45 protein-coding genes and 1 pseudogene (1 of these 46 running past the window's edge) are annotated in these 49,741 nt (G+C 39.3%); 18 read left to right on the plus strand and 28 right to left on the minus strand.

The annotated features are described in order from the left end of the window. The 5 genes from DET49_RS11790 to DET49_RS11810 form a co-directional block, all read right to left on the minus strand. A protein-coding gene (locus DET49_RS11790; protein WP_133548305.1) for a glycosyltransferase family 4 protein crosses the window boundary here: on the minus strand, window positions 1-184 show its 5' portion. It extends 839 nt beyond the left edge of the window; only the first 184 of its 1,023 coding nucleotides appear in the window; the start codon lies at window positions 182-184; the stop codon falls past the left edge of the window. Beyond that, a complete protein-coding gene (locus tag DET49_RS11795; RefSeq protein ID WP_133548306.1) occupies window positions 181-2,463 on the minus strand; it encodes a glycosyltransferase family 4 protein in 2,283 nt (760 codons plus the stop codon). Before DET49_RS11795 ends, DET49_RS11790 begins: the two co-directional genes overlap by 4 nt. Before the next feature lie 274 nt (window positions 2,464-2,737). Next, window positions 2,738-3,928 (minus strand): glycoside hydrolase 100 family protein, encoded by a 1,191-nt coding sequence (locus DET49_RS11800; protein ID WP_133548307.1) that lies wholly within the window; start codon window positions 3,926-3,928, stop codon window positions 2,738-2,740. A gap of 9 nt (window positions 3,929-3,937) precedes the next feature. After that, complete coding sequence (locus DET49_RS11805) at window positions 3,938-5,080, minus strand: glycosyltransferase family 4 protein (protein ID WP_133548308.1); 1,143 nt, start codon at window positions 5,078-5,080, stop codon at window positions 3,938-3,940. 11 nt (window positions 5,081-5,091) lie between these two features. Then, on the minus strand, window positions 5,092-5,748 hold the full coding sequence (locus DET49_RS11810; RefSeq protein WP_243729631.1) for a PIG-L deacetylase family protein: 657 nt from the start codon (window positions 5,746-5,748) through the stop codon (window positions 5,092-5,094). Between the two features lie 241 nt (window positions 5,749-5,989). Between DET49_RS11810 and katG the strand changes: the two genes are divergently transcribed. Further along, window positions 5,990-8,248: a catalase/peroxidase HPI gene (gene katG, locus DET49_RS11815; protein WP_133548309.1), complete on the plus strand. Its 2,259-nt coding sequence runs from the start codon at window positions 5,990-5,992 to the stop codon at window positions 8,246-8,248. Between the two features lie 92 nt (window positions 8,249-8,340). Here katG and DET49_RS11820 read toward each other — a convergent pair whose 3' ends face one another. From DET49_RS11820 to DET49_RS11830, 3 genes are all read right to left on the minus strand, one after another. Then, the gene (locus DET49_RS11820) at window positions 8,341-9,027 is read right to left on the minus strand and encodes an MCP four helix bundle domain-containing protein (RefSeq protein ID WP_133548310.1); all 687 of its coding nucleotides are present in this window, start codon (window positions 9,025-9,027) and stop codon (window positions 8,341-8,343) included. 136 nt (window positions 9,028-9,163) lie between these two features. Then, complete coding sequence (locus DET49_RS11825; RefSeq protein WP_133548311.1) at window positions 9,164-9,850, minus strand: outer membrane beta-barrel protein; 687 nt, start codon at window positions 9,848-9,850, stop codon at window positions 9,164-9,166. 192 nt (window positions 9,851-10,042) lie between these two features. Further along, window positions 10,043-10,486 carry an Hsp20/alpha crystallin family protein gene (locus DET49_RS11830; protein WP_133548312.1) on the minus strand — a complete coding sequence of 148 codons (444 nt, stop codon included), beginning with the start codon at window positions 10,484-10,486 and terminating at the stop codon, window positions 10,043-10,045. A gap of 176 nt (window positions 10,487-10,662) precedes the next feature. On the opposite strand from DET49_RS11830, the gene DET49_RS11835 reads away from it, so the two are divergent. After that, entirely contained in the window at window positions 10,663-11,952 is a 1,290-nt protein-coding gene (locus DET49_RS11835; protein WP_133548313.1) for a DUF2254 domain-containing protein, read from the plus strand. A 33-nt stretch (window positions 11,953-11,985) separates the two neighbouring features. Then, a complete protein-coding gene (locus DET49_RS11840) occupies window positions 11,986-12,246 on the plus strand; it encodes a DUF1456 family protein (protein WP_133548314.1) in 261 nt (86 codons plus the stop codon). Between the two features lie 360 nt (window positions 12,247-12,606). On the opposite strand, the gene ettA is transcribed toward DET49_RS11840, so the two are convergent. From ettA to DET49_RS11855, 3 genes are all read right to left on the minus strand, one after another. Next, window positions 12,607-14,298, minus strand: coding sequence for an energy-dependent translational throttle protein EttA (gene ettA / locus DET49_RS11845; RefSeq protein WP_133548315.1), 1,692 nt, complete (start codon window positions 14,296-14,298; stop codon window positions 12,607-12,609). A gap of 66 nt (window positions 14,299-14,364) precedes the next feature. After that, entirely contained in the window at window positions 14,365-14,838 is a 474-nt protein-coding gene (locus DET49_RS11850) for a DinB family protein (RefSeq protein ID WP_133548316.1), read from the minus strand. A gap of 11 nt (window positions 14,839-14,849) precedes the next feature. After that, window positions 14,850-15,029 (minus strand): CAL67264 family membrane protein, encoded by a 180-nt coding sequence (locus tag DET49_RS11855; RefSeq protein WP_133548317.1) that lies wholly within the window; start codon window positions 15,027-15,029, stop codon window positions 14,850-14,852. A gap of 177 nt (window positions 15,030-15,206) precedes the next feature. Between DET49_RS11855 and DET49_RS11860 the strand changes: the two genes are divergently transcribed. The 3 genes from DET49_RS11860 to DET49_RS11870 all read left to right on the plus strand — a co-directional run bounded on the left by DET49_RS11860 (window position 15,207) and on the right by DET49_RS11870 (window position 19,071). Further along, window positions 15,207-16,835 carry an acyl-CoA carboxylase subunit beta gene (locus DET49_RS11860; RefSeq protein ID WP_133548318.1) on the plus strand — a complete coding sequence of 543 codons (1,629 nt, stop codon included), beginning with the start codon at window positions 15,207-15,209 and terminating at the stop codon, window positions 16,833-16,835. Between the two features lie 14 nt (window positions 16,836-16,849). After that, entirely contained in the window at window positions 16,850-18,487 is a 1,638-nt protein-coding gene (locus tag DET49_RS11865; protein WP_133548319.1) for a M1 family metallopeptidase, read from the plus strand. 161 nt (window positions 18,488-18,648) lie between these two features. Then, window positions 18,649-19,071, plus strand: a complete 423-nt coding sequence (locus tag DET49_RS11870) for a DoxX family protein (protein WP_133548320.1) — start codon at window positions 18,649-18,651, stop codon at window positions 19,069-19,071. 43 nt (window positions 19,072-19,114) lie between these two features. Here DET49_RS11870 and DET49_RS11875 read toward each other — a convergent pair whose 3' ends face one another. From DET49_RS11875 to holA, 6 genes are all read right to left on the minus strand, one after another. Next, window positions 19,115-20,212: an AMP-binding protein gene (locus DET49_RS11875; protein ID WP_133548321.1), complete on the minus strand. Its 1,098-nt coding sequence runs from the start codon at window positions 20,210-20,212 to the stop codon at window positions 19,115-19,117. Between the two features lie 61 nt (window positions 20,213-20,273). Next, on the minus strand, window positions 20,274-21,215 hold the full coding sequence (locus DET49_RS11880; RefSeq protein ID WP_133548322.1) for a CPBP family intramembrane glutamic endopeptidase: 942 nt from the start codon (window positions 21,213-21,215) through the stop codon (window positions 20,274-20,276). Between the two features lie 3 nt (window positions 21,216-21,218). Continuing rightward, window positions 21,219-22,253, minus strand: coding sequence for an o-succinylbenzoate synthase (locus DET49_RS11885; RefSeq protein WP_133548323.1), 1,035 nt, complete (start codon window positions 22,251-22,253; stop codon window positions 21,219-21,221). A 28-nt stretch (window positions 22,254-22,281) separates the two neighbouring features. Beyond that, complete coding sequence (locus DET49_RS11890; protein ID WP_133548324.1) at window positions 22,282-22,962, minus strand: metal-dependent hydrolase; 681 nt, start codon at window positions 22,960-22,962, stop codon at window positions 22,282-22,284. An 84-nt stretch (window positions 22,963-23,046) separates the two neighbouring features. Beyond that, the gene (locus tag DET49_RS11895) at window positions 23,047-23,949 is read right to left on the minus strand and encodes a 1,4-dihydroxy-2-naphthoate polyprenyltransferase (RefSeq protein WP_133548325.1); all 903 of its coding nucleotides are present in this window, start codon (window positions 23,947-23,949) and stop codon (window positions 23,047-23,049) included. A 4-nt stretch (window positions 23,950-23,953) separates the two neighbouring features. Then, window positions 23,954-24,958: a DNA polymerase III subunit delta gene (gene holA, locus DET49_RS11900; RefSeq protein ID WP_133548326.1), complete on the minus strand. Its 1,005-nt coding sequence runs from the start codon at window positions 24,956-24,958 to the stop codon at window positions 23,954-23,956. A gap of 76 nt (window positions 24,959-25,034) precedes the next feature. Here holA and DET49_RS11905 point away from each other — a divergent pair, with 76 nt between their 5' ends. The 3 genes from DET49_RS11905 to DET49_RS11915 all read left to right on the plus strand — a co-directional run bounded on the left by DET49_RS11905 (window position 25,035) and on the right by DET49_RS11915 (window position 27,425). Continuing rightward, the gene (locus DET49_RS11905) at window positions 25,035-25,502 is read left to right on the plus strand and encodes a type I restriction enzyme HsdR N-terminal domain-containing protein (RefSeq protein WP_133548327.1); all 468 of its coding nucleotides are present in this window, start codon (window positions 25,035-25,037) and stop codon (window positions 25,500-25,502) included. After that, on the plus strand, window positions 25,499-26,494 hold the full coding sequence (locus DET49_RS11910; protein ID WP_133548328.1) for a glycosyltransferase family 2 protein: 996 nt from the start codon (window positions 25,499-25,501) through the stop codon (window positions 26,492-26,494). The genes DET49_RS11905 and DET49_RS11910 overlap by 4 nt, the downstream gene beginning before the upstream one ends. Before the next feature lie 88 nt (window positions 26,495-26,582). After that, complete coding sequence (locus DET49_RS11915) at window positions 26,583-27,425, plus strand: flagellar motor protein MotB (protein ID WP_133548329.1); 843 nt, start codon at window positions 26,583-26,585, stop codon at window positions 27,423-27,425. Between the two features lie 81 nt (window positions 27,426-27,506). Here DET49_RS11915 and DET49_RS11920 read toward each other — a convergent pair whose 3' ends face one another. From DET49_RS11920 to DET49_RS11935, 4 genes are all read right to left on the minus strand, one after another. Beyond that, window positions 27,507-28,343 (minus strand): alpha/beta fold hydrolase, encoded by an 837-nt coding sequence (locus tag DET49_RS11920; protein ID WP_133548330.1) that lies wholly within the window; start codon window positions 28,341-28,343, stop codon window positions 27,507-27,509. A gap of 99 nt (window positions 28,344-28,442) precedes the next feature. Then, window positions 28,443-29,063 carry an L-threonylcarbamoyladenylate synthase gene (locus DET49_RS11925; protein WP_133548331.1) on the minus strand — a complete coding sequence of 207 codons (621 nt, stop codon included), beginning with the start codon at window positions 29,061-29,063 and terminating at the stop codon, window positions 28,443-28,445. Between the two features lie 65 nt (window positions 29,064-29,128). Further along, window positions 29,129-29,341, minus strand: coding sequence for a DUF2945 domain-containing protein (locus DET49_RS11930; protein WP_133548332.1), 213 nt, complete (start codon window positions 29,339-29,341; stop codon window positions 29,129-29,131). 67 nt (window positions 29,342-29,408) lie between these two features. After that, window positions 29,409-31,730 (minus strand): ATP-dependent helicase, encoded by a 2,322-nt coding sequence (locus DET49_RS11935; RefSeq protein WP_133548333.1) that lies wholly within the window; start codon window positions 31,728-31,730, stop codon window positions 29,409-29,411. Window positions 31,731-31,891: 161 nt separating this feature from the next. Here DET49_RS11935 and DET49_RS11940 point away from each other — a divergent pair, with 161 nt between their 5' ends. The 3 genes from DET49_RS11940 to DET49_RS11950 are packed head-to-tail and all read left to right on the plus strand — an operon-like array spanning window position 31,892 to window position 35,315. Continuing rightward, window positions 31,892-33,172 carry an amidohydrolase gene (locus DET49_RS11940; RefSeq protein ID WP_133548334.1) on the plus strand — a complete coding sequence of 427 codons (1,281 nt, stop codon included), beginning with the start codon at window positions 31,892-31,894 and terminating at the stop codon, window positions 33,170-33,172. Window positions 33,173-33,174: 2 nt separating this feature from the next. Continuing rightward, the gene (locus DET49_RS11945) at window positions 33,175-34,797 is read left to right on the plus strand and encodes an FMN-binding glutamate synthase family protein (RefSeq protein WP_133548335.1); all 1,623 of its coding nucleotides are present in this window, start codon (window positions 33,175-33,177) and stop codon (window positions 34,795-34,797) included. Then, the gene (locus DET49_RS11950) at window positions 34,794-35,315 is read left to right on the plus strand and encodes a hypothetical protein (RefSeq protein ID WP_133548336.1); all 522 of its coding nucleotides are present in this window, start codon (window positions 34,794-34,796) and stop codon (window positions 35,313-35,315) included. The genes DET49_RS11945 and DET49_RS11950 overlap by 4 nt, the downstream gene beginning before the upstream one ends. Here DET49_RS11950 and DET49_RS11955 read toward each other — a convergent pair. From DET49_RS11955 to DET49_RS11965, 3 genes are read right to left on the minus strand one after another with little or no spacing between them, the layout of a single operon-like run. After that, window positions 35,312-36,235 (minus strand): patatin family protein, encoded by a 924-nt coding sequence (locus DET49_RS11955; RefSeq protein WP_133548337.1) that lies wholly within the window; start codon window positions 36,233-36,235, stop codon window positions 35,312-35,314. The two genes, DET49_RS11950 and DET49_RS11955, sit on opposite strands and share 4 nt — an antisense overlap. After that, window positions 36,235-37,137 (minus strand): patatin family protein, encoded by a 903-nt coding sequence (locus DET49_RS11960; protein ID WP_133548338.1) that lies wholly within the window; start codon window positions 37,135-37,137, stop codon window positions 36,235-36,237. The genes DET49_RS11955 and DET49_RS11960 overlap by 1 nt, the downstream gene beginning before the upstream one ends. Next, window positions 37,137-39,254 carry a M1 family metallopeptidase gene (locus tag DET49_RS11965; protein WP_133548339.1) on the minus strand — a complete coding sequence of 706 codons (2,118 nt, stop codon included), beginning with the start codon at window positions 39,252-39,254 and terminating at the stop codon, window positions 37,137-37,139. Before DET49_RS11965 ends, DET49_RS11960 begins: the two co-directional genes overlap by 1 nt. Before the next feature lie 120 nt (window positions 39,255-39,374). Between DET49_RS11965 and recG the strand changes: the two genes are divergently transcribed. The 3 genes from recG to pheT all read left to right on the plus strand — a co-directional run bounded on the left by recG (window position 39,375) and on the right by pheT (window position 45,186). Beyond that, window positions 39,375-41,474 (plus strand): ATP-dependent DNA helicase RecG, encoded by a 2,100-nt coding sequence (gene recG, locus DET49_RS11970; protein ID WP_133548340.1) that lies wholly within the window; start codon window positions 39,375-39,377, stop codon window positions 41,472-41,474. A 218-nt stretch (window positions 41,475-41,692) separates the two neighbouring features. Then, window positions 41,693-42,607, plus strand: a complete 915-nt coding sequence (locus DET49_RS11975) for a DUF1579 family protein (protein WP_133548341.1) — start codon at window positions 41,693-41,695, stop codon at window positions 42,605-42,607. Window positions 42,608-42,759: 152 nt separating this feature from the next. After that, complete coding sequence (pheT, locus tag DET49_RS11980) at window positions 42,760-45,186, plus strand: phenylalanine--tRNA ligase subunit beta (protein WP_133548342.1); 2,427 nt, start codon at window positions 42,760-42,762, stop codon at window positions 45,184-45,186. Between the two features lie 120 nt (window positions 45,187-45,306). Here the strand turns inward: pheT and DET49_RS11985 are convergent, their stop codons facing one another. Next, entirely contained in the window at window positions 45,307-45,894 is a 588-nt protein-coding gene (locus DET49_RS11985) for a DUF4136 domain-containing protein (RefSeq protein WP_133548343.1), read from the minus strand. A gap of 130 nt (window positions 45,895-46,024) precedes the next feature. Then, window positions 46,025-46,579: a fasciclin domain-containing protein gene (locus tag DET49_RS11990; RefSeq protein WP_133548344.1), complete on the minus strand. Its 555-nt coding sequence runs from the start codon at window positions 46,577-46,579 to the stop codon at window positions 46,025-46,027. Between the two features lie 248 nt (window positions 46,580-46,827). Between DET49_RS11990 and DET49_RS11995 the strand changes: the two genes are divergently transcribed. The 3 genes from DET49_RS11995 (at window position 46,828) to DET49_RS12005 (ending at window position 48,063) form a co-directional block, all read left to right on the plus strand. Then, window positions 46,828-47,556, plus strand: coding sequence for a hypothetical protein (locus tag DET49_RS11995; RefSeq protein WP_133548345.1), 729 nt, complete (start codon window positions 46,828-46,830; stop codon window positions 47,554-47,556). A gap of 77 nt (window positions 47,557-47,633) precedes the next feature. Then, on the plus strand, window positions 47,634-47,879 hold the full coding sequence (locus tag DET49_RS12000; RefSeq protein WP_133548346.1) for a putative signal transducing protein: 246 nt from the start codon (window positions 47,634-47,636) through the stop codon (window positions 47,877-47,879). Continuing rightward, window positions 47,872-48,063, plus strand: a complete 192-nt coding sequence (locus tag DET49_RS12005; RefSeq protein ID WP_133548347.1) for a hypothetical protein — start codon at window positions 47,872-47,874, stop codon at window positions 48,061-48,063. Before DET49_RS12000 ends, DET49_RS12005 begins: the two co-directional genes overlap by 8 nt. A gap of 89 nt (window positions 48,064-48,152) precedes the next feature. On the opposite strand, the gene DET49_RS12010 is transcribed toward DET49_RS12005, so the two are convergent. Together DET49_RS12010 and DET49_RS18725 are read right to left on the minus strand one after the other, a co-directional pair. Continuing rightward, window positions 48,153-49,163 (minus strand): 3-oxoacyl-ACP synthase III family protein, encoded by a 1,011-nt coding sequence (locus DET49_RS12010; RefSeq protein ID WP_133548348.1) that lies wholly within the window; start codon window positions 49,161-49,163, stop codon window positions 48,153-48,155. A gap of 332 nt (window positions 49,164-49,495) precedes the next feature. After that, a pseudogene (locus DET49_RS18725) lies at window positions 49,496-49,741 on the minus strand (hypothetical protein); the annotation flags it as partial.

The raw sequence follows: 49,741 nt of genomic DNA on the forward strand, positions 1-49,741 counted from the left end.
CATAAGGCAACTTACAAACCCAATTCAATTCAGCTTTAGTCAGGGAATTGCCGGTTGCAAAAAGACTAACCTTGTGGCCCTTATCCACTAATCCTTCGGTAAGATTGGAAGCCACCTGTTCCCAGGGTCCGTATTTTTCGGGGGGTGTACGCCAGGCTATGGATGATAAAATGGCGATCCTCATGGCTTATTCCCCTTTAGATCCGAATCTTGTGTAGGCTTCGATTCTTTGGATTGGTATAGTTCCTGGTATGCTTGTAACACCGTAAGATGAGAGATTAAATAAGCCAAGGAGCTCTCCGCCCCCTGATTTCTGTTAACCCCATAATTTTCCAGTCCATCGCAACAACCCTTTGTATCAAAATCATAAAGGCTCATTCGTAAATCGTTTTCGCCTAAAAACCACATAAATGACAGGAATAATTTATTTAAAAACTCTTTATCTTTGGTAACTAAATATCCCTGGTAATACAATAAAACCATAGCCAGAGCATCTACCGGTTGCTGGGCGAACAGGGATCTTTCTTTTCCTTTTACATACCAGTTTTTATTACCTATTATTGAAAGATATCCATTCTTGAAAGTTTGCTGGGTAAGGAAATTCATGGTTTTTATGCCGACCGATTGAATAGCGTCATCATTTAAAACCTGAGCGGCGTGCAGCAAGGATAAGGGTAGAATGGCATTATCATAGGCCAATAAATTCTCAAACCAGGGCCATTCTTTAGAACTATTCTTTTCAAACTGCAAAATCAATTTTGAACATAGGCCCTTTAAACGAATGATCATATCCTCATCGGAGGGATTGCTTTTTAAATAATAGCATATCCCGATGATCGTATTGGCAATACTTCTAATAGATTTTAGCTTGTCAAAAATTGGAACAGCGTTGAAAAACACCAGTTTCCCATTTTGATAATAGGCGTCATTAGGCGCATTCCCCATTAAATAACCCAGGGCCCAGATGGTCCTTCCAAAGGAATCTTCAGAACCCATTTTATCCAGAAAATTACGATTAAAGCTTAGAAAATTTCTAAAGCTACCATCTTCATTTTGCATATAATGAATATAACTAAGGTATATGGGCATTAACCTCAATGCTAATGGATTTTTTTTCTGATTAAATGTCATCAATGACATCAGTAAGGCTCGAGCGTTATCGTCCAGACAATAACCTTCCTTAAGATTAGGTATTCCGAATTTAGCATGTTGGATTATGCCCGTATCATCGGTTAATCTTTTGATATGTGCGAGTGAAAATGGCGGAAGAATTAAAGGATCTATGATTGTTCCTTCTTTCTTTGAGATTTCTTTTTTTGGCGATTTTAGAATAGTGGTAGCAAGGTGCAAATATTTTTCCCCTATTTTGGGCCACTTAATTTCTTTCCCGTACCTATAGGCCTTCTCTTGGATCGCATGGAGTTTCTCCGGCTTATCCAGTAATGTATTAAGTGTAGAGGCAAGATCATCCGGATCATTAAAATTAAAAAGACAGCCCTTTCCATCCTGAAGTAATTCGGCTGCATGCCAATAGGGTGTGGAAACCACGGCGCAACCTGATCCCATAGCATACGAAAGAGTTCCACTGGTGATTTGGGCTTCATTGAGATAAGGGGTGATGTAAATATCACAGGCAGAGAGATATCGAAACAATTCCGTTTCATCAATAAATTCATTCAACAAAATTATATGATCCTGAAGCTTTAAATTTTTTATCAGTAACTGAAGATAGTTCCGGTATTCCTCGCCTGAATTCCGCAAGACGTTTGGGTGAGTCTTTCCCAGAACCATATATAACACTTCCGGGTGAGATTTTATAATTTGAGGTAAAGCTTTTATAACTGTTTCAATACCCTTATTTCTTCCAATAAAACCGAAAGTCATTAATACTTTTTTCTTTTTCAGTTTTAATTCCTTTTTGGACTGCTTCTTATCAAACTCAATATTGGGCACCCCATGTTCTATAAAAGCAATTTTATCCTTGGGAACATCGTAAATGGAGGTTAAAAAACTAATGGCCATTTGGCTCATCACAACAACTTTATCAGCCATTTTGCAGATCTCCTTTAAAATAGCCTTTTCCGTATAAGAAGGAACTTCCAGAATTGTATGAAGAGTTACGATAATAGGTATTTTAACGTGGTGTAATAGAGGTAGGATATAAACCCCTCCATTACCACCAAAAATTCCAAATTCATGTTCAAGGATGCAGACATCAACCCCGTTGGAATTTATAAAGTTTGCCGCTTTTAAATAATCGGTTTGTTGCTCCTGACCAATAGTTAATTTTACTTCCGGTGGATAAACATGGGTTTCATCATAGTCATTAATGGCAATTACAAGGCGCTTATGATTTTTTTCCCCATGATGTTCTTTTAATGTCATAGCAAGGGCCAGGTTTTGAGTAAAGGTCCCAATTCCGCATTCCCGTGGTGGATATGTTCCTATAAATGCAATTTTCATTTTAAATGAATTTCTGATGGTTTATGTCGACATTTTGTCATTAATAGTCAACTAAATCGTCTTCTATGAATGTTACGATTAATTGTTCTGAATAAAATTTGAGGCAATTTTACCCGGTTCTTTTTATTCCAAGTAGGAATGCATATTTCTACCTAAAAAACCAGGATTAGGAAATCAAATCGGAAGCGTCTTTAAAGATAAGTTTATTTCTCTTAAGCTTTGAAATTACAGCTGTTAACTTTTACCAAAAATTAGATCATTTAGAATAAAAAAATTAACTATTCCCCCTAAATGAAGCTTCTCTTATCTCGTCAAAAAAAAGGGTTCTTTTCTCCTCAACACATTTCACGGCGTAAAGATAAATTGCGGCACTCCAGGTTTGCCAATCCTGCCCCATGGGCTGGCCGGTTTGTGATTTAAACCATTCATTAAATCCGAACTCCAGGTCTTTTGTTTTGGGAGCTTTTATAAGTTTAGTTAGCTCCAAAAGTTTTATTTCAGCTAATTCATACTTTTCTGCAGCAACAAGAGATGCTACATAAAGTCCACATATAAAAGGCCATACCCCTCCATTATGGTAGTTCCCCGGTAAATTGTAATCGGCATAGCGCTTATGCCAATCCGGATCCTCTGGATTGATAAACGGATAAAAGTTTGGCGGTAAATCAACAGCAAGTATTCCTCGGGCTTTCATTTTTGTACATTCATTCTCCACCCACTCAATAATGGCATCTGCTGTTTTAGAAGAGGCCATTCCTGAAAGAATTGCAAGACTATTTCCAAGCAAATCGAATCTTTCACTTTTAAAATTCTTATAAGTCCAAAAAGCATAATAAGGTTTATCTCTTGTGACCAGATCCTCTTGTAACGGGCGATCCTTGGTATCCCTGATAAGGATAAATTCCTCCATTTCCTGATGCATTTGCCTGGCACGCTTATGGAAACCCATTAATTGTAAATAACTATATACCAGTGTATTTACATAAAGCCCGTAACCAAGTACCCATTGTTCATCCCGCCAATCGCTGGTAGGTTGTTGGGCGACGAGACAGCGATCCTTGGGACTCTGATATTCCATCCACAGTAAAGATTTTTTGACAGCCTTATCTAGAAAGTCAGGTTCTTTTACAGTTTTTCTAAAAATTTCCGTGGCCAGTAAAAATAGAGGTGTTGTATCACTTGCCCCCCTATTTTCACTATCATGAACCAATGAAGGAATATGCCCTTTTTCAGTCTGAGTTTTAGCCAGGGTGTCTAAAACTTGACGGATACTGGTTAAAAGTTCGGCATTGCCTGAAACTACGATCCCCAGTACAGAAAACATTAAATCTCGGGTATAAGGCTCTGGATATCCCCACCCAGCTGTACGAGGTAAACCTTGAAAGGGACCTTTCGAATTATGCAGAAGAACAGCAATAGCTGCCTGCTTTGCCAAACCAATTGCTAATAAATTATCTGATGTCATTATTTTTTTTTAAACCAACCCCAATTTATCCTCCAGAATTTGTAAAAACCTTCTGGCAACTACTCTGTAATCAAAGTTTTCAATCACCCGTGCTCTAGCGTTTTGACCCATCTTTTCCCGAAGGGTCTTATCCTGCATTAAACTTAATAGGTGCTTTGCTATATCCTGAACATCTGCACGATAATCTACCGTACGCGGGGTATCAAATACTATTTTATGGTTGCTCTCAAATCCAGATTCTTCGCCCAGAATAACTTCCTTGGTTACAATCTTTTGAGCCACCCCAGCAAGTAAGGCTGTTTCATTATGCACCAGCGTATCCAACATTCCCATGGCACTAATGCCGATTACCGGTTTACCACATGCACCAGCCTCAATCTGGGGCATCCCAAAGCCTTCAAGCCGTGAAGGAGCTGCATAAATATCACAAGCACCTATTAAATAAGGAATAAAGTTTCTGGAAATGGTATTGGTTGCATAGATGATTTTTTCATCCAGACCAAGCTTACGTGCCAGTTCTCGATCCAATAAATTTTGCGCTTTTGTTCTGGGTTGCGGCCAGACTTTACATATGTATTTCCAATTTGGGGAATTCTCATCTATTATAGCTAGAGCCTCCATTACTTCTCTGGCCCCTTTGGAAGCCGCATCACCCCCAATGGTTAGAATCATTAATTGATCTTTTGAAATACCCAGGGCCTCCCGAACTGCAATTATTTTGGGATCATTCTTTTCAAAAGGAATAAATGCATCAGTATTGCAACCCACAGGCAATACTTCAATATTATCTGGGTTTATGCCATCTCGCACATACATTTCCTTTACCCAATTGGAGGTGACCAAAATAAGAGGTAATTCGTTCAAAACCTTTTGATAATTGGCAATGTATCCATCGGCCACCAACCAGGGCACTGGCAAAACCCCTTGTGTTTGGGGGTGAAGAATCAAATCTGGAGTATGTCCCCAGTAGCCTACTCCCACGACAACATCAGGCTTGAACCAGCGGTAATACCATTCTTTTTCCTGGGCTGATTCAAAATGTACAGCCTGGGCATTTACCCCGAGCTCTAATAATCCTTTGTATAGCAAATCTCCTTGTGTAGCCAGGCCTCCGGGAGATGGAGGATAATCATAAAGCATTAATATTTTCATCTTATTATCCTTTAGTTTGCTGTTAATTTACCACCTTGTTGCAACCATTGATATACTTCTTGTGGATTATTAAATTTCCAGAAAGCCTCAATCCTAGGAGTGGTTGTAGCTTCAAAACCCTCTGGAGGGAATCCATAGGTCTGAGTGATGAGGGTGTATTTTTGCTTCCAGATTTTTTCAGATAAAGGAAATTGCCAGGCCATTTTTTCTGCCCTGGGTAAATATTCTTTATTCCCGTCTTCATAGGCAAAAGTCCAAAGTTCATTTGCCGAAATTTTATGCTGATACCATGACTCGATTACGGCCCGGCTAACTTCCTCGTGTCTTCGATGTCGGGTATATTCTCCAGAAGGATTATGGGTTATTACTAAATCAAAAGGCTCATCTGGTAATAAATCCAGCAGCACATCTTTCACTATTTTATTTTTCAAAGGAGTTTGAGCCGGCCCATCGTCTAAATCTCCCATGATACCTTTAGCCTTTAAAATTTTAAGGCACTGGTAAAACTTCGGAGCTCTTTCCGCATCCTTTCCCCTACAAAGAGAAACCACAAACCAGTTACATTCGGGATGTGTCAGGATCATACCCCCACACCATAGTGTTTCATCATCCGGATGCGCTATGATAACGATGGCATTTTTTGCGATAAAATTATTCTCAGTCCCCACTTATATAGATGATTTATTATAATTTCTATCGATTTTGAAGCCATCTAAAGTTAGTTCTTTTTACCTTTATAATGGGCTGAAATAATTATACAATTCACATTTTTAATAATTTACAATTCTTTAGTAGGATTTAATTATAGATTTTACCTAATGACAATAGGTTTTTAGTATGGAAAATGAAATTCTATAAGAAAAAATTATAGTATTTTTAGAGTATTAAATCATTAAAACCCTCCAAATTATGGAAAACAACAATCATTCAAAAAGCTCCGATAACCACAAAGTTTGGGAAGTAAACGAATCAAGTCGCTGCCCTTTTATGGGTGGTTCTCTAAATAAAACTGCCGGTAGCGGAACTTCAAACCGAGACTGGTGGCCTAACCAATTAAACCTGTCCATCTTAAGACAGCATTCGAATTTGTCGAACCCGATGGGGGAAGAATTTAATTATGCCGAAGAATTTAAAAGCCTTGACCTGGCTGCCGTAAAAAAAGATATTTTTAATCTTATGGAAGATTCACAGGACTGGTGGCCGGCGGATTATGGGCATTATGGCCCCTTCTTTATTCGTATGGCCTGGCACAGTGCAGGTACCTATCGTATTGGTGATGGTCGCGGTGGAGCAAGTTCAGGTTCCCAAAGATTTGCACCACTAAATAGCTGGCCCGATAATGCCAACCTGGACAAAGCTCGATTATTACTTTGGCCAATTAAGCAGAAATATGGAAGAAAAATATCCTGGGCAGATTTAATGATTTTGACCGGAAATTGCGCACTGGAATCTATGGGATTACAAACCTTTGGTTTTGGAGGCGGACGTGAAGATATATGGCAACCGGAAGAAGACATTTACTGGGGCTCTGAAGGAGAATGGCTGGGAAATGAAGAAAGATATTCACAAAACAGAGAACTTGAAAGTCCTCTAGGGGCTTCTCATATGGGACTTATTTATGTAAATCCAGAAGGCCCTAACGGAAATCCCGATCCCGTTGGAGCTGCAAAAGATATTCGTGAGACCTTTGGCCGTATGGCTATGAATGATTACGAAACAGTTGCCCTTATAGCAGGTGGTCATACTTTTGGTAAAACCCACGGAGCCGGAGATGCCGAGCAATATGTCGGGGCAGAACCTGCAGGCAGTTCTATTGAAGAAATGGGGCTTGGTTGGAAAAACAGCCTGGGTAAAGGAAATGCTGAAAATACCATAACCAGTGGAATTGAAGGAGCCTGGACCAATACCCCTACCAAGTGGAGCAACACTTTCTTTGACAATCTTTTTAAGTATGACTGGGAATGTGCAAAAGGACCAGGTGGCGCCTACCAGTGGAAGCCTAAGGATAATGCCGGAGCCGGTACTGTCCCCGATGCTCACGATCCTACAAAAACCCACGCCCCGTTTATGCTGACTACAGATTTAGCTTTACGAGAGGATCCTGCCTACGAAAAGATCTCACGGCATTTTTACGAAAACCCTGAAGAATTCGCAGATGCCTTCTCTAAGGCCTGGTATAAATTAACGCACCGGGATATGGGCCCGCTATCCCGTTATCTGGGGCCTGAAGTACCTTCCGAAGAACTTATCTGGCAGGATCCCATCCCTAAAATAGATCACGAATTAATCGATGAGAAAGACGTATCTGAACTTAAGAAAAAGATTCTTGATTCCGGGTTAACCGTTTCCCAATTGGTGGCTACCGCCTGGGCTTCGGCTTCTACTTTCAGAGGTTCAGATAAACGCGGTGGAGCCAATGGGGCTCGTATTCGCTTAGAACCACAAAGACACTGGGAGGTAAACAACCCCCCACAATTGCAGAAAGTTTTAATGAAGCTTGAAGGTATTCAGAAAGCCTTTAATGATTCCCAGTCTGGAAACAAAAAAGTTTCTCTTGCAGATCTGATAGTCCTGGGAGGATGTGTTGCCGTTAAGAAAGCTGCAGCAGATGCAGGATTTGATATTGGCGTTCCCTTTACACCGGGAAGAACAGATGCCACTCCTGAGCAGACTGATGTTGAAGCTTTTGAGCCCTTAGAGCCGAATGCTGATGGTTTTAGAAACTATTCCAGAAACAGGGATAACATTTCTGCATCAGCTGAAGAAATGCTTGTGGATAAAGCACAGCTACTTACCTTGACCCCGCCAGAAATGACGGTTCTAATAGGTGGAATGCGTGTTTTGGATACTAACTTTGATGGCTCAAAACATGGGGTATTCACCAATCGTCCAGGTCAACTTACCAACGATTTCTTCGTGAATATTCTTGATATGAAAACAACCTGGAAAGCTACCTCAGATGCTCAAACAGAATTTAAGGGAACTGACCGATCCTCAAACCAGGAAAAATGGACTGGGACCAGGGTAGATCTTATTTTCGGTTCGAACTCAGAACTCAGAGCACTAGCCGAGGTATATGGATGCGGGGATGCACAAGAGAAATTCGTAAAAGATTTTGTGAAAGCCTGGGAAAAAGTAATGAACCTGGATCGTTTTGATCTAAAATAAGAAACGCTCCAAGCTTATAATTATCACTACTTAAACACCCCGTAATTCTAAAGAATTATGGGGTTCTTTTTTTCAAATCGACATTACAACTATTAATTCAATTCGAATTTCTGTTTTGGTTGCCTAAGTAATTGTTCTAGGCCCAAAAGCCGCAAAACAAAAACCCCGATCAATATGGTGAGGGCAATTTTAAAATAGTACAATAGGGAAGTAATTCCGGAACTGGATTTATAATGAGCCATTAACTGCTGTCCCACTTCCGGCTGAATGCTGGCTATATTATGCAAATTGAGATTCAAGGTCTTGAAATAATCGTTTGCATTTCTATTAATAAGATAGTTTGCGGTACTAAAATCTTTCTCTTTTAAATTTTGAAGGATGGTACTTTCCAAAAGTAAATATTCTTCATAGTTCCTTTTAAAGTCTGCGAAATATAATTCTTCGCGCTCTACAAGATAAGTTTTTCCGTATTCCAGAAGAATTTGATCGATTTGATTATTGTAGGTATTAATCTCTTCTATATTTAATTCAGCAATAAATTCACGATCATCACTTATATTTTCAAAAAGCATCCTTTTTTCGTGCAATAATTCAGAGAGCTCATACATTTGAGAAGCGGGCAATAAACGATCCTGATACAGGGAAGAAAAATCCTCATCAATGCTTTTCAAACTTCTTTTTTCAATAAACTCCGTAATCAGCAACAAAACAAAAAAAGCACTTAAAATTAAAATGAGACGTTTGCGCTTTTTAGGTTTAATGGAATAGAGATCATTCATTTCAGTTAAATTTAACCATGCAAATATACTTATCAATTTAATGATTTTAACCGGAATATTTTAGAATAATGCATATAAAAAAGGCCTTAATTGCAAATTTAACAATTAAGGCCTTTTTTACTCTGAATAACTATTTCTAGAAATAACAACCTCCGCCTCTTCTGCGGCCGGTATTGGACTCACTATCCCCTATTTTGAAACTAAGACTAAGAAGGATTTGGTTTAACCTGGTATCGGTAAACTCTGCACGGTTCACTCCGTAATCTCCATTATTAATATCGATTGTCTGAGTTTCCGGCGAGGCCAAACTTCTATCGTACCTAAGGTCGATCTCGAAACGGCCAAACCCGACCTTCACACCTGCTTGAGCAGCTAATGGTGTGTTTTGCGCAACAATGGTTTGATTTATAGGTTCTGTTCCCTGCAAGGTTGCCTTCATAACATTCTGATACGCGGGTCCGGCATAGACATCTATTGGCCCCCAAATATTATAGCCAATTAACAAGGGTATACTTAATTTTTCCACCGAATAAACTGAGTTTTGTACAGGAAATGCAAATTCGGTTTCCATGGAATTATAAATTACTTCGGGACGAACAAAGAATTTGCCGAAGTTCAGTTCAAAAAATATTCCTGCATGAAATCCAAACTTAGATTCTGCATTAAAGGTATCAGAATTAAAACCTTCTCCAGAACTCAGCCCTGTTAATTCACCGCCCATAACGTAATTACCTCCACCTTTTATTCCAAAACTATATTCCTGAGCCTGAGCGAATGAAACACAGAAAATGCCAATAAAAATCAGTAGAAAATATCTGTTCATAAAAAATAGATTTAGTAGGTCTGTTCTTTGCCGGTAAATATATCAATAATAAAAAATAATCATAGAGTTCCCGGTTTCTTTTTAACGCATAAAATTTCGATTCCGTATATCTATCGGGTGTAAAAAACCATTTAAATAAGAAAAGCGCCTCTAATTAGGAGACGCTTTTTACTACTTTCTTAGAAATTTCAATTACGAAATGTCTATTAATCGTTTAGCCTGAACTTTGGCTTCTTCGCGTTTGGGTAACAAAATTTCCAAAACTCCGTTGTTGTAAGCAGCAGATATTTTTTCGCTATCAACTGAATCAGGTAGGCTGAAAGCCCTCTTAAAAGTACTGTAGCTAAATTCTTTCCTGGTGTACCTTCCGTTTTTCTCCGTGGTTTCCTTTTCCGATTTGTCTTCAGAGGAAATGGTTAATACATCATTATCCAGCTCAATGTTAAAATCCTCTTTGGTTTTACCGGGAGCAGCAACTTCTACACTGAAATTATCTTCGGTCTCCTGAATGTTTACCGCCGGAATACTGGTTCCAATGCTGTTTACGTTAGTGGTTCCTCCTAACCAATCAGTTTTAAACATATCGTCGAAAACCGTTGGCAGCCAATTGGCCTCATTTCTTTTAATTAAACTCATGACATTTATTTTTTATGGTTATACTTTTATGTTTTGTATAACCAATAGCAATTTAAATTCCAATTCAATTTTTATGCCTTTTTGGCATTTTTATTCAGAAGTTTCACGCCATTTTGTCAATTAAATTAAATAAGGTAGATTTAATGGGATTTCAGTAACTTTCCAGTAAAAATTAAATGAAGCATTTTTTCAATCGCATTTATATTCTGCTTTCCAATCTCCAAAGTAAAATCGCGTTTTACCCCAGTGTCTTTGCGATTTTTGGTTTTCTTATCGCTTTTTCACTTATTTATTTCGAAAACCAGGGTGCTTCTAAAGATCTCATAGAACAAATACCAATGTTAGTGGTAGATAATGGTAATACCGCCCTGAGTATCTTAACTGCATGCATCACCGGTCTTATCTCTATGATGGTTTTCAGTTTTTCTATGGTTATGGTGCTCCTAAATCAGGCTGCCAGTAATTACTCCCCAAGATTGTTACCCGGTCTTATTTCTGATAAAAATCACCAGGTGATTTTAGGAATTTACCTGGCAACAATTCTCTATTGTATCTTTGTTGCGGTTTCCGTTCAACCAGAAGGAGATTCTTTTCAGACCCCTGGTTTATCAGTCCTGGTAGGAATTATCTTTACTGTGATTTGCATTGGAGCTTTTATTTATTTCATTCATAATATTTCACAAAGCATTCAAATTAATAATATTCTTGACCGAATTTTTCGTCAGGCCAAAACGCGTTTAAATTTCCTGCTAAAAACAGAGGAAAACAATTCTCAGGATTTTCCTAAAACCGAAAAATGGTACGAGTATCATTCTGAAAAAAGCGGATATTTTCAGGATCTCTCTTCGGATAACCTCCTGGATATTTGTAAGGAAAAAGGCACTCAAATCGAAATTTTGCCCATAAAAGGAATTTTTGTCCTAAATGGGATACCCCTTTTTAAATCAAGGGAAAAACTTGATGAAAAAACGCTTAAAAAAGTGCTTTCAAATTTTAGCCTTGCCCGGGGCGAACTTGTGGAAACCAATTATGTCCTGGCCTTCAAACAAATAACTGAAATTATTGTAAAATCCATGTCGCCTGGCATTAATGACCCCGGGACAGCCTTAAATGCCATTGATTATCTAACTGAACTTTTGGCCCTGAGAATGCAAAAGCAGGATAAACAATTTCTGAAGGCAGATAACCAAACCTTGATAAAAATGCGAAGTGTGGATTTCGACGTCCTCCTTTACCAGGTCTTAGCTCCTATAAGGACTTATTGCAAACATGATATTATCATTATTCAGAAACTGGGTATGTTGTTTTTTTACTTAAAATCTCAAAAAGCGGTTGACGACAATTATTATCAGGTACTGGAGGCAGAAGCCAGAAATATGATCGCTGATGCTAAATCGGCTATCAAGAGTGAAATAGATATCAAAAAATTAAACGCTATTGAAAAACAATTAAAGCTGGAAAATTAAATGCAAAACTCATGAAAATCCTAAATTTGCCCTATGGGATTAACTAATAACGATATTTTCAAGAAATTAAGGGTCGCTCACAAGTTGCGGGATGACGATATTGTAAAGATTTGCGCCTTGGTAGATTTTAAAGTAACCAAAAGTGAAATTGGGGCCATTTTCAGGGCTGAAGATCACCCGAAATATGTAGAATGCGGCGATCAATTTCTGCGAAATTTCCTAAACGGGCTCATTATTCATCTCAGAGGTCCTATGCCCCCTAAAAAGGAAAGGAAGCCTAAAGAGACTAAATAGCCAATCGAGCAGGAAAATAGGGATCCGTGCGTAACTCGCATTATTGTGAAACCCAGGGGTTGGTCTTGGGGGTGTTGACGACAAAGGCCGGATGCTTTTTTCTACAACGCTTTTTACCGAACCTTTTAAATGCAACAATATGTAGGTGGTTTGAACCTTATGCCTGAATGTAGATTTCGAGCGGCCAACCCTCATCGTTTATAGGTAATCAAAGTTTATAAATAATTTGATCGAGTCCCACAGCTATAAACCCTCCTAACGGACTTTACCTGTCAAGTAACACGGCCTTGCACGGCGCACCAAAAAAAAACCTCACAAATTTGAAAATCTGTGAGGTTATTTCAAAGAAAACCAGTAAGCCTATCTTACAAGTTTTTTATACTTAATACGTTTTGGCATAATATCGCCACCCAAACGCTTCTTCTTATTTTCTTCGTAATCTGAGAAGCTTCCTTCAAAGAAATACACTTGAGAATCTCCTTCAAAAGCGAGGATATGGGTACAAATTCTATCCAGGAACCACCGGTCGTGGGAAATAACCACCGCACAACCTGCAAAATTTTCCAAACCTTCCTCTAACGCCCTAAGTGTGTTCACATCCAAATCGTTGGTCGGCTCATCCAGTAGCAATACGTTTCCTTCTTCTTTTAAGGTCATCGCCAAATGAAGTCGGTTTCTTTCCCCACCGGATAGCATATTCACTTTCTTGTTTTGCTCGCTACCACTAAAGTTAAATCGACTTAAATAAGCTCTTGAATTCACCTGGCGCCCTCCCATCATGATCAATTCCTGCTCGTCGCTAAAATTTTGCCAGATGGTTTTTTCAGGATCAATATTGGAGTGTGCCTGGTCTACATAGGCAATCTTTGCTGTTTCTCCTACCTCAAAACTTCCTTTATCGGGTTTTTCCTCCCCCATAATCATTTTAAAAATAGTGGTTTTACCTGCTCCGTTTGGACCAATTACCCCCACAATTCCTGCTTGAGGTAGCTTAAAGTTCAAATCTTCATAAAGTAACTTGTCGCCAAACGCTTTACTAACCTCTTTAGCCTCGATCACATTGGTACCAAGCCTGGGCCCGTTTGGAATATAAATCTCCAGTTGTTCGTCCATTTGTTTTTGATCCTGGCTCAACAACTTATCATAGTTATTTAAACGTGCTTTTTGTTTGGCCTGTCTTCCCTTAGGATTCATCTTGGACCATTCCAGTTCGCGCTCTAAAGTTTTTTGACGTTTGCTGGCTTGCTTTTGTTCCTGCGCCATTCGTTTAGACTTCTGGTCCAACCAGGAAGAATAGTTTCCTTTCCACGGAATACCTTCTCCCCTGTCCAGCTCTAAAATCCAACCAGCCACGTTATCCAGGAAGTAACGGTCGTGGGTTACCGCGATGACCGTACCTTTATACTGCGCCAAATGATGCTCTAACCAATGCACCGATTCGGCGTCAAGGTGGTTGGTAGGCTCATCTAAAAGTAAAATATCCGGTTCCTGAAGCAATAATCGACAAAGGGCCACGCGTCTTCTTTCCCCTCCGGAAAGTACCGAGATTTTTTTATCGGCTTCAGGAGTTCGCAAGGCGTCCATTGCAATTTCCAGTTTAGTGTCCAGTTCCCAGGCATTAGAGGAATCTATTTTATCCTGAAGTGCGGCCTGCTTGTCCATAAGCTTCTGCATCTTATCGGCATCTTCATAAACCTCTGGCAATCCGAACTGATCGTTTATTTTATTGTATTCATCCAGGATAGCCACCGTTTCAGCAACACCTTCTTTCACAACTTCCAGAACAGTTTTATCTTCATCAATCTTCGGTTCCTGCTCCAGGTACCCAACTGAATAACCTGGTGAAAAAACCACGTCCCCCTGGTAGTTTTTATCTTCCCCGGCAATAATTCTAAGCAAAGTAGATTTACCTGAACCATTTAGACCGAGAATACCGATTTTTGCACCATAGAAAAAACTAAGGTAGATATTTTTCAAAACCGGGGTATTCGCATTTTTAAATGTCTTGGTTACCCCAGACATTGAAAAGATTACTTTTTTATCGTCTGCCATATATTGAAAATTTTATGCTTTTTTAAGACTGCAAATATCTGAAAATAAAGTCAGAATTAGAGCCAATTATTTATAAAGGCCCAGTAGACGTAAGATCATTACCAATTGACCGCTGTGGTAGGCTGTATGCTCGATGACCAGCATAACTTCCCTGAGCAGGGTATGATTTTTAGAATTCCTAACCACAAGATTCAGATCGTTTTTTGGATCTAACAGGAAACTTTCTAAAATGCTGCGATCGTCGAAATAATCCTTTTTGAGTTTTTCCCAGGCTTCTGCAGAATTAGGAGCCGGTTCTTTTGGCCAGTAATCATCAGGCCATTTAGATGTTCTGTAATCTCCTGAAATCGAAAATTCCAGAATATCCTTTTGTGCAAAGACTATATGATAAAAAATCTCGTAAAAGGAATACGGTAGATTATATGGACGATCACCTAATTTTTCAAAAGGAATTTTTTCTATAAAATCTTCTAAGGGAACAAAGGCTTCTCCTGCCTTTAAATGCTTTACTAATTGTTCTTTCTGCTTTATATCTGACATTTCATAAATTTTTATATTCTGCCTTTTAGAGCATTAAAGGCCCAGGATATCGCAAAAAATCCAATTCCCACCACGGAAAAACCAATAGCATAATCCCGGTATTTAAGCACGCCCAGTAAAATGATTGCGGCACCAATGATAAACAAGCTAAAAGATGCCCAGGCAAAAATGGTATTTTTATTCATTCCCATAATTTCAGGTTTTAAACAAATATCGGGTATTTTACCTTCATTTTCCAGTTTAAGAATAAAGCCTATTTTGTATTTTAGCCAAAAGACAGCCTTAAATGCAATAATTACTGAAATTTTGATAATAATTCCACCTTATTAAAGGATATTATTAATTTCAGAATTTAAAAATAACAATATATGAATATGAAATTCAATAAAAATGAAGACCATAATAAACTTTTGGTTTCTTCATTAAATCATAAACTCAAACGCGTAAAACTGGGGGGTGGTGAAAAACGAATTGAAAAACATCACGCCAAAGGAAAAATGACCGCCCGCGAACGTATCGATTTTTTGCTGGACGATAACCTTAAGGCAATTGAAATCGGTGCTTTTGCCGGGGAAGGAATGTACGAGGAACATGGCGGCTGTCCTTCGGGTGGGGTCGTGGTTAAAATAGGATATGTTTCCGGGAAACAATGTATAGTTGTTGCCAATGATGCCACTGTTAAGGCAGGTGCATGGTTTCCAATAACAGGAAAGAAGAATCTTCGTGCCCAGGAAATTGCTATAGAAAACCGACTTCCAATAATTTATTTGGTGGATAGCGCCGGGGTATATTTACCTATGCAGGACGAGATTTTTCCCGATAAGGAACATTTTGGAAGGATCTTTAGAAACAATGCTGTGATGAGCAGTATGGGAATTACCCAAATTGCAGCGGTGATGGGAAGTTGTGTTGCCGGTGGTGCATATCTACCCATTATGAGCGATGAAGCATTAATCGTAGAAAAAACCGGAAGTATTTTCCTTGCAGGTAGTTATCTGGTAAAAGCTGCTATTGGCGAATCTGTAGATAATGAAACCCTTGGTGGGGCTACCACGCATAGCGAAATTAGCGGTGTCACGGACTATAAAGCAAAAGACGATAAAGACGCCCTTAGCAAAATTCAAAATATTATGGATAAAATGGGCGATTTTGATAAAGCCGGATTTAGCCATAAAAAAGCGGTAGCACCAAAAGAAAAACAGGAAGACATCTATGGAATCCTTCCTAAAAAACGCAGCGATCAATACGATGTAAGAGAAATTATTTCCCGGCTGGTTGATGGTTCAGAATTTGAAGAATATAAAGAAGGTTACGGGCAAACCATTATTACCGGTTACGCTAGGATTGATGGCTGGGCAGTGGGAATAGTCGCTAACCAGCGAAAGATTGTAAAGACCAAAAAAGGGGAAATGCAGTTTGGGGGGGTGATTTATTCCGATTCGGCCGATAAAGCCACCCGCTTTATTGCCAATTGTAACCAGAAAAAAATTCCACTGGTTTTCCTTCAGGATGTTACCGGGTTTATGGTAGGAAGCAAGAGTGAACATGGCGGTATCATTAAAGACGGCGCAAAAATGGTAAGTGCAGTTAGTAATTCCGTAGTCCCAAAATTTACTATTATTATGGGGAATTCATATGGCGCCGGAAATTATGCGATGTGCGGAAAAGCTTACGACCCCAGATTGATTGCTGCCTGGCCAAGTGCCGAACTTGCCGTAATGGGAGGAACACAGGCTGCCAAAGTTCTTGCGCAAATTGAAACCGCCGCTATGGAGAAAAAAGGCGAAAAAGTTGATGAAGAAAAGGAAAAGGAAGTCTTTGAAGCGATCAAATCCCGTTACGATGAACAAACTTCTCCTTATTATGCTGCAGCTCGTTTATGGACAGATGCCGTAATTGATCCTTTAGATACCAGAAAATGGATTTCTATGGGCATTGAAGCTGCCAATCATGCGCCTATTGAGAAAGATTTTAATTTAGGGGTAATACAAACATAATTTCTAAAATGAATATGAGAAAATTAGTTTCAATTATTGCTGTTATTATTGCAGCTACCAACCTTTCGTGTGCCCAGGTTTTGAGTGATAAACAGGGAAATTACACCCAGGCAGATTCCCTGCGCGGCTCCTTAAGAGAGGAACGTGCTTTTGATGTTCAGAAATATCATTTAAAACTTAAGGTGGAACCTGAAAAACAATTTATTTCAGGATCAAATACCATTAGTTTTATTGCTCAACAGGACCTTTCCACCATTCAAATAGATCTTTTTGAAAATATGAAGGTCGATTCGATCCTTCAGCAGGAAAAAACCCTGGGCTATAAGCGCAAACATAATGCGGTATTTATCGAATTAGAAGAACCGGTAAAAGCAGGTGAGAAAGGAGAAATACAATTTTATTATTCCGGAGAACCTATAGTGGCGAAAAATGCGCCATGGGATGGTGGTTTTGTATGGGAGGAAGACAAGAAGGGTGATCCCTGGGTGGGTGTTGCCGTGCAGGGCACCGGGGCGAGTCTTTGGTACCCCAATAAGGATCACCAAAGTGACGAACCAGAAGAAGTTCGGCTGGATATCGCAGTTCCAAACGGACTGATGAACGTCTCTAACGGACAATTTATAGGCAAAGAAGATTTAGGGAACGGATTTACACAATGGAGCTGGAAAACCGTGAATCCGATCAATAATTATAACGTGATGATCAACATTGCAAATTATGCGCATTTTTCTGATTCTTACGGCGATCTTGAGCTTGATTATTATGTTTTACCTTATAACCTGGAAAAAGCCAAGGAACAGTTTAAAGAGGTTAAACCTATGATGGACTGTTTTTACGAGAAATTTGGGGAATACCCCTTCGTGGAGGATGGCTTTAAATTAATAGAAACCCCATACCTGGGGATGGAACATCAAAGTGCCGTAGCCTATGGAAATAAATACAAAATGGGCTATTTGGGCAATGACCTTTCCGGTACCGGGATTGGCTTAAAATGGGATTATATCATAATTCACGAATCCGGCCACGAGTGGTACGGTAACAGTATCACTGCAAGAGATATCGCCGATTTATGGATACACGAAGGTTTTACTTCCTATTCCGAGGCGGTTTACGTGGAATGTCGCTGGGGTAAAGAAGAAGCCCTGGAATACCTAAAGGGAACACGGCGCGGACTAGGTAACAATGCTACCATAATTGGAGATTACGGCGTAAATAGTGAAGGATCAGGTGATATGTATTTCAAGGGTGCCAATTTATTAAATACCATCCGTAGCATATATGATAATGATGCACTATGGTGGAAAACCCTAAAGGATTACACTCAGACTTACAAGCACCAGATTATCGATACAAAAACCACGGAAGAGTTCTTCGATAAGGCCACCCAGGTAAATCTGGATCCAATTTTTGATCAGTATTTAAGACACACGGCTTTGCCAAAACTCGAATTCAGAAAAGAGAAAGGCAAAACCCAGGCGCGATGGGTAACCGATGTTGAGAATTTTAAAATGCCGGTAGATATTGTAATTGACGGAAAAGAAATTAGGATCATTCCTACTAACCAATGGGAAAGTTTAGAACAAAACCTGCCACTGGATGAGATTAAGGTCAATGATCTGGAATTTTATATTCAAACGCATTACCAGAAATAAAAGTTAATCTTAAATAGAAAATGGCTGCTAAGCGAGGTTATTGGTTCAATTCTAATCCGCTTTTGCAGCTATTTTTTTATTTAAGGAAGGAAAAATTAAAATCCGAATATTTTCAATTCATTTATTTTCAGTAACTTATAGTGTAATTTAAAACTAAAGTTATGATACGCGTAAAATCCCTCAATAAGTGGGCAAATGCGCACACTTATTACTTCATTGATATTTTAAGAGTCGCATTAGGTGTCTTGCTTTTTCTAAAAGGCATCAATTTTATCACACAGACCCAAACCCTGGTCGAGCTCATAAAGCCACTTCAGGGTTTTGCCGGTACGATGTTTACCGTGCATTATGTAGCATTCGCCCATTTAATTGGAGGGCTGCTCATTGCGGTTGGCTTACTCACTCGCTGGGCACTCCTGGTCCAACTGCCCATAATTTTCGGAGCAATCTTAATAAATTTTATAGGAATAATGCAACCTGGAAGATTACTGGAAGCAAGTGTGGTACTTGTTTTTAGTTTATTCTTCCTGTTATATGGTTCCGGAAAACATTCTATGGATTATAACCTGAAAATGAATCAGTAAATTTAAACTTAGCCGTCAGAGTTTTGATAATTTAAAGTAGGTATTAGCCCACCTTACTTTTTATGGTATTTTCCCTGTGGATTTTTCCAGTATGGGTTTCTTCAAATTTTTCTATAAAATAGATTTTCTTCGGGCGTTCGTATTTCTCCAGGCTTTTTAATTCCCTGATCTCCCGTTGGAATTCCTGAAGCAGTTCTTCGGAAAATTCATTTTCTACAAAAAGCACCAGTTTATCTCCAAGGGAATCATCTGGCATGGCAGTGACAAACAGACGTTGGTCTATAATCTTCGAAAGTTTTTTTTCTATTTGCTCCGGATGTAGCTTTATTCCCCCAGAATTGATCACGTTATCCAATCTACCCTTCCATACAAATTTCTTATATGTTAAGATTTCAACTACATCATTTGTAATGATCATTTCGTCTGAAAGCCTAGGCGCTTTGATAATTAAACAACCCCGGTCATCCTGCGAAATATTGATATTGGGGAGCACTTTAAAAGGTCTTGGTTTATTCTTGTTCTTTGAAGGATTTAACCTTTTTGCCGCAATGTGGGTTACGGTTTCGGTCATTCCATAAGTTTCATAAACCTTGGTACCGACCTCTTTTACCATTTTTTGAAGCCTTGGTGATACCGCACCGCCACCTACAATTAGTTTCTTTACAAGGTGTAAACGCCCCACCGAATTATCCAATTGAAACGGGGTCATGGCACAAAAATCATAACGCTTAAAAACCTGGTCAAGGGGATTGGAAGAAGGAGGTACCATATCAAGTTGCCAACCCAGGACCATAGCACGAACAAGCATCATTTTTCCGGCGATATAGGTTGCTGGTAAACATAACAAGGCAGTAGTTTGTTCGGGTAAATCAAAGAAACGGGAAGTCGCTATGGCCGAATTGATCATATGCTCCTTTTTAATCCTAATAATTTTTGGATTTCCGGTTGAACCTGAAGTTTTAACCTCGATATACTTTGAAGGTTTGATCCATTCTAAAAGGAAACTTCCCACTTTTTCTTCGAAAGCTTCACCTTCCTTTATAAAATGATAGGCAGCGACATGTAATTCGGCATTTGTGAAATGTCGTTTATTGAGCCTAAAATCGGGGTGGGTATCCGGTACTTTATACTTATCTGCCATATTTAAAACCAAATATGTTACATTTCTATATATTGAAAGTTAGCAAATTGTAATGATTAATTTAACTTTCTTCTGAAAGTTTTATGGTTTCAGGTTTTTCAACCTTTCCGAAGAGTTTATTTTTCCAGTCACTCCAGCCATATTTCTTAGCCATAATAAAAAGGAAAAGCGGATAAATTATAAATACAGGTATTACTATATCCCAAAAACCCGCGGTAGGTTCAGAAATATCCTTAAAAATGGATTCGGTTTGAAAAGCAGTCCAGTCAGCCGTAATTAAAAGTGCAGCTACTAAATTATTGGCCGCATGGAACCCCAGGGCAAGTTCAAGTCCTTCATCCATCAACGTCATAATACCAAGCATAAAGCCCGTGCCAATGTAATGAATCATGATGATATCCCCCAACTGGCCAACTTCTGGATTGAAATAATGCAGCCCCCCGAAAATTATAGACGTCAGAAATAAGGGGACCCAACGGTTCTTGGCGAAAACACCTAGCCCCTGCATTAAATAACCACGAAACATATATTCTTCAAAACTGGTTTGTAAAGGAATAAATACAATGGCAATTCCCAACAAAATAAGAAAAGATTCCGGTTTAAAATTCAGTAGATAATCCTCCGGATAAATAAAATAATATCCCAAAGTACTAACTATGGTAAAAACAGCTACAAGGATAAAAGCGAAGAAAACTCGGCTCCAGTCCATCTTTTTACGAGTTGTCGTCAGGCTTAACAGGGGTTGCCCATGAATGTATTTTGCATTAAAAAGCACTGCAAAAAATCCCACCGCAAAAGGCAGCAAAAGAAAAAACAGCGTAAGGTTTGAATCAAAAAATCCCAGCATTCCCGATTCATCCATACCTACATCAAACCCTCCTGCTAAAGCCAAAGCTATTGCGAAAGGAATTTGTGCAATAATCACCCCGAACATAATAATAATTACTCCGACAATGTACCTCCATAACTCATGATGAAATCGAAATGCCTGTGCTATATACATTTATTAAAAATTAAATTTCCAACCCCTGGCTGGATTATAGTGAATATTTCCATTTTTTACCTCTAAGGGACTTTGAATATTATTGGTGTATAAACTTCCTGTTCCAAGCCCCTGCGGCATTTTATTGTTTTTGGTATAGGCAAATTGCGAAATTGCATTTAGTCCAAGATTGCTCTCCAAAGCACTGGTAATCCACCATCCAATACCGTTTTCCTCCGCTAGATCTATCCACTCCTGGGTGCCCTTAAACCCGCCGATCAAACTCGGCTTTAAAATAATATATTGAGCTTGTGTAGTTAGTAAGAGTTCTTTCTTTTTTGTTACATTAAAAATTCCGATCAGCTCTTCATCCAAAGCAATGGGAATAGGAGTTTCTCTACATAAATCCGCCATCGTTTTCCAATGACCCTGCTTAATAGGCTGTTCTATACTATGTATTTCAAATTCACTTAGACGCCTGAGTTTTTCCAGGGCTTCATCCGGTTTAAATGCGCCATTCGCATCTACTCGCAATTCAATTTCTTCAGAGGAAAATTCGCCGCGGATATATTTTAAAAGTTCCAGTTCAGTTTGAAAATCTATGGCTCCAATTTTCATCTTTATACAATCAAATTCCGCTTCAATCTTTTCCTGAATCTGGGCTTTCATATATTCTTTTTCTCCCATCCAAATGAGTCCGTTGATAGGGATGGAAGCTTTTCCTTTTGTAAAGGCTGAAGGGAATAACTCAAAAGGCTTCCTAGCATTGAGTGACCTAAAAGCCATTTCTATCCCAATTTGAATACTAGGAAACTCCCTTAGCTCCTCCCAAAGCACAGTTTCACCCAGATCAATGTTATTGCATGTCCACCGCAATTTCTCCTGATAATCTGGTCTATCATCTATGCTAAGACCCCTGAGGATCCCACATTCGCCATAACCGACTTTATCGTCATCGGAAATTTTCAAAAACCAGGTTTCTTTAGTGGTAAGAACGCCCCGTGAAGTTCCACTGGGGCGTTTAAAATTTAAGGTATACTTTTTATAATCTGCCTGCATATATATTTTTTATCGGTGCAAGCCTAAATCATAATTCCAGGCTCTCCCCAATTTCAAGAAGCATAAGGTCTTTTCCTTGATCAAAAAACTTTCTTTTTGCCTCTTCGTGGTCTATTTCAATATAACCAAAGGTATCATAATGACAACCCAAAACCTTATCACATTCAACAAAATCACTTGCCACGATCGCATCTTCGATGCCCATGGTAAAGTTGTCACCAATTGGTAGAATGGCCAGGTCTAAAATGGTGTGCTGCGGGATCAACTTCATATCCATAGTGAGCGCTGTATCGCCTGCAATATAGATATTTTTATGCTCTCCTTCAATGACAAATCCTCCTGGCTGACCTCCGTATTTCCCATCGGAAAAGGAACTGGAATGGATAGCGTTTACATATTTCACTTTTCCGAACTCAAAATCCCAGCTTCCCCCGTGGTTCATCGGATGCACCTCAATGCCTTTCTCTTCATAGTGACTGGCAATTTCAAAATTACTCACAATTACCGCTCCTGTATTTTTAGCAATTTCCTCCGCGTCTAAAGTATGATCCTGATGCGCATGGGTGATTAAAATAAAATCTGCCTTTAAATCCTTAATTTTGATTTTATCTTTTGCCAGATCATTTCCCGTGATAAAAGGATCCACCAATACATTGATATCGCCAATTTTAATTCCAAAGCAACTCTGACCGTAATATGTGATTTTCATAACTTAATTTTTATGGTTTGCTCTAATGTAAGGATTCAATGAAAAACGCTTAAAATACCAAAATATATAATTTTGTTAAACTTCTTACCAGATTTGACCCAGGCCAAATAGTATGGCAGTGGCAAAAGTAGAGAGCGCTAAAATCTTAAGTTCCGGATCCAGCAGGGCAGCATTTTCATTTTCAACCACTCTTTTAAGATGAAGTATTAAGGGAATTAGAGCAGGGATATAAAGAAAATCATTTACACGCTCTAAAGTGAATACTGTAAATAATACCAGGCATAATATCGCGCCCAGGATAAGGCAATAATGATAGGTTTTGGCGTTTTCGGCTCCGAGTTTTACCACCAGGGTATTTTTACCTGCTTTTTGATCGGATAACCGGTCACGCATATTATTCAGGTTCAACACCCCCATACTTAAAAAACCAATACTAAAGGCGGGAAGCAACACTATCCAATTCCATTGATGAGCATATAAAAAATAGGAACCGTAAACCGCAACTAAGCCGAAGAAAATAAATACGAAAAGATCCCCCAGTCCACGATAACCATAAGCTGATTTGCCAACGGTATATTTTATAGCTGCGGCAATTGCAGCCACACCTAAAAGAAAAAAAAACAAAGCATAAGCTAAATTCTCTTTCCCAAAAGCTGCAGCAATCAGTAAAATGGCAAAAAGCAAAGTAACCACTGCGGTAATGACAATTCCCTGGAGCATTTCCTTTTGGGTAATAAGCCCGCTTTGAATGGCCCTTTGAGGCCCTAGCCTATCATCATTATCAGTTCCTTTTACCCCATCACCATAATCATTGGCAAAATTAGAAAGAATCTGCAAACCCAAAGTGGTGGCCAGGGCCAGACTAAAGATGCTAAGGTTAAAAACACCCTGGTTTACGGCAATAGTAGTACCTACTATAATTCCAGAAACCGATAATGGTAACGTCCTTAATCTGGCGGCGCTAATCCAGGTGTTTAATTTTACCATAATTTTAGTTTAAAATCTTAACCATTAATTCTTTAAGTAAATCCCCGTGGGAAACATTCACCGCACCAACTCCTTTTCCTTTTACATCACTTTGATGTAGCAGTCCAATTATCTGACTTACCTTTTTCATAGGATAATTTTTAGCAGCCGCTATATAATCCCCGACAAAATAAGGATGCACTTTAAGTTGTTTGGCCACGTTGGCTTTAGATTTATCAGGCAGGCCGTGGTATTGCATAAGCTGGGAGAAATAAGAAAATAAAAGAGAAATGGTCACCACCATTGGATTGTCCTTGGGGTTCTGCGCAAAGTAATTTACAATGCGATGGGCCTTTAAAGAATCTCGCATCCCAATGGCTTTTCTTAATTCAAAATTATTAAAATCCTTGCTTATCCCTATATTCTGTTCAATGAGCTCGGGGGTAATTTGAGTACCTTCAGGAGTAATAAGCTGAAGTTTATTCAATTCGTTATCGATTTTCCCAAGATCAATTCCTAAAAATTCCACCAGCATTTGTGCTGCTTTAGGTGAAATGGTATAATTTCTGGTTTTCAGGGTCTTCATAATCCAGTCGGCCACCTGATTTTCATATAGGCGCTTGCTTTCAAACAAAACCCCATTCTTTTTCAGGACTTTAGAAAGTTTTTTCCTTTTATCCAGGCTCTTATATTTGTAACAAAAAACCAGAGTGGTGGTAGGCTGAGGATTTTCAGCATAAGCTACCAGATTTTCAATGCTTCGGGAAAGATCTTGTGCTTCTTTGACAATGATAACCTGTCTCTCGGCCATCATTGGATACCGTTTGGCATTACTGATAATTTCGTCTATACTAGTATCGCGACCGTACATCACAATCTGGTTGAAGCCTTTTTCCTCCTCAGCCAGCATGTTTTGCGCTATAAAATCTGAGATCCTGTCTATATAATAAGGTTCTTCGCCCATTAAAAAGTAAAGCGGCGAAATACTACCATTTTGAATATTATTCACAATCTCTTTTGCTTCGTCCATTAACCTGAAGGATTTTTTGAATTTTAATTTAAACCGAAGTTTGCAGCACTGTGGTTTTGTTTTTTACTTTTGGCCTATGTTAGCGCTAAATTTTCCAAAGTATAGGTTTCGGTTCAAAAATAGTGAAAATAAAATAGCCGTTTTTGATGAACTCCGGAAAAAATTTGTGGTCTTAACCCCCGAAGAATGGGTAAGACAACACGTCATCAAATTTCTTACTTTAGACAAAAATTACCCAAAGAACCATATCAACGTTGAAAAACAACTCAAACTGGGAAAACTCACTAAACGCTATGATGCGGTTGTTTTCTATCCCGAGGGAAAAATAAAAGTCGTGGTAGAATGCAAGGCTCCTCATATCAAAATCACCCAGGATGTGTTTGACCAGATTGCCAGGTACAACCTTAGCCTGCAGGCCGATTATTTAATGCTTACCAATGGCCTTCAACATTATTACTGCAAACTGGATTATAAAAAAGAGAAATATCAATTCTTAAGTGAAATTCCGGATTATATTTCTCCTAAAACTTCTGAAAACCTATGACCACAGCAGTAGTGATTTTAAACTGGAACGGGCGCAATTTGCTGGAGCAGTTTCTCCCCAGTGTAATTCGTTATTCTAAGGAGGCCAGGGTTTATGTAGCAGATAATGCTTCCAGCGATGATTCCGTGAGCTTTATAAAAGGAAATTTTCCCGAGGTAAATATAATAGAGAACAAAGAAAATGGGGGATTTGCAAAAGGCTATAACCTGGCGCTTTCAGGTTTACAGGAAGATATTTTCGTACTTTTAAACAGTGATGTGCAGGTTACCAAAGACTGGTTAAAACCAGTTCTTCAAATTTTAAAAGATGAGCCTAAAACAGCGGTGGTTCAGCCAAAAATATTAGATTTTAAAAGAAAAGACTATTTTGAATATGCCGGGGCAGCAGGTGGCTTCATTGATAAATACGGTTACCCGTTTTGTCGGGGAAGAATTTTTGAAACCCTGGAAAAAGACCACGGGCAGTACAACCAGGATGTTCCAATTTTTTGGGCTAGCGGTGCCTGCCTGGCGATTAAAAAAAGTGTTTACTGGGAAGCCGGTGCCCTGGATGAAGATTTTTTTGCCCACCAGGAGGAAATTGATTTATGCTGGCGAATTCATAATTTGGGCTATCATATAAAATCTTCCGGGCTTTCCAGCGTTCACCATGTGGGGGGTGCTACTTTGGATCGCATGAATCCCAGAAAAACCTTTTTCAATTTTAGGAACAGTTTATATATGCTTTTAAAAAACCTGCCGGCAACCCATGTGTTTGGCATTTTATTTATAAGGATGATTTTGGATGGAGTTGCTGGAATCAAATTCCTGGCTGAAGGAAAATTTTCACATTTATATACTATTCTTCAGGCACATAGTGCATTTTACCGTAACTTTAAAAAAATTTATTTAAAGCGAAAAGGAATACCAAAAAACCCAAAATATTTCCAGACAAAATCAATTATTTGGTCTTATTTTTGCTTGAAAAGAAAGGAATTTTCAAAATTAAAATAAAAGGCATCAACTAATGGTATCGCTTCTTTTAAGCTTTACATTTTTTTGATACTTTTGAAACTCTAACATTAATAACAATTACAAGATTATGAAACGAATTATGCTTTTATCGGCAACCGCCGTACTATTGTTTTCCTCTTGCGTATCTAATAAAAAATATGCTGAGCTTGAAACAAAACACAAACAGACTCAGGATGAACTAAATACCGCTACCATTAAACTGAATGCGTGTTTAGAAGACAAAGAAAATATGAATGAGCAAATTTCAAGACTTAACAATACCAACGCGGCATTGCTTAACAACGTTGGAGATCTTGCTACTCTTTCTAAACAGGAAGCAGAAAACCTTGAACGTTCTTTGGAAAGCATTAAAGAAAAAGATTTGGCAATCAAGAATATGCGTGATGCCATTAATAAAAAAGACTCTGTAACTTTAGCCCTGGTAACCAGTCTTAAAGGAGCCTTAGGAAACATTTCTGACGAGGACATTGAAATCAATGTGGAAAAAGGTGTAGTTTACGTTTCTATCTCAGATAAACTTTTATTTGATAGTGGTAAGTACAATGTTTCTGAACGTGCTAAAGAAGTTCTAGGAAAAGTTGCTACCGTTGTAAAAAACAAGCCGAACATCGAGTTTATGGTAGAAGGACATACTGATGACAAGCCAATTAGCACTGCTATGTTTGAAGATAACTGGGATCTTAGTGTAAAAAGAGCAACTTCAGTAGTGAGAACGCTTCAGGAGGAATTCAATGTTGAACCAGCAAGAATGACCGCAGCTGGTAGAAGTTACTACGTTCCTGTTGCTTCCAATGACACTGCCGAAGGACGTGCTAAAAACAGAAGAACAAGAATTGTAGTTCTTCCAAAATTAGACCAATTCTACGGTATGATCGAAGAAGGTATGAAAGCTGCTTCTGACGCTGAGTAAACTGATTTAATTTCTTAACTTATATTATAAAAGACCCTGGAAATGCAGGGTCTTTTTATTTTTAGAAAATTTTTCTGGAGCTTAAGTTTTTAAAAATCTTAATAATACCTCATTGAATTCTTTTTTATGGGTCATCACCAAACCATGGGGAGCTCCCTCTATTACTTCAAAAGTACTGTCCTTAACCAGGTCTTTGCTTTTCCCTCCAGCCAGTTCTAAAGGAACGATTTCATCCCTATCCCCGTGTACTATTAGGGTCGGCACATCAAATTGCTTAAGATCATCCCTAAAATCGGTCAATCCAAAAGCATCCACGCAGTCTAATGTAGCTTTTGATGATGCTTTGCAGGCAATGCTCCAGTCGTAGTGTTTCTGCTGTTCACTTATCCGATCTTTATTTTTATCAAAATTGTAAAATTTATCGCCAAATCCTGCCAGGAACCCAGCGCGGTCTTTTCTAATAGACTGCTTAAAACCTTCAAAAACCTCCTTTTCAAGTCCCTTAGGATTATCATCGGTTTTCAGCATAAATGGAGGAACCGCAGAGATCAGCGCTGCCTTCTCAATATTGGCAGTCCCGTATTTTCCAATAAATCGAGCCACTTCTCCTCCACCCATGGAGAAACCAACAATTACAGCATTGGATAGCCCCAGGGCTGTAATCACATCATTTAGATCGGAAGCCAGGGTATCATAATCATAGCCTTCCCAGGGTTTATCACTATCTCCAAATCCACGGCGATCATAGCTAATACATCTGAAGCCCGCCTTTACAATTTTCTCTACCTGGTATTCCCACATATGCTGACTTAAAGGCCAGCCATGAATAAGAATTACAGGTTGACCCTGGCCATAATCTTTATAGGCCAGTTTTATGGTATTCCCGTTTTCTTCGTTTTTAGTTTGTATATAATTCATTATGTATTTTTTATTAAGATAGCAACTACAGCTCTCGATAAAAAAGTAAAGCCTGCATTTAGCAGGCTTTTAACGTCTTATCAAAAATTTAATTTAAAACTACATAATTTCGATACTGCCTTTTCCCTCCCTTATTACTTCGGGCTGAGAATTTGTAAGATCTATAACAGTGGAGGGAATATTATCCCCATAACCTCCATCTATAACAAGGTCTACCAAATGATCCCATTTTTCTTTGATCAATTCAGGATCTGTAGTATATTCTATCACCTCATCTTCATCGTAAATAGAAGTGGAAACAATCGGGTTGCCCAGGGTAGCGACAATACTTTTACAAATAGCATTATCGGGTACCCTAATGCCAACAGTTTTCTTCTTCTTAAAGACATTTGGGAGGTTATTATTTCCGGGAAGAATAAAGGTGTAAGGACCAGGAAGGTTTCTTTTAAGAATTTTAAAAGTTGCGGAATCTATTTGCTTCACATAATCTGAGAGATTACTTAAATCTTCACAGATGAAAGAAAAATTTGCCTTTTCAAGTTTAACTCCTTTGATCTGGGCGATCTTTTCTAATGCCGCCGTGTTGGTGATATCACATCCAAGGCCATAGACGGTATCGGTAGGATAAATAATCAGTCCCCCATTCCTTAAGATTTCTACTACTTTATTAATATGTTTCTGACTTGGGTTCTCGTCGTAAATTTTAAGTAATTCAGCCATAGTTATCATTTTTAATACTCGAGAATTTACAAATTTTCGCGCAGTTATTTTTAAAATTGGTGCAATTAATCAGAATTAGAAACTTCACTTTCCAGCTTTAGCACTTTGCTTCCGTCTTCCTGTTTGATATAAATGGCTTTATTGCCGTGCGCTCCTTTTCGGGTAATTTCGCTTCCATCTATAGTTTTGGTCACTTCCTTAGCATAAGTCCTGATCACTTTCCCTTGAGCTTTTCCTTTACCCCATGGCCAACTTACCTTACTTCCCTCTTTAATCATCTTTTTTCTTTGAAGATAAAAAGAAAGCCGCGTGAGGCGGCTTTATATAACAGAAGTTTAACGAGTATTATGAGATCAATTTTAGCTTTGCAAATCTTAAAAGCAGCTTTTTAATACCGCCATTTTCAAAGTCGATTTCAGCTTTTTTATCCTGACCTGCGCCATCTATCGCAAGTACTTTTCCCTTCCCGAAACGCATATGTTCAACTACATTTCCGGCTTCCAGTTTTATAGCATTGGTAGCTTTTTCTGGTTCTGGACCTGCGGGCTTTAACTTTCGTAATTTTCTCAATTGAGATTCGCTGGGTTTATGCGCCGGTGGAGGCGTTCCTCCCTTAGGTTTGCTTTGACGAAGTTTGCTTTTATCAATATCATCCCCAAAAATGTCCGTATCGATAAGGGGTTTGTATTTATAGTCATCCTGCGGAATCATATAATTCATATACTGCTCATCTACTTCTCCAATAAACCTGCTTGGTTCAGCATCTACAAGTTTTCCCCATCGGTATCGGGACTGCGTATAAGTAAGGTAGGCCTGTTTTTCGGCCCGGGTAAGGGCCACATAGAATAAACGTCGTTCCTCTTCCAGCTCACTTCGGGTATTCATACTCATACCAGAAGGAAACAGGTCCTCTTCCAGTCCTACAATATATACATACGGAAACTCCAGTCCTTTTGCCAGGTGAATGGTCATTAAGGCCACGCGATCATCGTCCCCGGTATCCTTATCCATATCGGTAGCCAGGGCCACGTCTTCCAGGAATTCCGCTAAAGAACCACTGGCATCGGCCAGTTCTTTTTGCCCCTCAACAAAATCTTTGATCCCGTTGAGTAATTCCTCAATATTTTCAATTCTGGCAATGCCCTCCGGGGTCCCGTCCTTTTTTAATTCCTGGACCAGACCGGTTTTCTTGGTTACGGTATCTGCTACAGTAAAAGCATCCGCATTCTCGGCTAAAATCGTGAAACTCTTGATCATATTCACGAAATTATCAAGCTTGGTACGTGTACTTTTATTTATTTTTAGATCCAGGTGATCTATATTCTCTATAATTTCAAAGATGGATTTCCCATACTGATTTCCGGCAATACTCAACCTATCCATAGTAGTTTGACCGATTCCACGTGCAGGGTAATTGATTACCCGTTTAAGGGCTTCCTCATCCTTGGGGTTTATTAAAAGCCTTAAATAAGAGAGGACATCCTTAATTTCCTTTCGCTGGTAAAATGATAGGCCTCCGTAAATTCTATAGGGAATTTCCTTCTTTCTAAGGGCGTCCTCCATGGCCCTGCTTTGTGCGTTAGTTCGGTATAAAATAGCAAAATCTCCATTATTCATCTGATTTTGCATTCGATTCTCAAAAATAGAACTCGCTACAAATCGGCCTTCTTCCCCATCGGTCAACAAACGATTTACCACAATCTTTGGCCCTTCATCATTGGCTGTCCAGACTATTTTATCAAGCTTGGTTTTATTCTTTTCTATTATGGAGTTGGCCGCATTTACAATATTTTTGGTAGAACGGTAATTTTGTTCCAGACGGTACATTTGCACATTCTCATAATCCTTCTGGAAATTCAGGATATTATTGATATTGGCACCGCGGAACGCATAAATACTCTGCGCATCATCTCCAACCACACATATATTCTGAAATTTATCGGAAAGTGCCTTTACAATTAAATACTGCGAATGATTGGTATCCTGGTACTCATCTACCAAAATGTATCGGAAACGATTCTGGTATTTATGAAGCACTTCGGGAAAACGATTTAAAAGCTCGTTTGTTTTGAGCAGCAGGTCATCAAAATCCATAGCCCCGGCTTTAAAACAACGCTCCACGTATTCCTGGTAAATCTCCCCCAGGCGCGGCTTTTTGGACATCGCGTCGGCCTCTTTCAACTCTGGGTTTTGAAAATATGCCTTTACCGTAATTAAACTGTTCTTATAGGAAGAGATGCGGCTGTATACCTGTTTATATTTGTAAACGTCTTTATCAAGACGCATATCTTTGATAATTGCCCTTATTACACTCTGAGAATCCTGGGTATCGTAAATAGTAAAGTTTGAAGGATAGCCTAATTTATCGGCTTCAAACCGTAAGATCTTAGCAAATATGGAGTGAAAAGTTCCCATCCAGAGATTCTTCGCTTCGCTGTTACCAACAATTTTAGCGATCCGGGTTTTCATTTCCCGGGCTGCCTTATTGGTAAAGGTGAGCGATAAAATATTAAAAGGATCTACTCCCTGGCTCATAAGATAAGCAATACGGTAAGTAAGTACCCTGGTTTTTCCAGATCCTGCTCCAGCAATTACAATCATTGCGCCATCCTTTTGCAATACAGGCGCACGCTGGGCATCATTTAATTCGGCTAAATAAGCTTCCAATCTCTTGAGTTTTTTAAATGCGTGAAATTAACCAAAATGAGACAAATTATAAACCTGAAACCCACTTTGTTTTTAACAAACTAAGATTGGGAACAGGCGATTATTTAAGTTTTTAATATCTTTAAGTTTCTACAAACCAGATCCGGAACGAAACATAACTTATGAAAACTTTTTTATTCAGCCTGTTTGGGCTTTTTAGCCTTACTTTGGCGGCCCAGGAAATCGATCCCGAAATAAATGCTGCGGCAGAGAAAATAGAAGCACAGGTGATTTCCTGGCGAAGGGATTTTCACCAACATCCCGAACTCTCTAACCGGGAAACTCAAACCGCCCAAAAGATCGCAGCCCATTTAAAAAGCCTGGGGATAGAAACCACCACCGGGGTGGCCAAAACCGGGGTTGTAGGTATCCTAAAAGGTGACAGTGAAGGAAAAACCGTGGCACTTAGGGCTGATATTGATGCACTTCCGGTCACCGAAAGAAATAACCTCCCATTTAAATCGGAAGTGAGAACAGCATTTTTAGGTTCAGAAACCGGGGTGATGCATGCTTGCGGCCATGACACTCACATTGCCATTATGATGGGTGTGGCTGAAATCCTTTCAAAAAATAAAGACAAGATAAAAGGAACGGTGAAATTTTTATTTCAACCGGCAGAGGAAGGTGCACCCCCGGGGGAAGAAGGCGGCGCTTCCCTTATGATCAAAGAAGGCGTACTGAAAAATCCTGATGTTGACGCAATTTTCGGGCTCCATATCAATTCGGAAACCCCGGTTGGAACCATTAAATATAAACCAGAGGGCACTATGGCGGCGGTAGAACGTTTTGTGATAAAAGTAAAAGGAGAGCAGACCCACGGCTCTGCGCCCTGGAGCGGAACTGATCCTATCCTGATTTCCGCTAAAATCATAGATGGGTTGCAAACTATTATCAGCCGGGAGGCTAAACTTGTAGATGGGGCCGCGGTAATTACGGTGGGAAAGATCACAAGTGGCGTCCGCTTTAACATTATTCCTGAAACTGCAGAAATGGTTGGGACTATTAGGACTTTGGATCCCGAAATGAAAACCTTAATTCTCAAAAGGATGAACGAAATGGTTCCTGCTATTGCTAAGGCATATAAAGGCGAAGCTACAATTGAGATCCAAAATAAGACCGCGATAACTTATAATGATCCTCAGCTCACGGCTAAGATGTTACCGACTTTACAAAAAGTAGCAGGAAAACAAAACGTCATCTTAGCCAAAGCTACTACCGGAGGAGAAGATTTTTCCTTCTTCCAGGAAGAGGTACCTGGATTTTACTATTTCCTGGGTGGCAAACCTTTAGATTCCAAAAAACCGGCACCCCACCATACCCCCGACTTTTTTATAGATGAAAGCGGAATGTTACTTGGAGTGAAAACCATGGCTCAGTTAGCTATAGATTACCTAAACCAATAATTATGGAAAACCTTTTTAATATTTTAGAGATAATTCCCTGGTGGGGATGGATTCTTATTTTTCTTAGTGTAATAGCGATTAAGGATATATTTTTTAACCGGGAACACACAATCAAACACAACTTCCCCATTATTGGTCATTTTAGGTACCTACTGGAAGGGATTGGCCCCGAATTAAGACAGTACATAGTAGCTAATAACCGGGAAGAACTCCCCTTTAACCGAAGTGAGCGGGGTTGGATATATGCTTCAGCGAAAAATGAAAATAATTACGAAGGATTTGGAACCGACCAGGATATTTTTTCCACCCATTATATCTTCATCAATAATTCCCTGTTGCCGCTTAAACTTAAAGAAGACCATCCCAATAATTTAGATCCGGGGTTTATTGCCTGTGCTAAGGTGATGGGAGCGTTCAATAAAAGAAAAAGACCATTTAGACCGGCTTCCATTATCAATGTTTCCGCCATGAGTTTTGGTTCTTTATCAGCTAAAGCTATAGCCTCTTTAAATGAAGGTTGTAAAGAAGCAGGAGCTTATCATAACACCGGGGAAGGAGGGCTCTCTCCTTACCATCAAAAAGGAGCTGATGTTGTTTTTCATTTTGGAACCGGCTATTTTGGCGTCAGGGATGAAAATGGAAACTTTTCTATGGAGAAAATGATAGAATTAGTAAAAAATAATAAAGAGATCCGGGCCATTGAGATTAAACTATCACAGGGAGCCAAACCAGGAAAAGGGGGTGTTCTGCCGGCTTCAAAAATCACCAGGGAAATATCGGAAATAAGGCATGTCCCCCTGGGCAAAGATGTTTTATCCCCACCAAGCCATTCAGCCTTTAACAATATCCCGGAATTGATTGATTTTATTGAACAAATAGCCGAGGCCACCGGGCTTCCCGTTGGGATAAAATCGGCAGTGGGCAAATTAGACCAATGGAAAGAATTGGCCTCTATTATGGCTACAACAAAGCGCGGCCCTGATTTTATCACCATAGATGGCGGTGAAGGTGGGACCGGCGCAGCACCTCCTAGTTTTGCGGACCATGTTTCCCTTCCCTGGATCTACGCTTTTACCGATGTATACCAGATTTTTTTAAATGAAGGAATTACCAATAGGATTGTCTTTGTGGCAAGTGGAAAACTCGGTTTTCCAGCGAATGCCGCTATGGCTTTTGCCCTGGGCGCCGACTGTATTAATGTAGCACGGGAAGCAATGATGAGTATTGGTTGTATTCAGGCACAATCCTGCCACAACAACACCTGCCCCACCGGGATTGCCACACAAAATAAATGGCTGCAGGCCGGGATAAACGTGAAAGACAAATCCCGTCGCGTGAATTACTATTTTACAAAATTCAGAAAAGAACTCTTAGAAATGACCCATGCCTGTGGCTACGAACATCCCTGTCAGTTTACCATGGATGATGTTGAAATAAATCTTAGTGATAAAAACCTCGCAAAAAGCCTGGCTGGCACTTTTTCTTATCATAAAGAAAAAGTACCTTTCCAGGGTGTTAACGTGCATAAAAACGATCCCAATTTAGGAGCAGCTTATAAGCGAAAAGAAGTCACAACCAAAGAAGCTGAGACCGAACAAACCACACCACACAATAAAAACCAATGAACCAGATCGAACTCTCTCAAATCCTACTGGCTATTTTACCGGCGCTTATCGTTGGCGGAGTAGCCTTTTATTTTTTCAGTTCTTATAATAAAAATGAAGAAAATCGAAGAAGATTTTTATTACATCGGGAAAGCCAAAAAACAGCACTGCCTCTGAAATTACAGGCCTATGAAAGAATGACGCTCTTTTTAGAACGCATTTCTCCGGGTAAAATACTATTTCGGGTAAAGCCTAATTCTGATGAAAAAGAAGCTTATGAACGCTTATTGATCAATACTATTGAACAGGAATTCGAACACAACCTCGCCCAGCAAATCTATCTTTCTACAGAATGTTGGGGCTATATAAAAACGGCAAAAAATGCAACCATCGGTATTATTCGAAAGGCCAACCAGCAGGAGAGTGTAACTGATGCTGATAAACTGAGAGAAATAATCCTGAAAAATTTAATGGAAAAAGAATCTCCAACCCAAGCTGCCCTTGCTTACCTTAAAAATGAAGTCAAACACATGATTTAAAACAAACCAAAAAAGCTTTTGCGTTTGGTTGCCAAAAACTGCAAATGCTTTTCCTTAGCGTGATCATAACCTTGCTGCCACCACTGGGTCATTAATTTTTTATTGAAAACCAGTGAGTTTTCGGTAAGTTTTGTCGGCGTATAATAGGTATTGAGTTTCACTTTCTTATTTAGAGCTGCGAGTTTCCCCTCCACGATATCGTGATATTCCACCTGATCCAGTAAAAATCCAAAAAGGTTGATCATTAAGGAAAATGGGTTTTTCCCAAGGACCTTATTATATTCCATATTTTCCGCTTCCAGGATAATTGCATCAACTTCGGTTGCCCCGCGTTTTATGGCCTCCCGAATCGGCACCACACATCCCAATCCCCCATCAGCGTATTCAAACCCGTCTTTTTTTGCAAGGCTCATAAAGGGAATGTAATTACAGCTAATCCAAATCCAGTCACAAAAATCTTCATAAGAAAAATCATTAATGGACTTATATTCTACCCGGTTCTTTGACAGATTTGAAACAGTTACAATCACATCTTCTACCTGGTTTTTGAGCTCATCGAAATTCTCCTGAGTAAAATTTCGTTTTATATGTTTTCTGAGGTTTTGGCTTTCGCCAAAAGTTCTTTTCTTGCGCACAAATTGCCAAAACATATTAAAGTAATTGATCGTCACATATTCCCGGCCTTCTTTACGTTTAACCACAAAAGGATTTATACTGAAAATCTTGCGCTGGTTTACATTGGTATAGATTTCGTAAACCTTATCAATATTGCCCATCGCCAGATGCGGAATAAGCAAACTCCCGGTTGAAGTACCCAGGAACAAATCGTATTTCTTGCCTTCCTCCTGTATTAAATACTGGGCAACGCCGCCTGCAAAAGCGCCTTTACTACCCCCTCCAGATATTACCAGTGCTCGCATTAAGGTTCAATTTGATTAATCTCCTCGTTTTTTTCTCTGGCATAAGTATAACCAGTTTTCCACCAGGACTTCATTTGTTTTTCATCAAAAATAAGGGAATTGGTAGTCAATACAGTAGGCGTGAAGTAAAAATTTATGGTAACATTCTTATTGGCAGCGGCAAATTTCCCGATTTTAATATTTTGTTTTTCAATTCTATCGAGCATGAACTGGAATAAATTGGTGATTAGTCCAAAAACATTCCTGGAAGGCATCCTGTTATAAAAGGTAGCTTCCGTTTGTAAGATTACCGCGTCTATATGGGTGGCACCGCGTTGTATGGCCTCTTCAATAGGTACCATAGTTCCCAGGCCGCCATCGGCATATTCACATCCATTTTTTTGCACCAAACTCATAAACGGAGTGTAATTACACGAGATCCAGATCCAGTCACAGAATTCCTCATATTCAAAATCTTTAACGGATTTGTATTCTACCGAATTCAAGGAGATATTAGAAACGGTCACCACGATATCCTTTGTAGAGACCTGGAGCCTTGAAAATTCTTCTTTGGTTAGCGTAGCGCTAATGAGCTTTCTCAGGTTTTTACTTTCTCCAAAAGTTTTTCTTCCTTTTAAAAAATTGCGAAACACATTAAAATGATTGATGCTAATTTGGTCGTAACCATGGCGTCGTTTGATATGAAAAGGGCGATTGCTAAAAATGCTCGACTGATCTACCGAGGTATAGGTTTGTTTTATCTTTTCACATTCCCTTAGGGCAAGGTGAGATATCAGCAAACTCCCTGTTGAAGTCCCCAAATAAAGCTCATAATCCCGCTTTAATTCCTCAATTAAATACTGGGCTACACCACCGGCAAATGCGCCTTTACTACCCCCACCCGATATGACCAGTGCCCGCATTAATTAATTTTTGATTGCAGATAATCCCACTCTTTTTGAGAAAGTCTGTCTTTTAAAGCTAAGAATTTTTGCCGATATTCTTCACGCTTTAGCAACTCGGCAAGCAATTCTCTGGAATAATTTCTAAATCTGGAAGCTGGATGCTGGGTACCCTGCATAAGGTCCAGCAGGTTCTGGGTGCTAAAACTATTTATCTGGTATAAATAGCCAAAAGCATTCTCCCGGACTTCAATGGGGTAATACTTAGCGGTATAACCCGAGAGTTCATTATAGGTTTGTTGTTTCTTTTGTGGCTGATAATTTGGTGTCACCAGGTTCAGGGTAAGCCATAGCATTCTTACATTTTTATTGGTAAAGCCTACAACCCCTTTGGTTTGATCCAGATATTGGGTGACTTGCTGTGGAAAATTCATCCATAATTTTAATAGCGCAAGTTCTTTGGTGAGGTATGACTTATCATTTAACAAAGATTCAAATTCATTTTTAAGCTCCGGTGGAATTTGCTCCATACTGCTGGCTATAGCCTGGCGAACATAAATATTGTTAGTCGCAAATGCTTTCTTATAAAGATTTATCGCCAGGTCGGAGGTTTCCCCTTTAAGCTGGTAAACCACTTCCTGCCCCGTATAATCGCTTACCGGAAAATTAAGTGCTGCACTGAGCAACTCTGATTTTTTATCAAGGGGCGTTTCCCGAAGCGCAAGCATATTAAGATGCTTTTGAATAAATTCAGATTTCTTCAACGAATTTAATGCTGCAAAACCCTGGAAAGCCGTTTGATTCAACCACTTTGACATAAAATCCGACAGATCTATATTGGCAGTCGCCTCAACCTCCGCGATAAAATTATCGGTGGTTGCGGTTTTATACTTGTAAAGCTCCAGGTAATTTTTTACTGCCTTATTAAAGGCGTCCCTACCTACTTTTTCCCGCAGCATATGCAAGGCCCAGGCTCCTTTTTGATAGTAGGTTAGGGAACTCGCACCAGCCCTGGTTACCGGCTCACCCTTTCCGCTATCGCTCATTTCCTTGAGCTGTTCCGCCCATTGGTATAGTTTCCAGTAATAATACTCCTCTCCAAAAATCTCTCTTTCGGCAAGTAAGGCGTAAAAAGTGGCAAACCCCTCGTGCAACCAATGATCGTTCTGGGTTTCTGCCGTAACAAAATTCCCGAACCATTGGTGTGCCATTTCATGGGCATTTACACTTACATAATTGCGATCTTTATAGGCGATGGAATCGGTAATAAAAGCGTGGTCAAAAATAGTGGCAGAAGTATTTTCCATTCCTGAATATAGAAAATCTCGCACCGGAGCCTGTTTGTAATTCTCCCAGGGATAAGCCACCCCGATTTCACCTTCCAGAAAATTAAAAATTTTTCTGGTATGCCGGTAGGTAGGTTCCATTTTTGCTTTATCCCAAACGGGCATATAATATTGTAAAGAAACTCCTGAGGCAGATTCAGATTCCTGAACTGCGTAATTAGCCGCAGCGAAAGCCAGTAAATAACTACTCATAGGGCTTTCCATTTGAAAATTCCATTCTTTAACCGAATCCTTTATCGCAGTACCAGTGAGCCTACCGTTGGCCATCACTTCCAATTCCTTTGGAAAATAATAAGAAATATCGAACTCTATTTTTTCCCGCTGATCATCAAATGAAGGTAGCCAGCTGGAGGTATATCTTCCCTGCCCCTGTGTCCAGATTTGTTTCGGCGCGTTTAAAGAATCCGCGATATCCCAATTGATAAAATATAAGGCATCTTTTGGTTTTACTGAAAATTTCAGTTTCAGCGAATTATTATCCGAGGCCTGTAATTGATTGGTAATCCAAATCCGAGCCCCGGAATTTCTAAAATCCTTAGACGCTCCGTTTAGCAAAACCTCTTCAAAATTTATATTCCGGGCATCAACATAAAACGAATCAATGCTTTTTAGCATGTCAAAATTGTAGGTGATTTCCCCTGAAACCTTCTTTTTTTCCGGGTTTAAAAAAATTTCTGCTTCGGCCCTTTTAAAATCGATATGATCGATTTGGTCCAGTGAATCTGCTATTGGCAATTGCCCATAGGTGTTACAAAAAAAACAAAAAAGCAGGACGAGAATGGAATATTTCATAAATAAAAACTGTACCGGCAAATTACGAAAACTAAATAAATTTATAGCTCTAGAAGATTTAGAGCTTAATTTTTAAATGAAATTCAGCCTAAAAAACCTGATTTTAATATCTTCGTTTGCATGAAGGTCAATATTTTGCAAACCCCTATAGATTACCTGAAAGGAGTCGGTCCTAACCGCGCCGATTTATTTCGGAAAGAACTTGGCATTCATACCTACCAGGACCTGGTGAATTTTTTTCCAAACCGGTATCTGGATAAAACACGTTTTTACAAAATAAACGAGTTACAGCGTAATTCATCGGAAGTCCAGGTGGTAGGCAAGATTACCAATATTAAATCGGTAGCGCAGAAAAGAGGCAACCGCCTGGTGGCGGATTTTGTGGATGATACCGGGAAAATGGAACTCGTCTGGTTCCGTGGACAGAAATGGATTCGGGAAAACTTAAAGATCAATGTGCCTTATGTAATTTTCGGAAAAACCAATTGGTTTAACGGGGTTTTTAGTATGCCACATCCCGAAATGGAACCGGTTGAAGAATATAAAAAACAGCTTCGAACCGCGATGCAACCGGTCTATCCATCTACTGAGAAACTGGCAAAATCGGGGATTACCAACCGGGTGGTCAATAAATTAATACAGCAACTCTTTGTCGAGACTAAAGGTGAATTTTACGAAACGCTTTCAACAGAATTAACCACCGAGTTAAAATTACTCCGCAAGGCTGATGCTGTCTTTAATATTCATTTTCCGCAAAGCCAGGAGTTGCTATCCAGGGCCCAGTTCCGTCTGAAATTTGAAGAACTGTTTTATATCCAGCTGCAGCTACTGATTAAAAATATGCTTCAGAAACAGAAAATTAAAGGTTTTGTTTTTGAAGAAATAGGACAAAATTTCAGTGAGTTCTATAAAAATCATCTTCCCTTCGAACTTACCGGTGCGCAAAAAAGGGTAATCAAGGAAATCAGAGCCGATCTGGGAAGCGGTGCACAAATGAATCGTTTGCTACAAGGCGATGTAGGCTCAGGTAAAACCATTGTGGCCCTTATGTCCATGTTTATTGCATTGGACAATGATTTCCAGGCCTGCCTGATGGCTCCTACCGAAATCCTGGCAATTCAGCATTACAATGGCCTTGTCGCCCTTTGTAAAGATCTGGAGGTCAATATTTATTTGCTTACCGGTTCTTCTAAAACCAAAGCACGACGTGAAATCCACGAAAAACTGGAAAACGGAGAAATAGATATTTTAATCGGGACCCATGCGTTGCTGGAGGACAAGGTTCAATTTAAGAACTTAGGGCTGGCCGTTATAGATGAGCAACATCGTTTTGGGGTGGCCCAACGTGCAAAATTATGGCGAAAAAACAAGGTGCCACCTCATATTTTAGTCATGACCGCAACGCCCATTCCCAGGACTTTAGCAATGAGCCTATACGGCGATTTGGATATTTCGGTAATCGATGAATTACCTCCAGGTAGAAAACCGATAAAAACCGTACATCGCTATGACAGTAACCGGCTTAAGGTCTTTGCCTTTATCAGGGATGAAATAAAAAAAGGCCGACAGGTATATGTGGTCTATCCCCTGATCCAGGAATCAGAAAAAATGGATTATAAGGATTTGATGGATGGATACGAAAGCATCGCCCGCGAATTTCCACAAATGCAAATCTCTATCGTTCACGGGCAAATGAAATCCAATGCCAAGGATTATGAAATGGACCGGTTTGTAAAGGGTGAAACCCAGATTATGGTAGCTACCACCGTTATTGAAGTTGGGGTAAACGTACCCAATGCCAGTGTTATGATCATTGAAAGTGCCGAACGTTTTGGCCTGTCCCAGCTGCATCAGCTCAGGGGTCGGGTAGGTCGTGGCGCTGAGCAGAGTTTTTGTATTTTAATGACCGGTCATAAGTTATCAAACGACAGTAAAACAAGGCTGGAAACCATGACGGCCACCAACGATGGATTCGAAATTGCAGAAGTTGATTTAAAACTTCGGGGTCCCGGCGATATTATGGGAACGCAACAAAGTGGGGTGTTGAACCTTAAAATTGCGGATATTGTAAAAGACAACCAGATCTTAAAATCGGCACGCTACCACGCGATGAAAATCTTAAAAGAAGATCCCAGCCTTAATTTGGAAAAAAATAAGGTGCTCCGGTTTACTTATGCCCAATTGGCAAAACATAAAAATATCTGGAATTATATCAGCTAAGCTCCAGTTGAAAAAAGGCTACTGATTTCCCCTTAATTTCTACCAAAATACAAATCTGCTTCCACGGCTATCCGGTTATTGTTCTCCTAGTAAAACTAAGGCTTTCCAAAACCAAACAAGAAAATAACCGACTGATTACTAGCGATAAGCAGGTCTTTAGGGAACTACTTTTTCCTCATTATTATGTAAATTTAAATAGAAACCAAAACATCAAAATTATGAAAACGGGAATCGATTTAAGAAAGCTAATAAGCTTGATGCTTATTTTATGTGGCGGCCTATTGTTTAGCCAGGAGGAGACCAAGGTGCCATTAGAAGAGAAATTATATGAGGAATATAAATCTAACGGGCTTGATAAAGCCATGGAGCTGTATGAGAATAAAAAAACAGCTGAGTTTGAAAGTCTGCAGGAACCATTAAATATTTTGGGCTACAAGCTGATGATGGAAGATAAAGATCTGGAGGCAGCAGAGTTGGTTTTCAAGGCCCAAATCGAAGAATATCCTGAGCAGGCCAATCCCTATGACTCTTACGGGGATCTCCTATTGGAAAAAGGAGAAAAAGAAAAGGCCAAAGAACAATTTAAAAAGGCAGCAGAACTGGCTGAAAATATTGAAGATGAAGAGGAGAAAAACCAAATGAAACAGGCTTCTCTTTCCAAACTGGCAAAGTTGGAAAATAAACACCGCCAGTTAGATTTTCTAACGGGAGACTGGGAAATCACCCAAACCGGCTATAGGGATGGCCAGGCCATGGAGGTACCTGCCAGTACACAAAACGTTAGCTATTTACCAGGGGAATCAGTCTTGAGAATTAAGCATACCAGGGAAGGAAATACTCCTTGCTGCGAAAGAATTGTGGCCTATGATGCGATGGAAGACACCTATGAAATGGCTTTCATTAGCTCGGTAAATCCTACCGGGATTGAAGTATCTGATATTAAGATCAAGGATAATGGCAACGGAAAATTTGAATTCATAGAGGATTATAATGAAAACGATACCCAGAAAAAAGCCAGGCATGAAATTACCCAAACCGATAATGACCACATTCAATGGAACATTTATGTACCAAAAGAAGGCAGCCCGGATTGGGAGCTTGTAAGTGAAATGCAGTTTAAAAGGAAAGCTTAATTAATAGTTAGATTTAATTAGCGTTTGAAAGGAGCAACTTAGGTCGCTCCTTTTCTTTTGTTATTAATACCGAAATAAGCCATAAAATTAAAACCTCAAATTATGCTAAAACTATTGGTAATACTATCTTTGCGAACTGAAAATATTGAGACATGAAAATTTCATATAACTGGCTTAAACAATTTATTAAACTTCCTGATACTCCAGAGAAAACAGGAGAATTACTTACCGATCTAGGGCTTGAGGTGGAAGGTTTACAGCAATTTCAGAGCATTAAAGGTGGTCTGGAAGGAATTGTAGTGGGCCACGTACTGGAATGTAAGCCTCATCCAAACGCGGATAAATTACAGCTTACCCAGGTAGATCTCGGAAATGATGAGCGGGTACAAATTGTATGTGGTGCTCCAAATATTGCTGCAGGGCAAAAGGTCCCGGTGGCCACTATCGGCACTACTCTCTATGATGAAAAAGGAGAAGCCTGGCCTATAAAAAAAGGTAAGATCAGAGGAGAAGCCAGTTATGGGATGATTTGTTCTGAAAAAGAACTAGGTCTTGGTCAAAGTCACCAGGGAATTTTGGTGATGAAGGACGATCTTGTGCCGGGTACTCCCGTGGCAAAGATTTTTGAAGTCGAGAACGACCAGGTCTTTGAAATCGGATTAACCCCTAATCGTGCCGATGCCATGAGCCACTGGGGAGTTGCCAGAGATCTTAAGGCCGGTTACACCCAGAAGGCTAAGAGTTTAGAACTTATTACTCCCTCGGTCAGTAGTTTTCATGTGGATAATAGAAGTCTTAAAATTCAAATCCAGGTAGAGGATTCCACCCTTGCCCCAAGATATTGTGGGGTGACAATTTCGGGGCTCAAAGTGGAAGAATCCCCAAAATGGTTACAAAACAGGTTAAAAGCAATAGGGCTAGGACCAAAAAATAACGTAGTAGATGCCACCAATTACGTGATGCATGAACTTGGCCAGCCATTACATGCTTTCGATGCTGCAAAAATAGCTGGCAATGAGATCCAGGTAAAAACCCTGGAGAAAGGCACAAAATTCACTACCCTGGATGAAGTGGAACGCGAACTTCACCAGGAAGACTTGATGATTTGTGATACTGAAAACCCATTGTGTATCGCAGGTGTATTTGGAGGAGCTTCTAGCGGGGTATCTTCGAGCACCACTCAAATTTTTCTGGAAAGCGCCTATTTTAACCCGGTAAGCGTAAGAAAAACTGCGAAAAGACATGGATTAAACACCGATGCTTCTTTTAGATTTGAACGAGGAATTGATCCAAACATTACCGAATATGCCTTAAAACGCGCCGCCCTTTTAATTACCGAAATTGCCGGAGGTGAGATAACCAGCGATATCGATGACCTTTATCCCAAAAAAATTGAAGATTTCCAGGTTTTCCTAACTTTTGAAAAAGTGAATAAACTAATTGGGGAAAACCTTGAACAGGAAACTATAAAATCTATTCTGGCTTCATTAGAAATTAGGGTGAATAACGTGACCGAAACAGGAATGGGACTCACTATCCCGGCTTACCGTGTAGATGTACAGCGAGAAGCCGATGTAATCGAGGAGATCTTAAGAGTCTACGGGTATAACAATATTAAATTTGGAGAGAAGCTAAATGCCTCAGTAGCCAATTCTTCCAAATTTGAAGATTACAAGCTTCAAAATTTAATAGCGAACCAGCTGGTGGGACAGGGCTTTTATGAAACTATGGCTAATTCCCTTACCACACCGACTTATTCGAAACTAAGTGAACAACTCAAAGAAGCTAATAACGTAAAAATGCTGAATCCCTTAAGTCAGGATCTTTCGGTATTACGCCAATCTATGTTATATTCCGGGTTGGAATCGGTGAGTTACAATATCAATAGAAAACGAAGCGATCTCAAACTTTTTGAATTCGGAAAAACCTACCATGATTTTAACTCCAGCCGCATAGAGAAGAAACATCTTTCCATTTTTATAAGCGGTAACCGAAACCCGGAACGTTGGAATACTGCTTCGGGAAAAACTGATTTCTTTTTACTAAAAGGGGTAATCCATTCAATTTTTCAGCGACTGGGAATTGATAATTTAAAACCTTCCGCGGTAACATCTGATGTATTCTCGGAAGGCCTTATATTTTCTTCTGCAAAAAACAATCTGGTTGCCTTTGGTGTAATTCGAAAGAAAGTACTGAAGCATTTTGATATTGACCAGGAAGTCCTTTATGCTGATTTTAACTGGGATGCAATGCTTGAAGTCATCAAAACGCAAAAAACCCATTTTAGCGCTATTCCTAAATATCCAGCGGTGAGACGTGATTTCGCATTATTGCTTAATAATGATGTCTCTTACGAAGAAATTGAAGCAATCGCTCTCAAAACCGAGAAAAAACTGCTTAAAGAAATTGACCTTTTTGATGTTTACCAGGGGAATAATCTACCTCAAGGCAAGAAAAGTTATGCAGTAAGTTTTACTTTTCAGGATGAAAATAAAACACTTACCGATAAACAGGTAGACAAAATGATGAAAAAACTGCAGCAAAAGTTTGAAGAGGAACTCCAGGCTGAGTTGAGATAGTGATTTAAAAATTGGCTGTTTGAATTTGACCTCGACCTAATTTGAGGTTATGATTTGTTTTCCTAAAACAGAAAAAGATTCACAAATTAATTTAAACAGCCAATTCTTTTTTAAATATGATTAGGGAAATTTTGTAAATATTTCATCGACATAATCTCTCAGGTCTCTTTCCAATCTTTTCGAGCTAATTTCCTCCTCAGGGGCTGTTCCTCGCCACAAAATCTCGTTTGTTCTCCTGTCAATAAAATCTATTACAATGGATTTTTCTTTATATGGCAGCTGTTTAATGGCATCGTCGGCAGTAATTCTCTGAATTGTAAAATAATTATCATAGGTATAATTTTCATAATAGGGCCCTATATAATGCCCGGGGCGATAATATGAAAAATTCGTATAAACAGGATTGGCATTTACGGCCACCTTTTCATCGAACATAGTGTGCACGTAAACCAGAACATCCGGTTGACGATTTTCTATGGCATATCCTTCGCTTGCCATGTTATCATTTATGGTAGCAATGATAGTTTCCTGAATTTGCTGATTATTATAATCCTGACTTAAAATAGTATCCTTGTTGGGCAGATAAGAATAGGTGTCATAATTTTTCAATTTTTTAGCAGCATCTTTAGAAATATTACTTCCGGAGCCGCAGGAGATCATAAAGGCACCTGCTAAAATTAGGGTGATAAATAGTTTTACTTTCTTCATAATTTCAATTTTTTCTTAAAATAGGTGTTCCTTTAGAATTAAAAAAGGGATAACTCCCCTTTGATATTTAATTAACAAATAAGAGCGGCCTCATAAGACCGCTCCCGTATTCTTCTTTTTCAATAGCAATTTAGTTCCCAGGCAATAAAACCGAATCAATTACATGAATAACTCCGTTAGACTGGTTTACATCCGCCGTGGTCACGGTAGCCACATTTCCCTGGGCATCCTGGAGCTTAACCTTACCGTCTTCCATCATCGCATAGAGCATTGCACCATTCACAGTTTCGAAGGAGGCTTTCCCATCGCCCTTCTTAATTGCAGCCACTACCTCGCTAGCACTATAATCCCCAGCGATCACGTGGTAAGTAAGTACAGCCTGGAGCTTTTCCTTATTTTCCGGTTGTAAAAGGCTTTCTACCGTTCCTGCAGGCAATTTTTCAAAAGCGGCATTGGTAGGGGCAAACACGGTAAAGGGACCTTCACTCTGCAGGGTTGCTACTAGATCGGCAGCCTTAACTGCAGCTACCAGGGTAGTATGAACTTCAGATTTTGAGGCATTTTCCACGATGTTTTTACTTGGATACATTTCTGCACCGCCCACCATAGTTGAACCGTTTTGAGCCATTAAGGACCCGCCGATAAACAGGAAACAAATAATTCCCAGTTGCTTTAAATTTTTCATAACAATAGTTTTTAAATGATTTATTATATAAACGAGATTCAGAATGCTTCGGTTTTTATTATAAAGCGATTTAATATTTAATTATGAATCCGTTTATTCTAATTTTTGTCTAATTTATAACTATTATCGTTAAACACTTTTTAAAATAATCCAATTAAGATAGTTTTAACTAAGATTAATCCTGAAAAATTGGATTGCAGGAATCATCATAATTACTTAATTTAGTGACAGATGCTAAAGAAAAAGAAATGAAGTTGAGTTTAGGTTTGCGTCGTACGAATCTGGAAGAACGGTTATACGAATCACGCAATAAAAGGATTTCTTCAACAAACATCCTAGCGCAGGTACAGGAAATCTTTGAACAGGAAACCCGCAGAGAAGAAGCCATTCTGGAGGAAATCCACGATGGGAATGACGGAATTAATAAATTTAACCTGGAGCTATTGGAGAGCCATAGAATCTTTCATCTCTCAGATATTGAAAAACTTTGTATTGAATATCGTCTGCGTTTTTTAGACAGTAAATTTTTTAAAGGAGAAATTCCTTATGAAACCCTGGTACGAATTAAAGCTTTAGAGAGCGCACAACAAATGACACTGAAAGGGTTTAAAATAGTTGCCCCCTCTAAATTGTTCAAGCTCGAAAATGCGGATGATCCCTTGATGTTTGCCCCTATGGGGAACGACTATTTTTATCTTATACATAAATGGGGAAATGACCTGCACCCCTTAAGAAAACTATTGATGTGGCCGTTTAAACATCTTGAAAATTTCATCGGTGTACTGCTCGCTATTAGTTTTCTAATAGCACTATTAATTCCTGATGGACTTTTTTCGCCAAAACAGACAACTACCCAGTTTTTTATGATCTTCTTCTTTGTATTCAAATGGATGGCAGGACTTTCCATCTTCTACGGATTTAAAAAAGGAAAGAATTTTAGTACTGCGATCTGGCGAAGCAAATATTATAATGCTTAGAACGTTAAACTCAGTATAAAATGCCCCGTGAGCTCTATTGTTCTTTGTATTTTAGATAGTACTAAAAACTAATAATTATGAGTTCAGACGAATCTTACGAGCGGGTTTATACCGGTTCTGATACCAATGTGCAATACTTACAGGAGCTTTTTGATAAAGCTGGAATCTCTTCCCGGGTGAGAAATGATTTTGATTCGGGTTTACGCGCGGGATTTGGTGGTGGACTGCCAGGACAGGTTCAACTTTTCGTGGTTAAAAATCATTATGACGAAGCCCTGAAAATTGCAAAAACAACCTTTCCTAAAGATTATACAGATGAGTAACCTCAAAGGAGGAAAACGCAATAAATGGTATTTAATATTAGGGATCCTATTCCTTGTCTATGGTGCATATCGCCTCTATGACCATTTAACGGCCGAGGTAACGGATAATTTTGGTGCTATCCTCGCAGTTGGATTTATCATTTTTGGGATCTATGATCTCTTTAGGTATTTCAGAAAGGTCTAACGAACTCATAGAAAAGGTTCTTTATAAGTATAGGAAAGGTCATTTCGTTAAAAACAAAATGACCTTTTCTTCCACTTAAAAAATTTTCTTTACCAGCTTATTACCGCACTTGCCCAGGTAAATCCGCTTCCAAAAGCAGCCAGGACAACGATATCTTCTTCTTTTATTTTCCCCTTCTCCCAGGCCTCACATAAAGCAATCGGAATGGAGGCCGCCGTTGTATTCCCGTATTTCTGAATATTGTTGTAAACCTGCTGGTCACTTAATTTAAACTTTTGTTGTACATACTGTGAAATACGCAGATTCGCCTGATGCGGAATTAGCATATCAATATCTTTTACTTCAAGTCCGTTTGCTTTTAAGCCTTCCATAATCACTTCAGAGAAACGCTGAATAGCATTCTTAAAGACAAATTGCCCATTCATATAAGGATAATAAGGTATATCATCCCCCTGTGGGTTTTCAGCAATAATCTCGGGAACCCAGTGCTCCGTACTCGGTCCCTTTAAAGAAAGTTCCAGCGCATGTTTGCCTTCTGAATGCAAATGGGTGGAAAGTATGCCCTCCCCATTGTGATCACTTCTGGATAGAACCACTGCTCCTGCCCCATCTCCAAAAATAACCGATACCGAACGGCCCCGGGTAGTAAAATCAAGGCCACCACTATGATTTTCACTTCCAATAACCAACACATTTTTATACATCCCGGTCTTTATAAATTGATCTGCTGTTGAAAGCGCATAGATAAATCCACTGCACTGGTTTCTCACGTCCAGGGCGGGGCAGGTATTTATAGCCAGCATTTCCTGTACCTGTACACCGCATCCAGGAAAATAATAATCCGGACTCAGGGTTGCAAAAACAATGAGGTCTATATCATCTTTGTCAATTTTGGCCCTTTCAATAGCAATCTTGGCAGCTTTCACCCCCATAATTGCCGTAGAATTGCCATCCCCTTTTTTAATATGGCGACGTTCTTTGATACCAGTTCTCTCCTGGATCCATTCATCATTGGTATCCATGATTTTCGCTAAATCATCATTGGTAACAACATTCTCCGGCACATAACTACCTACTCCGGCTATTTTAGATTGATACATATGCTATTGTTTAAAATATTTAGACCTATTGGGTTTCAATGTAAGCATTTAATAAAAAATGGATCCGCAATATAATAAAGATTAACATTCCATCGATTATGGTGCTTTGATTTTCATCATATGGCAAACCCCGGCCAGATGAATATTATAAAGAAACGTGCTTAAGGCAATTGGAGCCACTGTTCTTTGAAAAGCACAGCACAGCCACATATACAAGGAAATTTGTTTAGTTTTAAAGGGAAAGGCTGGAACATAGAAAAATAGGAAAAGCGCCACTACCAGGGATGGTATTAACGCTTTTCCACAACCTAACCAATAAATAAAACCAACAATTATGACATATAATCGCGGAACTTGTTCACCTGGATCTTCGCTTGAAGATCATGGAGTAAATTATATAGACCGAAAAATGTTCGATTGATGTAAAGGAAGTGCTTACTTCCACGGTTACCGTTCATCTTTCTTAATTCCGTGTCCTTACTAACCTGAATTCGATCTAAGGATTTAATAGAACAGTGCAATTTGATTGGTTGTTTGAGTTTCAAATTTGATCGCTGGTTTTTTTTCCTGGAAAGAAT

It is taken from the genome of Salegentibacter sp. 24 (assembly GCF_004362395.1).
In the GTDB taxonomy this organism is placed as follows: Bacteria; Bacteroidota; Bacteroidia; order Flavobacteriales; family Flavobacteriaceae; genus Salegentibacter.

Coding starts and splice junctions, on each gene's coding strand:
- DET49_RS11880 (WP_133548322.1), bottom strand. CDS start 21,215: ATGTATATAGCACAGGCATTTCGATTTCATCATGAGTTATGGAGGTAC.
- DET49_RS11860 (WP_133548318.1), top strand. CDS start 15,207: ATGAATATGAAATTCAATAAAAATGAAGACCATAATAAACTTTTGGTT.
- DET49_RS11830 (WP_133548312.1), bottom strand. CDS start 10,486: ATGAGTTTAATTAAAAGAAATGAGGCCAATTGGCTGCCAACGGTTTTC.
- DET49_RS11870 (WP_133548320.1), top strand. CDS start 18,649: ATGATACGCGTAAAATCCCTCAATAAGTGGGCAAATGCGCACACTTAT.
- DET49_RS11995 (WP_133548345.1), top strand. CDS start 46,828: ATGAAGTTGAGTTTAGGTTTGCGTCGTACGAATCTGGAAGAACGGTTA.
- katG (WP_133548309.1), top strand. CDS start 5,990: ATGGAAAACAACAATCATTCAAAAAGCTCCGATAACCACAAAGTTTGG.
- recG (WP_133548340.1), top strand. CDS start 39,375: ATGAAGGTCAATATTTTGCAAACCCCTATAGATTACCTGAAAGGAGTC.
- DET49_RS11965 (WP_133548339.1), bottom strand. CDS start 39,254: ATGAAATATTCCATTCTCGTCCTGCTTTTTTGTTTTTTTTGTAACACC.
- DET49_RS11925 (WP_133548331.1), bottom strand. CDS start 29,063: ATGGCTGAATTACTTAAAATTTACGACGAGAACCCAAGTCAGAAACAT.
- DET49_RS11930 (WP_133548332.1), bottom strand. CDS start 29,341: ATGATTAAAGAGGGAAGTAAGGTAAGTTGGCCATGGGGTAAAGGAAAA.
- DET49_RS11950 (WP_133548336.1), top strand. CDS start 34,794: ATGAACCAGATCGAACTCTCTCAAATCCTACTGGCTATTTTACCGGCG.
- DET49_RS11855 (WP_133548317.1), bottom strand. CDS start 15,029: ATGGGAATGAATAAAAATACCATTTTTGCCTGGGCATCTTTTAGCTTG.
- DET49_RS12005 (WP_133548347.1), top strand. CDS start 47,872: ATGAGTAACCTCAAAGGAGGAAAACGCAATAAATGGTATTTAATATTA.
- DET49_RS11885 (WP_133548323.1), bottom strand. CDS start 22,253: ATGCAGGCAGATTATAAAAAGTATACCTTAAATTTTAAACGCCCCAGT.
- DET49_RS11975 (WP_133548341.1), top strand. CDS start 41,693: ATGAAAACGGGAATCGATTTAAGAAAGCTAATAAGCTTGATGCTTATT.
- DET49_RS11895 (WP_133548325.1), bottom strand. CDS start 23,949: ATGGTAAAATTAAACACCTGGATTAGCGCCGCCAGATTAAGGACGTTA.
- DET49_RS11805 (WP_133548308.1), bottom strand. CDS start 5,080: ATGAAAATATTAATGCTTTATGATTATCCTCCATCTCCCGGAGGCCTG.
- DET49_RS11960 (WP_133548338.1), bottom strand. CDS start 37,137: ATGCGGGCACTGGTCATATCGGGTGGGGGTAGTAAAGGCGCATTTGCC.
- DET49_RS11940 (WP_133548334.1), top strand. CDS start 31,892: ATGAAAACTTTTTTATTCAGCCTGTTTGGGCTTTTTAGCCTTACTTTG.
- DET49_RS11955 (WP_133548337.1), bottom strand. CDS start 36,235: ATGCGAGCACTGGTAATATCTGGAGGGGGTAGTAAAGGCGCTTTTGCA.
- DET49_RS11840 (WP_133548314.1), top strand. CDS start 11,986: ATGGGATTAACTAATAACGATATTTTCAAGAAATTAAGGGTCGCTCAC.
- DET49_RS11795 (WP_133548306.1), bottom strand. CDS start 2,463: ATGAAAATTGCATTTATAGGAACATATCCACCACGGGAATGCGGAATT.
- holA (WP_133548326.1), bottom strand. CDS start 24,958: ATGGACGAAGCAAAAGAGATTGTGAATAATATTCAAAATGGTAGTATT.
- DET49_RS11820 (WP_133548310.1), bottom strand. CDS start 9,027: ATGAATGATCTCTATTCCATTAAACCTAAAAAGCGCAAACGTCTCATT.
- DET49_RS11800 (WP_133548307.1), bottom strand. CDS start 3,928: ATGACATCAGATAATTTATTAGCAATTGGTTTGGCAAAGCAGGCAGCT.
- DET49_RS11825 (WP_133548311.1), bottom strand. CDS start 9,850: ATGAACAGATATTTTCTACTGATTTTTATTGGCATTTTCTGTGTTTCA.
- DET49_RS11865 (WP_133548319.1), top strand. CDS start 16,850: ATGAGAAAATTAGTTTCAATTATTGCTGTTATTATTGCAGCTACCAAC.
- DET49_RS11850 (WP_133548316.1), bottom strand. CDS start 14,838: ATGTCAGATATAAAGCAGAAAGAACAATTAGTAAAGCATTTAAAGGCA.
- DET49_RS11875 (WP_133548321.1), bottom strand. CDS start 20,212: ATGGCAGATAAGTATAAAGTACCGGATACCCACCCCGATTTTAGGCTC.
- DET49_RS12010 (WP_133548348.1), bottom strand. CDS start 49,163: ATGTATCAATCTAAAATAGCCGGAGTAGGTAGTTATGTGCCGGAGAAT.
- DET49_RS11905 (WP_133548327.1), top strand. CDS start 25,035: ATGTTAGCGCTAAATTTTCCAAAGTATAGGTTTCGGTTCAAAAATAGT.
- DET49_RS11990 (WP_133548344.1), bottom strand. CDS start 46,579: ATGAAAAATTTAAAGCAACTGGGAATTATTTGTTTCCTGTTTATCGGC.
- pheT (WP_133548342.1), top strand. CDS start 42,760: ATGAAAATTTCATATAACTGGCTTAAACAATTTATTAAACTTCCTGAT.
- DET49_RS12000 (WP_133548346.1), top strand. CDS start 47,634: ATGAGTTCAGACGAATCTTACGAGCGGGTTTATACCGGTTCTGATACC.
- DET49_RS11915 (WP_133548329.1), top strand. CDS start 26,583: ATGAAACGAATTATGCTTTTATCGGCAACCGCCGTACTATTGTTTTCC.
- DET49_RS11835 (WP_133548313.1), top strand. CDS start 10,663: ATGAAGCATTTTTTCAATCGCATTTATATTCTGCTTTCCAATCTCCAA.
- DET49_RS11920 (WP_133548330.1), bottom strand. CDS start 28,343: ATGAATTATATACAAACTAAAAACGAAGAAAACGGGAATACCATAAAA.
- DET49_RS11910 (WP_133548328.1), top strand. CDS start 25,499: ATGACCACAGCAGTAGTGATTTTAAACTGGAACGGGCGCAATTTGCTG.
- DET49_RS11945 (WP_133548335.1), top strand. CDS start 33,175: ATGGAAAACCTTTTTAATATTTTAGAGATAATTCCCTGGTGGGGATGG.
- DET49_RS11890 (WP_133548324.1), bottom strand. CDS start 22,962: ATGAAAATCACATATTACGGTCAGAGTTGCTTTGGAATTAAAATTGGC.
- ettA (WP_133548315.1), bottom strand. CDS start 14,298: ATGGCAGACGATAAAAAAGTAATCTTTTCAATGTCTGGGGTAACCAAG.
- DET49_RS11985 (WP_133548343.1), bottom strand. CDS start 45,894: ATGAAGAAAGTAAAACTATTTATCACCCTAATTTTAGCAGGTGCCTTT.